Annotated in this window: 45 protein-coding genes and 1 pseudogene (1 of these 46 running past the window's edge); 20 read left to right on the top strand and 26 right to left on the bottom strand. The window is 71.3% G+C overall.

Going from position 1 to position 57671, the window contains the following annotated elements; genetic code table 11:
* Positions 1-271, bottom strand: partial view of a histidinol dehydrogenase gene (gene hisD, locus H295_RS0134115; protein WP_020139845.1) — the start only. Its footprint begins 1055 nt before the window's first position; 271 of the gene's 1326 nt are visible here — the first part of the coding sequence; it begins with the start codon at positions 269-271; the stop codon falls past the left edge of the window.
* Between the two features lie 126 nt (positions 272-397).
* Between hisD and H295_RS0134110 the strand changes: the two genes are divergently transcribed.
* Positions 398-2005 carry a PucR family transcriptional regulator gene (locus H295_RS0134110; protein WP_020139844.1) on the top strand — a complete coding sequence of 536 codons (1608 nt, stop codon included), beginning with the start codon at positions 398-400 and terminating at the stop codon, positions 2003-2005.
* Between the two features lie 3 nt (positions 2006-2008).
* Here H295_RS0134110 and H295_RS0134105 read toward each other — a convergent pair whose 3' ends face one another.
* The gene (locus H295_RS0134105) at positions 2009-3595 is read right to left on the bottom strand and encodes a GMC oxidoreductase (RefSeq protein WP_020139843.1); all 1587 of its coding nucleotides are present in this window, start codon (positions 3593-3595) and stop codon (positions 2009-2011) included.
* Between the two features lie 172 nt (positions 3596-3767).
* Between H295_RS0134105 and H295_RS0134100 the strand changes: the two genes are divergently transcribed.
* Positions 3768-5348: a GMC family oxidoreductase gene (locus H295_RS0134100; RefSeq protein WP_020139842.1), complete on the top strand. Its 1581-nt coding sequence runs from the start codon at positions 3768-3770 to the stop codon at positions 5346-5348.
* Positions 5349-5388: 40 nt separating this feature from the next.
* Here the strand turns inward: H295_RS0134100 and H295_RS0134095 are convergent, their stop codons facing one another.
* A complete protein-coding gene (locus H295_RS0134095) occupies positions 5389-6150 on the bottom strand; it encodes a DeoR/GlpR family DNA-binding transcription regulator (RefSeq protein ID WP_020139841.1) in 762 nt (253 codons plus the stop codon).
* A gap of 90 nt (positions 6151-6240) precedes the next feature.
* Between H295_RS0134095 and H295_RS0134090 the strand changes: the two genes are divergently transcribed.
* From H295_RS0134090 to H295_RS0134080, 3 genes are all read left to right on the top strand, one after another.
* Positions 6241-7458 carry an MFS transporter gene (locus tag H295_RS0134090; protein ID WP_043218448.1) on the top strand — a complete coding sequence of 406 codons (1218 nt, stop codon included), beginning with the start codon at positions 6241-6243 and terminating at the stop codon, positions 7456-7458.
* 105 nt (positions 7459-7563) lie between these two features.
* Positions 7564-8553 carry an LLM class flavin-dependent oxidoreductase gene (locus tag H295_RS0134085; RefSeq protein WP_020139839.1) on the top strand — a complete coding sequence of 330 codons (990 nt, stop codon included), beginning with the start codon at positions 7564-7566 and terminating at the stop codon, positions 8551-8553.
* Positions 8554-8583: 30 nt separating this feature from the next.
* Positions 8584-9204, top strand: a complete 621-nt coding sequence (locus H295_RS0134080) for an HAD family hydrolase (protein ID WP_020139838.1) — start codon at positions 8584-8586, stop codon at positions 9202-9204.
* A gap of 64 nt (positions 9205-9268) precedes the next feature.
* On the opposite strand, the gene araD is transcribed toward H295_RS0134080, so the two are convergent.
* The 9 genes from araD to H295_RS44005 all read right to left on the bottom strand — a co-directional run bounded on the left by araD (position 9269) and on the right by H295_RS44005 (position 22226).
* Positions 9269-9976: an L-ribulose-5-phosphate 4-epimerase AraD gene (araD, locus tag H295_RS0134075; RefSeq protein ID WP_020139837.1), complete on the bottom strand. Its 708-nt coding sequence runs from the start codon at positions 9974-9976 to the stop codon at positions 9269-9271.
* 31 nt (positions 9977-10007) lie between these two features.
* The gene (gene araA / locus H295_RS0134070; protein ID WP_020139836.1) at positions 10008-11525 is read right to left on the bottom strand and encodes an L-arabinose isomerase; all 1518 of its coding nucleotides are present in this window, start codon (positions 11523-11525) and stop codon (positions 10008-10010) included.
* A gap of 28 nt (positions 11526-11553) precedes the next feature.
* Positions 11554-13242 (bottom strand): ribulokinase, encoded by a 1689-nt coding sequence (gene araB, locus H295_RS0134065; protein ID WP_030316117.1) that lies wholly within the window; start codon positions 13240-13242, stop codon positions 11554-11556.
* A 127-nt stretch (positions 13243-13369) separates the two neighbouring features.
* A complete protein-coding gene (locus H295_RS0134060) occupies positions 13370-15106 on the bottom strand; it encodes an RICIN domain-containing protein (protein WP_020139834.1) in 1737 nt (578 codons plus the stop codon).
* An 88-nt stretch (positions 15107-15194) separates the two neighbouring features.
* Positions 15195-17321: a beta-galactosidase gene (locus tag H295_RS0134055; protein WP_020139833.1), complete on the bottom strand. Its 2127-nt coding sequence runs from the start codon at positions 17319-17321 to the stop codon at positions 15195-15197.
* Positions 17322-17364: 43 nt separating this feature from the next.
* Entirely contained in the window at positions 17365-18294 is a 930-nt protein-coding gene (locus H295_RS0134050; RefSeq protein ID WP_020139832.1) for a carbohydrate ABC transporter permease, read from the bottom strand.
* A complete protein-coding gene (locus tag H295_RS0134045) occupies positions 18291-19232 on the bottom strand; it encodes a carbohydrate ABC transporter permease (RefSeq protein ID WP_028810002.1) in 942 nt (313 codons plus the stop codon). Before H295_RS0134045 ends, H295_RS0134050 begins: the two co-directional genes overlap by 4 nt.
* Positions 19233-19308: 76 nt before the next feature.
* A complete protein-coding gene (locus H295_RS0134040) occupies positions 19309-20703 on the bottom strand; it encodes an ABC transporter substrate-binding protein (RefSeq protein WP_020139830.1) in 1395 nt (464 codons plus the stop codon).
* Positions 20704-21119: 416 nt separating this feature from the next.
* Positions 21120-22226: a LacI family DNA-binding transcriptional regulator gene (locus H295_RS44005; RefSeq protein WP_020139829.1), complete on the bottom strand. Its 1107-nt coding sequence runs from the start codon at positions 22224-22226 to the stop codon at positions 21120-21122.
* A 265-nt stretch (positions 22227-22491) separates the two neighbouring features.
* Between H295_RS44005 and H295_RS0134030 the strand changes: the two genes are divergently transcribed.
* From H295_RS0134030 to H295_RS0134020, 3 genes are all read left to right on the top strand, one after another.
* Positions 22492-22866: a hypothetical protein gene (locus H295_RS0134030; protein WP_020139828.1), complete on the top strand. Its 375-nt coding sequence runs from the start codon at positions 22492-22494 to the stop codon at positions 22864-22866.
* A 91-nt stretch (positions 22867-22957) separates the two neighbouring features.
* Positions 22958-23515, top strand: a complete 558-nt coding sequence (locus H295_RS0134025) for a glycoside hydrolase family 25 protein (RefSeq protein ID WP_020139827.1) — start codon at positions 22958-22960, stop codon at positions 23513-23515.
* A 37-nt stretch (positions 23516-23552) separates the two neighbouring features.
* Positions 23553-24095 (top strand): MOSC domain-containing protein, encoded by a 543-nt coding sequence (locus H295_RS0134020; RefSeq protein WP_020139826.1) that lies wholly within the window; start codon positions 23553-23555, stop codon positions 24093-24095.
* Between the two features lie 16 nt (positions 24096-24111).
* On the opposite strand, the gene H295_RS44000 is transcribed toward H295_RS0134020, so the two are convergent.
* Positions 24112-24699, bottom strand: a complete 588-nt coding sequence (locus H295_RS44000) for a FadR/GntR family transcriptional regulator (RefSeq protein WP_078616830.1) — start codon at positions 24697-24699, stop codon at positions 24112-24114.
* On the opposite strand from H295_RS44000, the pseudogene H295_RS0134010 reads away from it, so the two are divergent.
* Positions 24678-24935 (top strand): annotated as a pseudogene (locus H295_RS0134010) (ABC transporter ATP-binding protein); the annotation flags it as partial. The gene H295_RS44000 and the pseudogene H295_RS0134010 overlap by 22 nt on opposite strands.
* A gap of 53 nt (positions 24936-24988) precedes the next feature.
* Here H295_RS0134010 and H295_RS0134005 read toward each other — a convergent pair.
* Both H295_RS0134005 and H295_RS0134000 read right to left on the bottom strand, forming a co-directional pair.
* Positions 24989-25222, bottom strand: coding sequence for an EF-hand domain-containing protein (locus H295_RS0134005; RefSeq protein ID WP_043218433.1), 234 nt, complete (start codon positions 25220-25222; stop codon positions 24989-24991).
* Between the two features lie 41 nt (positions 25223-25263).
* On the bottom strand, positions 25264-26175 hold the full coding sequence (locus tag H295_RS0134000) for a MerR family transcriptional regulator (RefSeq protein WP_020139822.1): 912 nt from the start codon (positions 26173-26175) through the stop codon (positions 25264-25266).
* A gap of 48 nt (positions 26176-26223) precedes the next feature.
* Between H295_RS0134000 and H295_RS0133995 the strand changes: the two genes are divergently transcribed.
* Positions 26224-26859, top strand: a complete 636-nt coding sequence (locus tag H295_RS0133995; RefSeq protein WP_020139821.1) for a GNAT family N-acetyltransferase — start codon at positions 26224-26226, stop codon at positions 26857-26859.
* Between the two features lie 673 nt (positions 26860-27532).
* On the opposite strand, the gene H295_RS0133990 is transcribed toward H295_RS0133995, so the two are convergent.
* From H295_RS0133990 to H295_RS0133965, 6 genes are all read right to left on the bottom strand, one after another.
* On the bottom strand, positions 27533-28720 hold the full coding sequence (locus H295_RS0133990; RefSeq protein WP_020139820.1) for a YncE family protein: 1188 nt from the start codon (positions 28718-28720) through the stop codon (positions 27533-27535).
* Positions 28720-29451: a polysaccharide deacetylase family protein gene (locus H295_RS0133985; RefSeq protein ID WP_020139819.1), complete on the bottom strand. Its 732-nt coding sequence runs from the start codon at positions 29449-29451 to the stop codon at positions 28720-28722. The genes H295_RS0133990 and H295_RS0133985 overlap by 1 nt, the downstream gene beginning before the upstream one ends.
* 42 nt (positions 29452-29493) lie before the next feature.
* Entirely contained in the window at positions 29494-29997 is a 504-nt protein-coding gene (locus H295_RS0133980) for an ATP-binding protein (RefSeq protein ID WP_020139818.1), read from the bottom strand.
* A 262-nt stretch (positions 29998-30259) separates the two neighbouring features.
* Complete coding sequence (locus tag H295_RS0133975; RefSeq protein WP_020139817.1) at positions 30260-31027, bottom strand: enoyl-CoA hydratase/isomerase family protein; 768 nt, start codon at positions 31025-31027, stop codon at positions 30260-30262.
* Between the two features lie 101 nt (positions 31028-31128).
* The gene (locus tag H295_RS0133970; RefSeq protein ID WP_020139816.1) at positions 31129-32379 is read right to left on the bottom strand and encodes a L,D-transpeptidase; all 1251 of its coding nucleotides are present in this window, start codon (positions 32377-32379) and stop codon (positions 31129-31131) included.
* A gap of 112 nt (positions 32380-32491) precedes the next feature.
* Positions 32492-33718, bottom strand: coding sequence for a L,D-transpeptidase (locus tag H295_RS0133965; RefSeq protein WP_028810000.1), 1227 nt, complete (start codon positions 33716-33718; stop codon positions 32492-32494).
* A 294-nt stretch (positions 33719-34012) separates the two neighbouring features.
* Between H295_RS0133965 and glgX the strand changes: the two genes are divergently transcribed.
* Positions 34013-36259 carry a glycogen debranching protein GlgX gene (gene glgX / locus H295_RS0133960; RefSeq protein WP_020139814.1) on the top strand — a complete coding sequence of 749 codons (2247 nt, stop codon included), beginning with the start codon at positions 34013-34015 and terminating at the stop codon, positions 36257-36259.
* Between the two features lie 20 nt (positions 36260-36279).
* Here the strand turns inward: glgX and H295_RS0133955 are convergent, their stop codons facing one another.
* The 4 genes from H295_RS0133955 to H295_RS0133940 are packed head-to-tail and all read right to left on the bottom strand — an operon-like array spanning position 36280 to position 39844.
* Positions 36280-36918, bottom strand: coding sequence for a response regulator (locus H295_RS0133955; RefSeq protein ID WP_020139813.1), 639 nt, complete (start codon positions 36916-36918; stop codon positions 36280-36282).
* The gene (locus tag H295_RS0133950) at positions 36908-38158 is read right to left on the bottom strand and encodes a sensor histidine kinase (RefSeq protein ID WP_020139812.1); all 1251 of its coding nucleotides are present in this window, start codon (positions 38156-38158) and stop codon (positions 36908-36910) included. The genes H295_RS0133955 and H295_RS0133950 overlap by 11 nt, the downstream gene beginning before the upstream one ends.
* A 25-nt stretch (positions 38159-38183) precedes the next feature.
* A complete protein-coding gene (locus tag H295_RS0133945; RefSeq protein ID WP_020139811.1) occupies positions 38184-38918 on the bottom strand; it encodes an ABC transporter permease in 735 nt (244 codons plus the stop codon).
* Positions 38915-39844 (bottom strand): ABC transporter ATP-binding protein, encoded by a 930-nt coding sequence (locus tag H295_RS0133940; RefSeq protein ID WP_020139810.1) that lies wholly within the window; start codon positions 39842-39844, stop codon positions 38915-38917. Before H295_RS0133940 ends, H295_RS0133945 begins: the two co-directional genes overlap by 4 nt.
* A gap of 206 nt (positions 39845-40050) precedes the next feature.
* On the opposite strand from H295_RS0133940, the gene H295_RS0133935 reads away from it, so the two are divergent.
* The 7 genes from H295_RS0133935 to H295_RS0133905 all read left to right on the top strand — a co-directional run bounded on the left by H295_RS0133935 (position 40051) and on the right by H295_RS0133905 (position 52121).
* Entirely contained in the window at positions 40051-41859 is a 1809-nt protein-coding gene (locus tag H295_RS0133935) for an ABC transporter ATP-binding protein (RefSeq protein WP_020139809.1), read from the top strand.
* Positions 41856-43721 carry an ABC transporter ATP-binding protein gene (locus H295_RS0133930; protein ID WP_020139808.1) on the top strand — a complete coding sequence of 622 codons (1866 nt, stop codon included), beginning with the start codon at positions 41856-41858 and terminating at the stop codon, positions 43719-43721. The genes H295_RS0133935 and H295_RS0133930 overlap by 4 nt, the downstream gene beginning before the upstream one ends.
* Before the next feature lie 28 nt (positions 43722-43749).
* Entirely contained in the window at positions 43750-45492 is a 1743-nt protein-coding gene (locus H295_RS0133925) for an ABC transporter transmembrane domain-containing protein (RefSeq protein WP_020139807.1), read from the top strand.
* Complete coding sequence (locus H295_RS0133920) at positions 45489-47258, top strand: ABC transporter ATP-binding protein (RefSeq protein WP_020139806.1); 1770 nt, start codon at positions 45489-45491, stop codon at positions 47256-47258. The genes H295_RS0133925 and H295_RS0133920 overlap by 4 nt, the downstream gene beginning before the upstream one ends.
* Before the next feature lie 271 nt (positions 47259-47529).
* On the top strand, positions 47530-49584 hold the full coding sequence (locus tag H295_RS0133915; protein ID WP_020139805.1) for a M4 family metallopeptidase: 2055 nt from the start codon (positions 47530-47532) through the stop codon (positions 49582-49584).
* Positions 49585-49869: 285 nt separating this feature from the next.
* On the top strand, positions 49870-51534 hold the full coding sequence (locus tag H295_RS0133910) for a M4 family metallopeptidase (protein ID WP_020139804.1): 1665 nt from the start codon (positions 49870-49872) through the stop codon (positions 51532-51534).
* A gap of 77 nt (positions 51535-51611) precedes the next feature.
* Positions 51612-52121 (top strand): DUF1990 domain-containing protein, encoded by a 510-nt coding sequence (locus tag H295_RS0133905; protein WP_020139803.1) that lies wholly within the window; start codon positions 51612-51614, stop codon positions 52119-52121.
* A gap of 24 nt (positions 52122-52145) precedes the next feature.
* Here the strand turns inward: H295_RS0133905 and H295_RS0133900 are convergent, their stop codons facing one another.
* Positions 52146-54764: a glycosyltransferase family 1 protein gene (locus H295_RS0133900; protein WP_020139802.1), complete on the bottom strand. Its 2619-nt coding sequence runs from the start codon at positions 54762-54764 to the stop codon at positions 52146-52148.
* Positions 54765-55061: 297 nt separating this feature from the next.
* On the opposite strand from H295_RS0133900, the gene H295_RS0133895 reads away from it, so the two are divergent.
* Together H295_RS0133895 and H295_RS0133890 are read left to right on the top strand one after the other, a co-directional pair.
* The gene (locus H295_RS0133895) at positions 55062-56264 is read left to right on the top strand and encodes a S8 family peptidase (RefSeq protein WP_028809999.1); all 1203 of its coding nucleotides are present in this window, start codon (positions 55062-55064) and stop codon (positions 56262-56264) included.
* A 216-nt stretch (positions 56265-56480) separates the two neighbouring features.
* The coding region (locus H295_RS0133890; protein ID WP_020139800.1) for a maltotransferase domain-containing protein at positions 56481-57671 on the top strand (1191 nt) is incomplete at its 3' end.

The raw sequence follows: 57671 nt of genomic DNA, 5'->3' as shown, positions 1-57671 counted from the left end.
CGAAGCCGCGGACCTGCGTCTGCACGAACCGGAGGTCGTCGAGGACGGTCTCGGGGACCGAGGAGACGACGGAGGCGATCCGGTCGGGGCCGAGCCGGTAGGACTCCGGGCTCCAGTTGTCGAACTTCTGCGACCAGCGGCGCACGGCGGCGTCGCCGTTGGCCCGGATGTCGGCGATCACGTCCGCGACGGTCTCGACGATTTCCGGACGGCTGGTCCGCGACGTCTTCTCGGCGACAGGAGCCTTGATGGTCTGGTGTTGGGCTGACACTCTGCACTCCTTGCACGGGTCGGGCCTGCGGGCTTGCCCTGAAGTCTGGGGAAACGGGGGGTGCGAGGACAGGCACAGTGTGTGCAATATTGAGCGCGCGCCCTGCACACACCGAGGTATTGGCTCATGGCTGAAGTTCTGACTGTCCGTGCCGCACTGGAGCTCGAGGTGTTCTCGCGCACGACCGTGCGGGTGTACGCCGGGGAGCGGAATCTCGACCGCCCGGTGCGCTGGGTGCACACCGGTGAGATCCCGGACATCCACCGCTTTCTGACGGGTCAGGAGATGCTGCTGACGGCGGGCCTCGGCATGGGGACGACCTCGCTGGAGCAGCGGGGCTTCATCCGGCGGCTCGCCGACGCCCGCGCGGCCGTGCTCGTCGTGGAGCTGGCCGGGCGCATGTTCGACGCGATGCCGGAGGCGGTGATCGAGGAGGCGGAGGCGGCCGGACTGCCCCTGGTGGGACTCGCCGACGAGATCCCCTTCGTCGAGACCTCGGCCCAGGTCCACGAGGTGCTGGTCGGCATGCGGGTCAAGCAGATGATCGCCGAGGAGGCCACCAGCCAGGCCTTCATGGACCTCCTCCTCGCGGACGAGGACTACGTCGGCGTGGTCAGGGAGCTGGCCCGGCGCTCCGGGCACCCCGTGGTGCTGGAGGACGTCGCCCACCAGATGCTGGCGTACGGCGGCGCGACGCCGGAGGCCGACCAGATCGTGGACGAGTGGAGCGCGCACTCCCGGGCGATCCACGAACGCCACACCTCGCTCGCGACACAGGACGCCGGGGTCCCCACCGCCCCGGCGGCCTCGTTCCGCGAGGTCGCGCCCTGCGCCCGGCAGCCCGTGGTGCTCCGGGGCGAGTCATGGGGCTGGCTGCACCTGCTGCACGGCGGCCGGCGGCCGAGCCCGCCCGAACTGCGCACGCTGGAGCGGGCCGCCGCGGCCATCGCGATCTCGCTGCTGAGCGAGCGGGAGAGCGGCGCCCGCGCCTCCCAGCGCCAGACGGCCCTGCTCAACCGGCTGCTGCTCGGCGACATCACCGGAGAGCGGTTCGTGATCCTCGCCCTGGCGCTCGGCCAGGACCTGCGGGGCCGGCAACTGATCGTCGTCACGGCGTGGGCGGGCGACGAGGAGCCCACCAAGGACCACCTCCTCGCCCGCCTCATGGAGGACGCCGGCTGGCCCGCGGTCGTGGGCGACACCGGGGACTTCGACGTGGCGGTCGTGGGTCTGCCCACCGGCACGGACGCAGGCCGGGTGCAGACACTGCTGACCGAGCACGGGGCCCGGGCCGGCGTCAGCCGGATCGTGGAGCCGACGGCCCTTCCGCTCGCCCTGCGCCAGAGCCGCAGCGCGGCCTCCGTCGCCGCGGCGGCCTCGGCCGCGGAGGTACGGCACTTCGACGACCTGGGCGCACTGCGCCTCCTCGTCGCCCTCTCGGAAGGGCCCGAGCTCCGGCGGTACGTCGAGGACGAACTCGGTCCGCTCCTCGAACACGACGCGCTGGCGAAGAACCCCCTGCTGCCGACGTTGCGCACGTTCCTGGACTGCGGCGGCAACAAGGCGCGGGCGGCGGAGGAGCTCTTCATCCAGCGGCGCACCCTCTACCACCGCCTCGACAAGCTCTCCGAGATCCTGGGCCTCGACCTCACCCAGGTCAACAACCAGCAACGACTGCAACTGGCCGTCCGCGGCCACGACCTGCTGCGCAAGCCGACGCTGCGAAGGACGTGAGCGCTACGGCGTCTTCGTCGCCCTCGCCAGGGCCGGGGCGATCCGCAGGGCGTTCGCTCCGATCGTCAGGGCCGGGTTGAGGGCCGCGGAGGACGGGAAGAACGACGCGTCGGTCACCCAGAGGTTCTCGACGTCATGGCTGCGGCACAGGGGGTCGAGCACGCTGCGCGCCGGGTCGTGGCCGGAGACGGCCGTTCCGCACATGTGGGAGTTGGTCTCGATGCCCATGCGCTGGGTGAAGATCAGCGGGTAGCCGGCCTTGCGGACCGCACGGGTCACCCGGCGCACGAGTTCGTGGTGGGGCGCGAGGTTGGTCGGCGTCCAGTCGATGAGGATGCGGTCGCCGTCCACCCGGACCCGGTTGTCCCGGGACGGGAGGTCCTCCGTCGTCAGGTAGATGTCGAGGCTCCGGGCCGCCATGAGCTTCAGGGCCCAGGTCGGCGCCCAGGGACGCGCGGGCTTCAGCATGGGCGCCTGGAGCTTGCCCAGCATCTGGAGGTTCCCGAGCGGGAAGCTCGTGCCCGGTCCGGCCTCGTAGAAGTCGTTCAGGCCGAGCGTCTTCTGCCACTTGGTGGGGTTGGTCCGCAGCGGGTTCACCCCGACGAAGAACGTGCTGTTGTGGACCATGTAGTTGCGGCCCAGCAGCCCCGACGAGTTGCCGAGCCCCTGGGGGTGCGCGTCACCGCCCGAACGCAGCAGCAGGGCGGCCGAGTTGACGGCACCTCCGGCGAGGGCGAACGACTTGGCGTTGATCCGGATGATCCGGCCCTCGTGCCGTGCCTCGGCGGCGACGACCTTCCGGCCGTCGGGCGAGGTGATCAGCCGGGTGATCTCCGCACCCGTGAGGATCCGCACGCCGTCGCTCAGCGCGGGCAGCAGGAGCCGGTTCTCGGCGTCGGACTTCATGCCGGTCTCGTCCGGACAGCCGTCGGCGGTCGTGACGGCGGCGCGGTCGGCCTGGGTGCTGATGTTCAGGGCGTTCGGGGTGTGGAACGGGTGCAGGCCCTGCCGGCGCAGCGACCGGGAGAACCGCTCGATCTCCGGTTCGTGCTGGAGCGCCGGATACGGGTAGGGCTTGGAGCGGGGCGGCTCGGTCGGGTCCTCGCCGGTCTGCCCGTGCACCTGGAGCAGCTCCTCCATGGCGGTGTAGAAGGGCTCCAGGTCGTCGTAGGAGAAAGGCCAGGCCTGCGAGACACCCTCGTGGTGTTCCACCTCGGTGAAGTCGCTGCGCCGGAATCGGGGCAGCATCGCGCCGTAGAAACGGGTGTTGCCGCCCACCCAGTAATACACGCCCGGTGCGAACGGCTTGCCGTTGCTGCCGTCGTACCAATAACCGGCGTTCTTGTACCGGCCCTTGATGTACATCTCGGCCGGCTGCGAGTTCTCGGGTTCACGGGGAAGGAAATGGCCCCGTTCGGCCACGAGCACGTCGAGACCGGAGTCCTTCAGCGCCCAGGCCAGCGCGGAACCGCCCATGCCGGAGCCGATGACCAGGACATCGGTGCTGATCTCCTCGGCCGTGCCGACGGAGACGAGGGCCTCGGGCCGAAGCTCCGGGGGCGTGTAATCCTTGCGGACCGGGTCGGACATGAGTCGGGGTCCCCTCTTTGCCACGGTATTTCGAAGAGAGCCTAAGCAGCGGCACGGATGCAGCACATGCACGGAACGGGTAACGACTGCCGTTGGAATTGCTCACTTCGTGCATGGGCCGAGGAAGCCCCGCCTCCCTAGCCTCTCCGGAAACCAGCTTTGTGGAGGCGAAATGGCCAGGGAATCGTACGACTACATCGTGGTCGGGGCCGGATCGGCAGGCTGTGCGGTGGCGGCCCGGCTGTCCGAGGATCCGCAGGTCACGGTCGCGCTGATCGAGGCGGGGCCGCCGGCCAAGGGCCGCCTGTTCGAGATCCCCGCGCTGTTCTCGCAGCAGCTCAAGACCGCGTTCGACTGGGACTTCGAGACGGAACCCGAACCGCGGCTCGGCGGGCGCCGCGCCTATCTGCCCCGGGGCCGGGCGATCGGCGGCACCAGCTCGATGAACACGATGCTGTACGTCCGCGGCCACCGCTACGACTACGACACCTGGGAGCGGCTCGGCAACCCGGGGTGGGGGTACGACGACGTCCTGCCGTTCTTCAAGAAGTCCGAGGACAACGAGCGCGGGGCGGACGACTTCCACGGCGTCGGCGGCCCCCTCACCGTCAGCAATCCGAACTCGGTGCACCCGCTGCTGACGGCATGGGTGGAGGCGGCCCAGGACGCGGGCCACAAGTACAACGCGGACTTCAACGGGGCCGAGCAGGAGGGCGTCGGCTACCACCAGGTCACGCAGCGGAACGGACTGCGGTGCAGCAGTGCGATCGCGTTCCTGGAGCCGGCCGCGGGCCGTCCCAACCTCACCGTGCTTCCCTCGACGACCGCGCTGCGGCTGAGCTTCGAGGGCTCACGGGCCACCGGCCTGGAGGTCGACCACCTCGGCACCGTCCGGACGATCCACGCCGACCGGGAGATCATGCTGTCCCTCGGGGCGTACAACTCGCCCCACCTGCTCCTCCAGTCCGGTGTCGGTCCGGCCGACGAACTGGCCGCGGGCGGGATCACCCCGCTGCACGACCTGCCGGACGTGGGCCGGAACATGCAGGACCACACCGGGTGCTTCATCAGCTTCTTCAGCGACACCGAGCCGCTCCTCGGCGCGGACACCTCCGCGGAGGAGCGCCTGCTGCGGGAACGGGGCACCGGCCCGATGGCGTGGAACGAGACCGGCGGCTTCTTCAGCTCGGGGGACGACGTGCCCGCCCCGGACATCCAGGTGCACGCGGCGCTGGGCATCGTCCGCGACGAGGGCCTGGCCGCGCCGCTGGAGCCGGGCATGTCGTTCGGGCCGTACGTGGCGCGGCCCGCGAGTCGCGGCTCGGTGCGGCTGCGGCACTCCCACCCCTATGCCAAGCCGCGCATCTTCCACAACTACCTGGACGACCCCGACGACCGCCGGAGGCTGCGCGAGGGTGTCCGGCTGTGCATGCGCATCGCCCGTGAGCAGCGGCTGACGTCCTTGCTGGAGTCGGATCTGCGCGGGGCCGCCGACGCCGGGCTCGCCCCCGTGTCGGACCGCGACCAGGACATCGACGAGTTCATCCGCACGCAGTCGTTCTCGTTCTACCACCCGTCGGGCACCTGCATGATGGGCAAGGTCGTGGACCACGAACTGCGGGTGCTCGGGCTGGAGAACGTCCGGGTGGCGGACACGTCGGTCATGCCGACCCTGGTCACCGGGAACACCAACGCCCCCGCCATCATGATCGGCGAGCGGGCCGCCGCGTTCGTCCGGGCGTCCGCGGGCTGAGGCCGGGCACGGGCGGGCCGAGGCTGCCGGGCGCGTGCCGTCACACGGTCCGGACGACGGTTCCGGCGGCTTCGAGCGCGGTGACCTCGTCGGCGGGCGCGGTGGTGTCCGTGACGAGGGTCTGCACGAGGGCGGCGGGGCCGACCCAGGCGTAGGCGGTGTGGCCGAGCTTGCTGCCGTCGGCGGCGGCGACGACGCGGCGGGCGGAGGCCATGCCCGCCTTCTTCACCGCGGCGTCGTCGAGGTCGTAGGCGGTCAGCCCGTCGGCCGCGGTCAGCCCGCAGCAGCCGATGACCGCGGTGTCGAAGCGCAGGGCAGCCAGGGAGGCGAGGGTGAGGGGGCCGGTGAGGGCTCCTTCGGAGGCGCGTGGCTGTCCGCCGGGCACGACCAGGGTGGCCGGGCCGGGTGCCTCGGCGAACAGGTGGACGGCCTGGAGGGACAGGGGCATCACGGTGACCGGCCGCTCGCGCAGGAGACGGGCGACCTCCAGGCAGGTGGTGCCGCTGTCCAGCAGGACACTCTCGCCGTCGGCGACCAGCGCGGAGATCTCGGCGGCGATCCGGCGTTTGGCGTCGACCGCCTCATGGGCGCGCAGCGCGAAGGGCGGCTCCTCGCCCCGCAGCAGCAGGGTGCGGGCCCCGCCGCGAACGCGCTCCAGGACTCCCTGGGCGGCGAGGGTGTCGAGGTCCCGCCGGATGGTCATCTCCGAGGCGCCGGTCAGTTCCGCCAGCTCCTGGACGGTGGCGCCCCCGGAGTCCCGGACGACCTTCGCGATCAGCCCGTGCCGGTCTGCGTAGCTCATACGGCGATTGAACACCACGAAGAAACGAACAAGCAACGCGTTCATTTACTCGACTTTCAAACACAAACAATGTTCGTTACGGTGGACGGCATGGAACGCCCCCTGCGAGCCGCCCGTGCGGCGACCTACGTCTACTTCGTCCTGTGCGGCACCCTGACCGGCACCTGGGTGGTGCACATCCCCGCGATCGAGGAGCGCGTGGGCATCAGCCACGCCGCGCTCGGCGGCCTGCTGGTGGTGCTCGGGGTCGGGGCCTTCGCGGGTATGCAGGTGGCCGGTCCCCTGACCGACCGCCTCGGCACCCGCACCGTGGTCCCGGCCGGGGGCGTGCTGTGCGGAGTGACCCTGTTCCTGCCCGGTCTGGCCCGGGACCCGTGGACCCTCGCCGCCGCGCTGCTGGTCTTCGGGTTCTGCAACGGCTGCCTGGACGTGAGCATGAACGCCCACGCCGTGCACGTGGAGAAGGCGTACGGCCGCCCCGTGATGTCCGCCTTCCACGCCACGTTCTCCGTCGGCGGAGTCCTCGCCGCGCTGGCCGGAGCGGGCGCGGCGGGCCTCGGTCTGAACCCGGCGACGAGCATGGCCGCCGTGGGAGCCACGGGCGTCCTCGTGGCCGTCGCGTCGGCGCGCGCCCTGCTGCCCGCCGCCCGGAAGCCCGGCCGCAGGGCGGCGACCGACGGGCGCCGCAGCACCCCCCGCCGGGTCTGGCTGCTGGCCGGGCTGGCGCTGATGGTCATGCTGTGCGAGGGCGCCGCCAACGACTGGAGCGCCCTGCACCTGAAGGACGTCATGGGCGCGCCCGCCACCACCGCGGCCTTCGCGTACGGCACCTTCGCCGCCGCCATGACCCTGGGCCGGCTCCTCGCCGACCGTCTCGTCCTGCGCTTCGGCGCGGTGGCGATCCTGCGGTACGGCGCGAGCGCGGCCGCCGTCGGCATCACCCTGGTGATCGTCGGCCCGTGGACGTGGGTGGTGTTCACCGGCTGGGCGCTGTTCGGCCTGGGCCTGTCCGGCTGCATCCCGCAGCTGTTCAGCGCGGCCGGGCACACCGACCCCTCCGCCGCCGGGGCCAACGTCTCCCGTGTCGCCGGGCTCGGCTACGTCGGCATGCTCGCCGGCCCCGCCGTCATCGGCTGGCTGACCCACCTCGTCTCCCTCAGCCACGCCTTCGTCCTGCTGGCGCTGCTGTGCGTGACCACCGCCGCCGGTGCCCGGGTCCTGCGCACCGGCCCGGTCGTCGTGCGCCGGGGCGAGCAGGCGGCGGCCGACGGGCCCCGCGCGCACGAGACGGCGGGCACCCCCCACTGACCGCTTGTGCGGCACGGTCCCTGACAACCGTGCCGCACAAGCTCTCCCCCACCCGGCCGCCCAGGCCCGGGAGTTACGCCACCGGCCGACCGAAGGAGCCCCCGAATGCCCGCGTCCCCCGCCCACCCCGCCCACCGCAGCGTCGGTGTCATGCTTCCGCTCGATCTCCCCGTGGCCGAGGTGCTGCCCTACGTCCGGCGTGCCGAGGAACTGGGCTTCGACCAGGTCTGGGTGGTGGAGGACCTCGGCTGGCGCGGCGGTGTCGCGCAGGCCGCCACGGTCCTCGCGTCCACCACGAACCTCACCGTCGGGATCGGCATCCTGCCCGCGGGCGCCCGCAACGTGGCGTTCGCCGCGATGGAGTTGGCCACCCTCGCCCAGCTCCACCCCGGCCGGGTCATCGCCGGGATCGGCCACGGCATGCCCGCCTGGATGCGCCAGGTCGGCTCCTGGCCCGCCAGCCCCCTGACCCTGATCAAGGAGTACACGCGGGCGCTGCGCCTGCTTGTCGCCGGTGAGCCCGGCCCGGCCAACGGCCGGTACGTCCGCTGCGAGGGCGTCGTCCTCACCGAGATCCCCGACATCGTCCCGCCGGTGATCCTGGGGGTCCGCGGCCCCAAGTCGCAGGCGGTCGCGGGCGAGGTCGCCGACGGGCTCCTGCTGGCCGAGCCGGCCGCACCCGCGTACATCACCGCTTCCCTCGGCAACATGGGCCCCGCCGCCGCGAACGCCCCGGAGATCGTCGTCTACGACGCCGCGGCCGTGGACGACGACGAGGAGGCTGCCCTGACCCTGGTCCGCGCAGCACTGGAAACGGTGGGCGAGCCGGACTGGGCCGCGCACATCGCCCCGCTGCCGTTCGCCGAGGAGCTGCGCGCCCACCGTGCCGCCTGTCCCGACGCCCGGCACTTCGCCCGGACGATGCCCGGCGAGTGGGTGCGGGCGCTGAGCATCTCCGGCACCCCGGACCAGGCCCGTGCGGCGATCGAGGCCCGGCACGCGGCCGGCGCGACCAGCGTCGTCCTCGCCCCCGCGGGCCCAGACCGGCTTGCCGCCCTGGACTCGCTCGCCCGTGCCCTGCCCCACCGGCACTGAACCGAACGCCCCGAGCCCCGAGGAAACCGCATGTCCACCGACCGCCGCAGCATCGTGCTCTTCGACCTCTTCGGGGTCATAGCCCGCCATCAGCGCCCGGGCGCCCTGGAGAAGATGGCCGCCCGCGCCCGCGTCTCCGCCGACGACTTCACCACGGCCTACTGGGCCCATCGCCCGCCCTACGACGCCGGCCGGCACACCGCGTCCGCGTACTGGACCGACGTGCTGCACGCGCTGTCCCGCCCCGCCGACGCGGCCACGATCGAGGAGCTGCGGCTCACCGACATCGACAGCTGGTCCCGCGTCGACGAGAGCATGGTCAGCTACGTGCTCGGTCTGCGGGAGCGGGCCCGGGTCGCCCTGCTGTCCAACATCCCCGCGGACCACGCGGACGCCTTCCTCGCCGCCCAGCCCTGGCTGAACGACCTCGACCACGTGGCCTTCTCCGGCCGGATCGGCGCGGCCAAGCCGGACCCGGCCGCCTTCCAGCACTGCGTCGTCGCGATGCGGTCCGCTCCCGCCGACTTCCTCTTCGTCGACGACCGCGAGGAGAACGTCCGCGCCGCGCAGGCGGTCGGTCTGCGGGGGCATGTCTTCCGCGGCCAGGGCGAACTCGCGGAGGTCGTCGACACCTGGCTGCCGACCCGCTGAGAGCGGGTACCGCGGGGCCGCCGGGTGCGTGACGAGCCGTCACGCACCCGGCGGCCCGTCCGGCTCACGGGTTGCCGTAGTAGGCGTCCGGGCCGTGCTTGCGGGTGTAGTGGCGGGCGAGGAGGTGCGGGGGCGGGGGTGTGGTCACGCCCAGGCTCAGGGTGTGCAGGGCGATGTCGGCCACGGCCTCGCAGATGATCGCGTGCTCCAGGGACTTGCGGGCGGTGGCCCCCCAGGTGAACGGGCCGTGGTTCGCGACCAGCGCGGCCGGGACCTCGACCGCCCGCTGGTCGTCCTCCTCCAGGAGGTCCACGATGACGCGCCCGGTGTTGTACTCGTAGTCCTTCGCGCACTGCTCCGCGGTCAGGTCCGGGGTGACGGGGACCGGCCCGTTGAAGGTGTCGGCGTGGGTGGTGCCGAGCACCGGTATGTCCCGGCGGGCCTGGGCGAAGGCGACCGCGTGGGTGGAGTGGGTGTGGGTCACCCCGCCCACCGACGGGAACGCCAGGTACAGGCAGCGGTGGGTCTCGGTGTCCGTGGAGGGACGCCGGTCGCCGTCGACGACCTCGCCGTCGGACAGCCGTACCGTCACGAGGTGGTCGATGGTCAGGTCCTCGTACGGCACTCCCGAGGGCTTGATGACGAACACCCCCGCCTCACGGTCGACTCCGCTCACGTTGCCCCACGTCAGGGTCGCGAGGCCGACCTGGGGGATCGTCAGGTTGGCGTCCAGGACCTCCTGCCGGAGGCCGGGGCGGACTTCTACGGTCATCGGGTCTCTCCTGGAGTCCGGTGCGCGGCCGTCACAGGGCCTGGGCCAGGCGGTGGTAGGCGGCGTTCCACCGGATCTCCTTGGCGAACTGGTCGGTGGTGGTGTTCTTGTCGATGGTGAGCAGTTCGACGCCGGTCATGGACGCGTAGTCGGTGAGCGTCTCCAGGTCGACGGCGGAACTCAGCACCGTGTGGTGCGGGGCGCCGGCCAGCAGCCAGCTCTCGGCGGACTCGGCGAGCGAGGGCTGCGGCTTCCACACCGCCCGGGCGACGGGGAGCTGGGGAAGCGGCTCGTTGGGGGAGATGACGTCGACGGCGTTGGCGGTGAGCCGGAAGCGGTCCCCGAGGTCGGAGAGGCCGACGACCACGGCGGGGCCCTCGGCCGCGTTGAAGACCAGACGGACCGGGTCCTCGCGGCCGCCGATGGACAGCGGGTGGATCTCGCAGCTGGGGCGGTCGGCCGCGATGGAGGGGCAGACCTCCAGCATGTGCGCGCCGAGGATGCGGGGCTCGCCGGGACCGAGGTGGTAGGTGTAGTCCTCCATGAAGGAGGTGCCGCCGGGCAGCCCCTGGCCCATGACCTTCAGCGTGCGCAGCAGCGCGGAGGTCTTCCAGTCGCCCTCGCCTCCGAAGCCGAAGCCGTCCGCCATCAGCCGCTGCACGGCGAGACCGGGCAGCTGGCGCAGACCGCCCAGGTCCTCGAAGTTGGTGGTGAACGCGGTGAAGCCGCCCTCGGTGAGGAAGGTGCGCAGGCCGATCTCCTGGCGGGCCGCGTACAGCAGGGAGTCGTGACGGATGCCGCCGGGGCGCAGGGACGGGACGACGTCGTACAACTCCACGTATTCGGCGGCGAGTTCGGCCGCCGCCTTGTCCTCGACCTCGTCGACGACGGCGACCAGGTCGTTGACGCCGTAGGTGTTGACGGAGAAGCCGAAGCGGATCTGGGCCTCGACCTTGTCGCCCTCGGTGACGGCGACGTCCCGCATGTTGTCGCCGAAGCGCGCGAGACGCAGGCCGCGCGAGGCCTGGCGGGCGACGGCGGCCCGGGCCCAGGCTGCGATCCGCCGGATCACCCGCGGGTCGGTGGCGTGACCGGCGACGATCTTGCGGTCGACGCCGACCCGGGACTCGATGTGCCCGAACTCGCGGTCGCCGTGGGCGGCCTGGTTGAGGTTCATGAAGTCCATGTCGATGCTCGGCCAGGGCAGCGACAGGTTGTACTGGGTGTGCAGGTGCAGCAGCGGCACGTCGAGGGCGCTCAGGCCGGCGATCCACATCTTCGCCGGGGAGAAGGTGTGCATCCACGCGATCACCCCGACGCAGGTGTCGGAGGCGGAGGCCTCCTGGCACATGCGGCGGATCGCCTCGGCGTCGGTCAGGACCGGCTTCCACACGATCCTGACCGGCACCTTGCCGGGGCGGCCGAGGGTCTCGGAGATGCTCCGGGACTGGTCGGCGACCTGGCGCAGGACGTCGTCGCCGTACAGGCCCTGACTGCCGGTGAGGAACCAGATCTCGTGATCGGGGTAGGCGGGGGCGTTGCTGTCCATGGGGGTCTGTCCCTTTCAGGCGTTCAGGTCAGGAGGAGGCGGAGACTTCGGCGCGGATCCGGCGCAGGCGGTGCATGACCTCGTTGGTGCCGCGGCCGAAGTAGTCGTGCAGGAGCCGGTACTCGGCGAAGAGGCGGTCGTAGGCCGCCGCCCGCTCGGGGTCCGGGAGGTAGACGGCGGGGCGGGCCTTGCCCATGGCCCGGGCCGCGGCCCTGATGTCCGGGTAGGCGCCCGCGGCGACCGCGGCGTGCATCGCCGAACCCAGCGCGGGGCCCTGCGCGGAGTCGATGACGCCGAGGGGCAGGCGGGTGACGTCGGCGTAGATCTGCATCAGCAGCGCGTTCTTCGTCAGACCGCCCGCGATGATCAGCTCCTCGACGGGCACCCCGGAGGCGGTGAACGTCTCGATGATGGTGCGGGTGCCGAAGGCGGTGGCCTCCAGCAGCGCGCGGTAGACGTCCTCGGGGCGGGTGGACAGCGTCAGGCCCACGACGACGCCGCTGAGGTCGTGGTCGACCAGGACGCTGCGGTTGCCGCTCTGCCAGTCCAGCGCGATCAACCCGTGCTCCCCCACGGCCTGTTCGGCCGCCAGCGCGGTGAGGTGCTCGTGCGGGTCGCGGCCGAGGGCTGCGGCCTCCTCGGCGTACCCGGCGGGGAAGCCGGTGCGCACGAACCAGCCGAAGATGTCGCCGACGCCGCTCTGGCCCGCCTCGTAGCCCCACAGGCCGGGCAGGATGCCGCCGTCGACGACGCCGCACATGCCGGGCACCTCGGCCCACTGGTCGGAGCTCATCACATGGCAGGTCGAGGTGCCCATGATGGCGACCATCCGGCCCGGTTCGACCGCGGTCGCCGCGGGCGCGGTGACATGGGCGTCGACGTTGCCGACACAGACGGCGATGCCCTCCGGCAGTCCGGTCCAGGCCGCCGCCTCGGCCGTCAACCCGCCGGCGCGGTCGCCGAGTTGTCCGATCGGGTGCTCCAGCTTGTCGGCGACGAAGTCGGCGAAGCCGGGGTTGAGTGCGGCGAGGTATTCGGGTGAGGGGTAGACGCCGTCCTGGAACTGGCCCTTGTAGCCGGCGGTGCAGGCGTTGCGGAGGTAGGTGCCGGACAGGCGCCACACGATCCAGTCGGCCGCCTCGATCCACCGCTCGGTGCGGCCGTAGATCTCGGGGTCCTCCTCCAGGAGTTGGAGCGCCTTGGCGAACTCCCACTCGGAGGAGATCTTCCCGCCGTAGCGCTTGATCCAGGGTTCCTTGCGCTCCACGGCGAGGTCCGTGATGCGGTCGGCCTGGGCCTGGGCGGCGTGGTGGCGCCACAGCTTGACGTAGGCGTGCGGGCGGGAGGTGTACTCGGGCAGCTCGCACAGGGGGGTGCCGTCGGCCAGCACGGGCAGCACCGTGCAGGCGGTGAAGTCGGTGCCGATGCCGATGACCTGCTCCGGTCGCACACCGGCGCGGGCCACCGCCTCGGGGACGGCGATCCGCAGGACGTCGATGTAGTCGGAGGGGACCTGGAGCGCCCAGTCGGGCGGCAGTACAGTACCGTCGGGCAGCTGCCGGTCGAGGACGGCGTGGGTGTACGGGTGCTCGGCGGCGGCCAGTTCGGCGCCGTCGGAGACGCGTACCACAACGGCCCGCCCCGACAGTGTTCCGTAGTCGATCCCCACGACGTAGGTTTCGGGTTGAGGCTGCTGTCCCCTGTTGTCGGCGTTCACCCTCACATCACCCTTCTGTTCGATATTTCGAATGATGTTCGATATTCTGCATGGGAGTATGACACGTACCACCGGACGGCAGATAGATGCTGGTGGTCCGACCTCACCGCCGGACCACCACCACCGTCTAGCGGACGAGCTTCCAGTCCTGCGAACCGTCACCGGTCGCGTTCTGGAGGGTCAGCGGCGCTCCCGCGGAGGCGCCGGTCAGGTAGAGCGCGGTGTTCTTGACGGCCTGGAACCTGTAGTAGCCGTCGGAGGTCTTGACGAGGTTCCAGCTGCCCGTCGAGCTGTTGTCGACCCACTGGCCGACGCGCTGTCCGACGGTGGCACTGCCGGTCCAGATCGCGGCGGCACGGCCGCCCGACCTGTTCAGCAGGCTGGTCCCGCCGTTCTGCTCGTCGACCACGTGCCACTGCTGGGTGTCCGGATTCGCCGCCGCCCCGGAGTCCTCCAGCACTACGTCCGGCGTGTCCCCGTTGCCGAGGTTGGCGTCGTTGGTCCTGTTGCCGGTGCCGATCACCTGGCCGGTCCTGCGGTTGACCAGCCGATAATAGGTGCCGGCCGAGTCACCGAGGTCGACCTCCGCGAAGGCGATCGTGGACGTGCCCTGGTTGTTGAGGATCGCGACCCGGCCGGTGCCGTCGACGTACTGGAGGTTCCGGCTGTAGCCCGCCGGGGAAGTGGTCTGGTACTCCGTCCAGACGCCGTCGCTGCGGCCGCTGTCGTTGACCCACACGTCACCGCTGTTCGCCGCGTTGTAGACGAGACGCCCGTCGGGCAGCCGGATCAGCACCGGGCTGCCGCCGCCGGTCAGCGGACGGGAACCGGAGACGACCGGCAGAGAGCCGACCGACATGCCCGTCTGACTGCCCTTGAAGAACGTCAGCGGGTCGTCGGCGATGACATAGCGGGTGTTGGCCCCGCCGCCCCAGTACTCGAAGGTGAGCATCCAGCGGCCGTCCGACGTGGGGACCACGTTGGTCATGCCCGGCCGGCCGCCGCCGATCTCGGTCTTGCCGCCGCCCATGTCCTGCACCGACCCCGAGATGTCGACGACGGGGTCGCTCCACTTGGCGCTTTGCCCGTCCCAGGTCCTGTGCACCAGGATCTGCCCGTGCGAGTCGGTGGCCGTGTCGTTGGCGGGGTCCTTCCTGGGCACGCCGGTGACGGGGTCGAAGCCGACGTAGTCGTTCTCGTCGGAGTAGTAGCAGACCAGCTTGCCCTTGTAGACCATCAGGTACGGCTCCCACAGCGGGTCCACCTGCTGGTACTTGTTCGCCGCGGCGACGTTCCTCCCGACCGCACCCGCACTGCCGCCCTGCCAGCCGGCGGTCGCCACGATGTTCTGGATCTTCCAGCTCTTGCCGTCATCCGTACTGGAGTACAGGGCGATGGCCAGGTCACTGCGGTCGCCGTCGTTGGACGGGGTCCAGTTCGGGTCGGCCGCCTTGCGCTCCTTGTAGTAGTAGTCGTCACCGGAGACGACACTCGCCAGGAGCAGGGTGCCGGCCTTCATCCCGCTGACGCTCCTCGGCAGGACGTACAGGTACGGGTTGGTCCAGTTGCTCGTGTACTTGGCGTACTTGGGGTCCTTGGAGGCGTACGCGGGTGCCTTCACCTCCGACAGCGGCTGCCAGCTCGTGCCGTCGTCGTCGCTCTTGTAGACCGGGAGGGTCTGCCCGGCCGCGCTGCCGGAGGACGCCACGACCGTTGACTTCTCGAACGAGGCGACCAGCCGCCCGCCGGGCAGCTGGGCCGACTTCGGGTAGACCGCGCAGTTGCCGCGCCCCTTCAGGCACGGCTCGCTGCCCAGTTGGTACATGGTCCCACCGGTCGGGTTGTACGCCTGTGCACCGGCCATGGAGCCGGTCAGCAGTGCCGCCGCCGCAAGAGAACTGCCCAGCGCCTTTGCTGTGGTTCTTTTCTTCACTGCCCCTCCTCGGGGGATGTCACGGTGTTGCGGTGATGAGCACGCGGACGTCCCAGGGACCGAGAGCCAGCTCCGTGCCGGCGGGAACGGACGTGCCGTCCAGAACGTCGGAGAGGTCGACCGGGACGCTCGCGCGTGCGGACTCCCAGCTCCAGTTGTGAACGATGTGGACCCGACGGCCGTCGGGAGAGGTGCCGGTCGTCGCCGTGACCGACTCGGGGAGGTCCTGCCAGGCGTGGCTCGCGGTGGGCGCCAGCCATTCGGCGAGCGCACGGGCGAGTTCGCGGCCCGGTGCCGTGCCGACGGTGGTGACCCGGCCCGCGCCGTGCACCCGGGTGGTGATCGCCGGCCACCGGCCGAAGTGCGGGTGGTCGTAGCCGGCGAGCACCTCGGCGCCGGTGGGGTTCAGGCACTCGATCCAGTGGGTCGCGGCAGCCGACTCCGACAGCCGCAGCGGGCTGTCCGGCGCCGGGCGCACGGGCACGTCCTGGTGCAGATTGCTGAACTCGTCGTACGTCACCCCCGCGGCGTCGGCGAGACGGCCGGGGGCCGGGGTGAGCCGGGCCCTCGCCTCGTGGTCGGCGTAGCCGGTACGGGGACCGAGGACCAGGTGGCCGCCCGCCTCGGCGTAGGCCGCCAGCCGGTCGAGGGTCGCGTCGTCGACGACGTAGAGGGCCGGGACCACGAGGACCGGGTGGCGTCGTACGGCCTCCTCCGGGGCGAGGTCCCCCAGCTGCCGGGCGTGCACGATCCGCACCTGGCGGCGGGCGTCGAAGGCGCCGCGGTAGAAGGGGTCGAAGAGACGGTGGTAGGCGGCGGCGTCCGGACGGCCGTCGGGGGTGGCGAGCGGCGGGTACTTCTCCATGAGCCACTTGCTCGGCGTCGAGTAGACCAGCGTGAGGTCGGCGTCGGGTTCGAGACCGGCGACCAGCGGGCCCGCCTTCTCGAACTCCGCGCCCAGCCGGGCCAGTTCGGCGTAGGTGCGGCCGGGCTTTCCGGTGTGCGGGAGGACCCCGCCCCAGTAGGTCTCCGCGCCGAAGCGCAGGGTCTGCCACTGCCAGTACTCGATCATCCGGGCACCGCGCGCCACGTGCGCCCAGGCGGCCTGGCGCCACTGGCCGTCGTAGCCGGGCCGGTTGTCCCAGGCGTAGCCGATGCTCTGGGCGTTGGTCTCGGTGACCAGGAAGGGCTCCTGGCGGGAGGAGAACATCCAGTCGGCGGTCCGGTACATCGACCAGACGCCGCTGGTCTTCCAGATCTGCTCGTGGGTGTCGGGGGTGGGGTCGGGCAGCAGCAGGCCGTCCTGCATGTCGTAGTACGGGTTGCCGGAGGCGATGTCGAGACGGGCGGCTAGCTCGTCGTCGGAGACCCCCTGGCGGGTGTACGAGATGCAGGTGGTGACGAACTGCCCCTCGCGCGCGTACTCGCGGACGATGTCGGCCTGCCAGCCGATGAACTCGGTGACCTGGCGGGCCTGGAACTCCCGCCAGGCGACGTCGTACTGGGGCTGCTCGTTGCCGTCGGGGGTCCACAGGTCGGACCAGTCGGACAACCGGTGCGACCAGTAGACCAGGCCCCACTCGCGGTTCAGGGTCTCGACGTCGCCGTACCTCTCCCGCAGGTGGTCCACGAAGCGCTGGAAGACCCCGCGGTTGTGGAAGAGGTGCAGACCTGGTTCGTTGTCGACCTGCCAGCCGATGACCGCCGGGTGGTCCGCGTAGCGTGCGGCGATCTTCCGGATCACCCGCTCGGCGTGGAAGCGGAACGCGGGGTGGGTGAAGTCGATCTCCTGCCGGGTGCCCCAGTCCATCCGCTGACCGGTGGCGCGCTCGGCGGTGATCTCCGGGTACTGGCGGGCCAGCCACGGCGGTGCCGCGTACGTCGGGGTACCGAGGATGACGGAGATGCCGCGCTCGTGGGCGCCGTCGAGGACGGGCTGGAGCCAGTCCAGGTCGAAGCGGCCGTTGCGGGGCTCCCAGGTCGACCAGACCGACTCGCCGACCCGGATGACGGTGAAGTTCGCCTCGGCCATCAGGTCCAGGTCGGTCTCCAGCCGTTCGTGCGGCTGGAGTTGGGGGTCGTAGGCGGGGGTGTACTCGTGGTAGTACGCGGCGCCGAACAGGACACGGGCAGGCAGAGCCGCCATGGGGGGAACCTCCGGGGTACGGGAGCGAGGGGAGAAGTGTGCGCTACTGCTTGACGCCGCCGGAGGCGAGGCCGCTCTGCCAGTACCGCTGGAGCATCAGGAAGGCCACGACCAGCGGGACGATCGAGATCAGCGAGCCGGTCACCACGAGCGCGAGCATGTCGCTGCTGGCGCCGGAGCCGCCGTTCTGGGCCTGCGCCGCCCAGGAGGACAGCCCCACCGTGATCGGGTACAGGTCCGGGTCGTTGAGCATGATCAGCGGCAGGAAGTAGTTGTTCCAGGTCGCCACCAGCGTGAACAGCAGGACGGTGACCAGGCCGGGACCGAGCAGCCGGAGCACGATCCGGAAGAAGATCCGCAGCTCGCCGGCCCCGTCGATGCGGGCGGCCTCCAGGAGGCTCTCCGGTACGGCGTCCTCGGCGTAGACCCGCATCAGATAGAGGCCGAAGGGGTTGACCAGGGAGGGCAGGATGACCGCCCACGGGGTGTTGACCAGGCCGGCCTTGGCGAACAGCAGGTAGGTCGGGATCGCCAGCGCGGTGGCCGGGACCATGACCGCACCGACGACGAGGTTGAACGCGAACCGGTCGCCGCGGAAGCGGAACTTGGAGAACCCGTACCCGCCGGCCGCCGCCAGCAGTGAGGCGCCGACGGCGCTGACGCCCGCGTACACGGCCGTGTTGATCAGCCAGCGCACGAAGACGCCGCCGTCCTGGGTGAAGGTGTCCTTGACGTTGGTCAGCAGCTGCGGGGCGTGCGAGAACCACAGGCCGAAGGTGTTGAACAGGTCCTGGGTGCTCTTGGTGGAGGCGATGACCAGCCAGCACAGCGGCAGCAGGAAGTACGCGAGGGCGGCCAGCATGGCGATGGTCAGCGGGGTGCTGCGGCGGGATCGGCGCGGCCTGGTACGGGTGGCGCGAGTCGTGGCCGTGCCCTTCGGCGCGGTCGTCGGCCGGGAAGTGGTGGTCGTCATGACGTCCTCCTGCGGTTCGCGGTGAGCAGGACGCCGTAGGAGACGATCACGATGACGAGGCCGAGGAGGAAGGACACCGTGGCCGCGTAGTTGACCTGCTGGCCGGTGAAGGCGAGGGAGTAGGCGTAGAGGTTGGCGGTGTAGGAGCTGCTGATCACGTCGGGGGCGACCTTCATCAGCAGGCTCGGCTCGTTGAAGAGCTGGAAGCTGCCGATCACGGAGAACAGCAGGGTGAGCAGCAGCGCGGGCCGCAGCGCGGGCAGCTTGATCGACCAGGCGATCCGCCAGGCACCGGCCCCGTCCATCGCGGCGGCCTCGTACAGCTCGGTCGGGATCGTGCGCAGGGCGGCGTACAGGATGATCATGTTGTAGCCGACGAACTCCCAGGTCACGATGTTCGCGAGGCTCCCGAGCATCCAGCTGTCGCTGAGGAACTGCGGCACCGGCAGGCTGAGGTCGCGGCTGAGCTGGGCGAACGGGCCGAAGTCCGGGCCGTACAGGTAGCCCCACATGAGGGCGGCGACCACGCTCGGCACCGCGTACGGGACGAAGATGCCGAGGCGGATCACCTTGGCCAGCCGTAGCAGGCCGCTGTCCAGCGCGAGGGCGAACACCAGCGCCAGCAGCAGCATCAGCGGGACCTGGATCAGGAAGAACAGCGCGACGCGGATCACGCCGTGGATGAGCAGCGGGTCGGTCAGGGCCTGGATGTAGTTGTCGAGGCCGACGAAGGCCGTCCCGCCGATCAGCCGCTCCTGGTAGAGGCTGAGGTAGGCGGCATAGCCGAGGGGGGCGAGGAAGAGCAGCAGGAACAGCACCATGAAGGGGGCGACGAACAGTGGCCCTGCCGACCGGCGGTGGCGTCTGCCGCCGCGCGCGGGACCGGCCGGCCCGTCTCGGCGCCGGCCTTTGGGGGCGGCCGCGGTGGTGGCAGTCATGGTCGGGCCTTTCTGGAAGCGGGTGCGAGGTGGGGCGGGCGGGTCCCGCGCCGGTCGGCGCGGGATCCGGCGAACGTCAGGACGTGACCGTGAAGCCCTGGTTCCTGGCGTATGTGGTGAGCCGCGTCTGCCAGGCGCCCAGCGCGCGGGCGGTGTCGGTCCTGTCGGCGAGGGACTTGCCCACGGTCTCGGTCCAGTCCGTGGCCGCCTGGTCGAGGAACGGCGGCCACTGGAAGGAGGGCGAGACCGTGGAGCTGATGTCGGCGAAAACCTGGTTGACCTTCTGGCCGCCGTAGAAGGAGGGCGCGTCGCCGGTGAAGCTCGCGTCCCCGAGCAGGGCCTTGGTGGCCGGGAAGAAGAACTGCTCGGTGGCGAACAGCTTCGCACTGGCCGGGTCGCTGTTGAGGAACTGGGCGAACACCGCGGCGGCGATCGCGTTCTTGGTGCCCTTGACGACCGCGGTGGTCGAACCGCCCCAGTTGCCCGCGCTCGGCTTGGCCGCGTCCCACTGCGGCAGCGGGGCCGCGCGCCACTTGCCGGCGGTGGACTTGGCCGAGCCGGAGAGGAACGACGGGCCCCACGCCGCGGTGATCCAGGTGGCGTACTTGCCCTTGTTCAGGGCCGCGTACCAGGAGTCGGCGAAGTCGGGCTCGGTGCCGATGACGCCTTCCTCGGCGAGGCCGCCCCAGTAGTCGCCGAGCTTGCGGGAGACGGCGTCGTTCACGCTGATGGTGATGTCGCTCTTGCCCGACAGGGCGTAGGGCTTGGCCCCCGCCTGCCAGAGCAGACCGTGCCAGGCGGCCGCCTCGTTCGCGGCGAGGTTGGTGAGGTAGACGTCCGGGTCGGCCTTGTGCAGCTTGCGGGCCGCGGCCGCGAACTCGTCCCAGGTGGTGGGCACATCGATCCTGTGCTGGTCGAAGATGTCCTTGCGGTACAGCATGCCCATCGGGCCGGTGTCCTGCGGGATCGCGAAGACCTCGCCGCCGGCCCCGCTGACCTGGCCCCACGTCCAGTCCACGAAGGTGTCCTTGAGCTTGGCGGCGCCGTACGGGCGCAGGTCCAGCAGGCTGTCGGTGATGGTGAACGTCGGGATCGCCTGGTACTCGATCTGCACGGCGTCGGGAGCACCGCTGCCCGCCTTGATCGCGGTGCGCAGCTTCGTGTAGTGGGTGACGCCCTGACCGGCGTTGACGACCTTGACCTTGACGGCCGGGTACTTCGCCTGGAAGAGCGCGACCTCCTTGTCGATGTTCGGGACCCAGGTCCAGAACACCAGCTCGGTGGGCGTCTTCATCGCCTTGTCGATGTCGGCCTGGCTGACCGCCTTGGCGGAGGAGCCACCGCCGGAGCCGCCGCTGCCGCTGCCGCCGCAGGCGGAGAGAGTGCTCGCGAGCGTGAGGGCTCCGGTCGCGGCGAGGAAGCCGCGGCGGTTCAGGGAAGCCGAGGAGGCGGCTGAGAGGAATTTCGACATGGTGGACTCCGCAGAGGGCGTAGGGAATCGGCGCACCGGCGACGGCGAGCGGTTCGGGAGGTCGGAGGCGGGGTGCGGCGAGGGAAGCGGTCGGGGCCGAGGCGGACCGCGGGGGTGTTCCTCGCGGGACCGGGGCCGGACGCGTCACGCTCGTCGGCTCACAGGGGGGCTCACGCCTGGTGGGACGGGAGGGGCGGAGACTCCGGGCGGCGATCGGCTCGTGGGGAGACGCCGGGGCCTCCGCGCAGGAGAGTGGGCGGTACGGCGACCAGGTACGGCGGGTCGGCTCGCGCACTCGGGTGCGGGGGTGGGAGGCGGTGCGGGTGTGCGCTGTGGGTGGGCGGGTTTCCCATGGGGATCAGGGATCAGGGATCAGAGAACGGGGCAGCGAGGCGGGGCTGCGGGCGACCGGCTGGTCAGGCGGTGGCCCGCCGGTCGCCCAAGGGCATTCGCTCGGGCGGGACCCACCGCCCCGGCGTGGTCGTATGGGGCGGAGGCCCCGTCGAGGCCCGTACGACGAGGTTGACCGGCGGGTCCTCGGCCGGGACGGGGTCCGCGTCCGGGTTCTCGATGGCGTGGACGAGCCGTCTGAGGCCGTCCTCCGCCGTCGCGTCGAACGGCTGCCGGACCGTCGTCAGCGGCGGGGACACGTAGGCCGCCACCGGGATGTCGTCCAGACCGACCACACTGACGTCCTCCGGCACCCGTCGGCCGGTCTCCACCAGTGCGCGGATCAGCCCGATGGCCATGTCGTCGTTGGCGGCGAACACCGCCGTGACGTCACCCTCCCCGGCCAGTTCGAGCCCGGCGCGGTGGCCCGAGGCGGCCGACCAGTCGCCCACGAGCACCGGCGGTTCGCGCCTGCCGTGCGCGGCCAGCGTCGCCCGCCAGCCCTCCATCCGGTCCCTGGCCGCGTACCAGCGCTGCGGACCGGCGAGGTGGTGGACGGTCGGGTGCCCGAGGTCCAGCAGGTGCTCGGTGACGGCCCGGGCCAGCTGGTGGGCGACGAGCCCCGCGGTCACCACCCGGTGCGCGGTGAACGGCGGCGGCGCCCCGAGGATCAGGAACGGCACGTCGACGCGGATCGCGAGGTCGGCGTCCCCCTCCTCGTCGATCGGCTCGGAGATCACGATGCCGTCCACACCCTGGTCGAGGAGCGAGTCGACGGCACCGGCGATCCCCAGCGCGTCGCCTTCCACGGTGTTGACCACCCGGAGCGTGTAGCCGGTGTCCCGGACAGCCCGCTCCAGGCCCGTCAGCAGCGAGGCGGGGCCGTACAGCGCCGTACCGAGCGTCACCACACCGATGGACCGGGTCCGGCCCGAGGCCAGGGCACGGGCGGCGTGGTTGAGCCGGTAGCCGAGGGTCTCGGCGGCTTCCAGGACCCGTCGGCGCAGATCTCCGGAGACGTACTGCTCGCCGTTCATGACCCTGGACACCGTCTTCTGCGAGACGCCCGCCAGCCGCGCCACGTCGATGCTCCGTGGTGCGGCGCCGGTGCCGGTGCCTGCCAGTCGTGCCATGGGTCTCTCCTGATCTCCGGCAGCCGTCAGCAGGTCCCGATTCAATATGACTGCGCTGACATGACTGCGCAGACATATCTATGTGGCCGGAGAGGTCGAGTCAAGGGTTTTCGCACCATCTTCGTCGCCGGAAGGCAACGCGACCCGCCGCCGCGACACCCGGGACCGGCCGCCGACAGGGCCGTGAGCTGCGGGGATACCGCTCAGCGCCGGTGCGCCGGTGCGGCGCTTCCGCGCGGAAGGGAAGTTGCTAGCATCCCCCGCCATGAACGACAGCGTGTACGTGGGCAACGCCGGCAAGGACGCCCCGCTGGACCGGGGCTGGCTCCTCGGCCACTTCAAGGAGGCCGGCGATCCGCGGCACAGCGAGGCCGTGGAGATCAAGTGGGGCATCCACCCCCGCGGTGACCGCCGCGAGGAGTGGGTGCGGGGCGAGGCGCGTACCGCTCTGCTGATCCTGATCAGCGGCCGCTTCCGGGTGGAGCTGCCGGGGCGGGACGTGGTGCTGGCGGAACAGGGCGACTACGTCGTGTGGGGGCACGGGGTCGACCACTCCTGGTACGCGGAGGAGGAGTCGGTGCTCATCACCGTGCGGTGGCCGTCCGTACCCGGATACGCCGTGGCGCAGAAGCAGGGCTGAGGCCGGTCGCGGCGGCCCCAGGTGTCGTTCGGCCCATCGGGGGCATCATGACAACTCCCCTTCCCCCGACGACACTTCAAGGAGCCCCCACATGCTCCGCGGTATCGATGTCAGCGCCTACCAGTCCTCGTCCTACGCCACGGACGGTCTCTCCTTCGCCTTCATCAAGGCGACCGAGGGCCGCTCCTACGTCAACCCCAAGCTCGCGGCCCAGGCCAAGCACGCGCGCGACGCCGGGCTGGTCGTCGGCTTCTACCACTTCCTGTGGCCCGGCAACCTCACCGCCCAGGCCGAGTACTTCGTCCAGCACGCCCCCGAGAGGGCGGGCGACCTCCTCGCCGTGGACTGGGAGACGACCGGCGAGGGCACCCACGCCACCAACGCGGAGAAGGACGCCTTCATCCGCAAGGTGCGCCAACTCCGGCCGGACAACCGGGTCCTGCTCTACTGCAACCGGCACTACTGGCTGAACGTGGACACCACGTCGTACGCCGGCGACGGTCTCTGGATCGCCGACTACGTCACCGCGGGCAAGCCCCGCATCAAGGCGAAGTGGCGCTTCCACCAGTACACCGACGACCCGGTGGACAAGAACGTCGCCGACTTCGCGAGCAAGGCCGCACTGCGCGAGTGGGCCGCGGACGCCTGAGCGGTGCTCCGCGGTGGCCGTCTCCTAGGCTGGTGCCATGGGTGGGACGATCAGCGCGGTCAGCAGCAACGGAACGTACTCCTTCAGCAAGCCGAACCGGGAGAGCATCACCTTGCTCGCGGGGTTCGGGGTGGAGGGGGACGTGCACGGCGGAGCGACGGTGAAGCACCGGTTCCGGATGCGGAAGGACCCCTCGCAGCCGAACCTCCGGCAGGTGCACCTGATCCACGAGGAGCTGTTCGAGGACGTACGGCGGGCCGGGTTCGAGGTGGCCGCCGGGGAGCTCGGCGAGAACGTCACCACCCGGGGGGTCGACCTGCTGGCACTGCCCCGGGGCACGCGCCTGCGGCTCGGGGGGACGGCCGTCGTCGAGGTGACCGGGCTGCGGAATCCGTGCGCGCAGATCGACGGCTTCCGTAAGGGGCTGATGAAGGAGGTCGTGAGCCGGGACGAGAACGGCCGGCCGCGCTTCCTTTCCGGGATCATGGGCGTCGTCGTGACGGGTGGCGTGGTGCGCCCCGGCGACACCGTCGGAATCGGCCTCCCGTCCGGTCCGCACGAGCCCCTGGACATCGTCTAGCCGGGACGGGGCCCGTTCACGGGAGCGGGCACTGGCCCGGGAACGGATCCTCCAGCTCCGCCCGCAGGATCTCCGCCGCCGCCTCCGCGTCCCCGTCCGCCACCGCGCGGACCAGGGCCGCGTGGGCCTCGTCCGCGGTGTTGGGGTCGGTGGCGCGCAGGTCCGTCAGGGCCAGCAGTTCGACCAGGCCCTCGCGCAGCACCGGGGTGAACTCCCCGAAGAGGTCCGCGAGTACGGGGTTGTGGGCGGCCGCGACCACCGCCGCGTGGAAGGCGATGTCGGCGTCGACGAAGTCGGCGTCGGAGGAGGCCGAGGCGGCCCGGCGGCCCTCCAGCGCGCGTTCCATCGCCACCACGTCCTCGACGGTACGGCGGCGCGCGGCGAGGCGGGCCGCGTGGACCTCCACTGCCATGCGGACCTCGTAGACGTCGGTGACCGCGGCCCGGCGCAGCCGGGTCGGCCAGTCCCGCACCTCCTCCGCGGCCGTGACGAACACCCCCGCGCCCTGCCTCGGCCGCACCAGCCCGGCCCCGGCCAGCGCCCGCAGCGCCTCACGGACCGTGGAGCGGCCGACGCCGAGTCCGCGAGCAGTTGATCGACGCACTGGACGTACTGCGCCGGGAGCATCCGGCGCCGGCGACGGTCTTGGTCACACATCACCTGGAGGAGCTGCCGCCCGGCACCACCCATGCGTTGCTGCTGCGGGAGGGCCGGGTCCTCGCCCAGGGCCCGGCGGCGCACGTCCTCACCAGCGACCGGGTCGGCAGGTGCTTCGACCTGCCGCTGGTGCTGGAGCGGCACGAGGGCCGCTGGACGGTACGGCTCCGGGGCTGGGCATGACGAAGGGGGCGCCCGCCGAAAGCCCGGTGCGGCGCCCCCCCTCTCCGTTCGCCCTACTTGTTCAGGAAGGCCCAGAACTCGTCGAACGACAGGAGCTTGTCGCCGTTCAGGTCACGGGTCTTGATGATCGCCTCGGCGACCGACTCGGTCACGTTCCAGTCGCCCCCCTGGGCCAGGGCGGACTTGAACTCGGCGGCGGTGATGGAGCCGTCACCGTCCGCATCGATGCGCTCGAACTGCTTGCGTGCTTCCTCGATGTCGATGTGCGCCACCGGTCCGCCCCTCATCTCGTGCTTCGTGTCTCACTGGCTTGCTGCCGCAGGTCAGATTAGCCGCCGGTCCTGGACCGCAGCGCGGCGACCACCCAGGAGAACTCCGCCCGGTACCTCGGCGGCTCGGACGCGCCGGAGATGACGGCGGCCAACTCCCGGTAGCGGTCGACCTCCTGGCCCAGGTCGATGCGCTCCAGCACGGCCGCCCGGTCCGTGCCCTCCCCGAGCAGTTCGTCGAGTACGGCGTCCGCCTCCGGGTCCTCGGGGGCCGTGCCGCGCGCGAGGGCGTCCCCGACCAGCTCGACCAGCCGCCGGATGAACCACATCGAGGTGCCGGCCGGGGTGTCCGGGCCCCGGCCGGCCGCGTTGAACTCGATCATCCTGCGCATCGCGGCCCGGAAGTCCTCCTTCTGCACCAGTTCGGCCAGCTCCACCCACGCGTCGACCTGCTCGGGGCTGGGATCCTCGGGCAGATCGGCACCGATCCGCCGCAGCCGGTCCCGGATCACCGGGTCGGCCGTGTCCAGGCCGCGGAAGGTCTCCTCCACGAAGTCGTCCACGATCCGCTGCCGTTCGGCCGCCGACAGCCGCGCAAGTCTGTGCATCAACGTCATCTCCTCCGCGCTCGAACCCCGTCGCGCCACGGTCGACAGCACCGCCCGGGTCACCTTCAGTGACCTGATCTGCGCGTCCAGCGCGGCCACATGCGCGGCCGCCACGGAGGACAGGTCCTTCTCGCCCCCGACGACCTCGCGTACGGCGTCCAGGCCGAGACCCAGTTCCCGCAGCGTGCGGATCAGCTCCAGGCGGGCGACGGACTCGGTGTCGTAGAGCCGGTAGCCGCCGGCGGAGCGGGTCACCGGGGTGAGGACACCCTCGTCGGACCAGTAGCGGATGGTCCGCACGGTCAGTCCGGTGGTCCGGGCCAGCTCGCCGATGGTGAAAAGGCCGGTGCCGTCGTCGATCATGTCTGCGAGTGTGGGCCTTCCAGTGGCGGGAGACTCAAGGAGCCGGTGATGGAGACTTTGCGGGACATTCTCGACGCGGCGGCCCGCGGTGTCTTCCCGCCGGCGGACGGCGGCACCACGATCGTGCCGCAGGCCTGTCACCGGGACGCGGGCGTGCTCTCCTTCACGGCCCACTCCGTGGTCTTCACGGACGAGGACCCCGAGTGGGTCCGGGCCACCCTGCGCGGCCTGGACTGCGATCCGCTGGCCGCGACCATGAACCCGCGTTTCCTGACGGCCCTGCTGGAGCGGACCGGGCGCAGGTCGGAGACGATCGACGCGATGCTGGTCGCCGACCCGCTGCCGGGCGAACCGCCCCTGGCGCTCGAGGAGATCGAGGACGCGAACCATCCCCGGATCGCCTACGCCCGCGGGCGCCGCGACGACATCCGGGCCTGGACGGCGGACGGCGGGGTGCTGGTGACGGGACGCGGCGTCGGCGGCCGTCTGGAGGTCTCGGTCGAGGTCGACGAGGCGGTACGGCAGCGGGGCCTGGGCCGCGTCCTGGTGACCGCGGCCCGCCACCTGGTCGCGGAGCCCCTGTGGGCCCAGGTCTCCCCGGGCAACGCCCGCAGCCTGCGCGCCTTCCAGGCGGCGGGCTACCGCCCGGTGGGCGCGGAGGCGGTACTGCTCGCCCGCCGCTGACGCGCGGGGGGTGTTCCTCGCACCCCGAGGACGTGCGAGTGTTGCTCACCCCCCGCTGACGTGCGGCGGCGTTGCCCACTCCCCCAGCGGCGTTGCGACGGACCGCTCGCACCCCCAGCAACGTACGGCGGACCGCTCGCGCCCCAGCCACGCGCGGGGGTTCCTCGCACCCTGGCGACGCACGGCGGCGTTGCTCACTCCCCCAGTGCCGTGCGGCGGACCGCTCGCACCCCCAGCGGCGTTGCGGCGGACCGCTCGCACCCCCAGCAACGTACGGCGGACTCCTCGCGCCCACAGCCACGCGCGGGGGTTGCTCACTTCCCAGCCACGCGCCGGTGCTGCTCACACCCCGGCGGCGCGCGGCGGCATTGGTCACTCCCCCAGTGCCGTGCGGCGGACCGCTCGCACCCCCAGCAACGTACGGCGGACTCCTCGCGCCCCAGCCACGCGCCGGTGCTGCTCACACCCCGGCGGCGCGCGGCGGCATTGGTCACTCCCTCAGTGCCGTGCGGCGGACCGCTCGCACCCCCAGCAACGTACGGCGGACTCCTCGCGCCCACAGCCACGCGCCGGGGTTGCTCACTTCCCGGCCACGCGCCGGTGCTGCTCGCACCCCGGCGGCGCGCGGCGGCGTTGCTCACTCCCCCGGTGACGTGCGGTGACGCGGGAGTCGTCAGCGGAAGATGCCGGTGTGGCCGAGTGAGTAGCGGCCCGGTTGCGGGTACACCGCGAGGCCGTGGGGGCCGCTGCCGACCTTGATGCGGGCGAGCTCGGCGCCGGTGCGGGTGTCGATGGCGTAGACCTCGGAGTTGTAGCGGCCGGACAGCCACAGGACCTTGCCGTCGGCGGAGACGCCCCCCATGTCGGGGCTGCCACCACCGGGCAGGTGCCACTTCTTCGTGACCCGGTTCTCGGCGAAGTCGAAGACGGACACGGTCCCTTCGCCCCGGTTGGAGACGTACATTTCACGGGAGTCACGGCTGACGTACAGGCCGTGGGTGCCCTTGCCGGTGGGCAGCAGGGTCGGCTTGCCGAAGGTGTCCCCGTCCAGGACCCACATCCCGTCGGCCATCATGTCGGCGACGTAGAACCGCTTCCCGTCGGGCGAGACCTTGACGTCCTGCGGCATGGCCCCGCCGAAGGGCAGCTTCTGCTGGCCGATCACCTCCATCTTCTCGGTGTCGACCTTCAGCAGCTCCCCGCTGAACTCGCAGGACACGATGAAGTACCGGCCGTCCAGGGAGAAGTCGGCGTGGTTGACGCCGTAGCAGCTGACCGGGACCGTCTTCCTCCGCTCCATGGTGTACGCGTCGCGGAAGACCAGCTCCCGGTCGAGGGAGGCCATCACGATGGCGTACTTGCCGTTCGGCGTGAAGTACAGGTTGTAGGGGTCGTGCACATCGACCGGCTTGCCCGCCTTCCCGGTGCTCGGGTCGATCGGGGTGAGGGTGTTGCCGCGGTCGTTGTTGACCCAGAGCGTCTTCATGTCCCAGGAGGGCACGACGTGCTGGGGCTGCCGTCCGACATGGATCGTGTCGATGACCTCGTACGTCTTCGGGTCGATGACGGAGACCGTGTCGGACTCGGTGTTGGGCACGTAGACCCGCGAGGGGAAGTCCTTCACCACGGGGGAGAGCCGGTTCGGGCGGTCGGCGGCGTAGACGTCCTTCGGGTCGAGGACGGGCGGCATCCCGGGGAGCCCCTGGACCGCCTTCCGCACGGGTTTCACCGGGTGCACCGGGGCGGCAGCCTTGGTGCCGAGGGCCTCCTTCACGCCGTCCTCGGTCCCGGTGCCGCAGGCGGCGAGGACGACGAGGGCGGCACAGGCGATCAGAGCGCGCTGGGCGAGGGTACGGGTCATCAGCTGAACAACTCCGTGGTGGTCACCGCGGCCAGGCCGCGCCGGTCGAGTTCTTCCAGTACGACGGGGAGGGCGGCGACCGTGTCGGCGTACCCGAAGTGCAGGCTCACCACGGACCCTTCGCGGATCTCGGCGAGTACCTTGCGGGCGACGGCGGCGGCGCCGGGCGAGGTGTAGTCGAGGGAGTCGACGTCGTAGGACAGGACGTGGGGGTAGCCGGCCTCCTGGGCCAGCCGGGTGACGAGGGGTGAGGCGGTGGGAGTGCGGGAGGGCCGGAACCAGGTCCCCACCGTCCCGGTGAGCCGCCGGATCTGCTCGGCGCAGCCGGTGATCTCCTGACGCGCCTCGGCCTCGGACATCGCGTTGATGTCGAGGTGGCTCAGGGTGTGGTTGCCGAGGTCGTGGCCGCCGTCCAGGATCCGGCGGGCAAGGTCGGGGTGGGCGTCGAGCCAGGTGCCCACGGCGAGCACGGTGAGCCGGGCTCCGCGCTGCTCGGCCTCGGTGAGCAGCGCACGTGCGGTGGCGGGATCACCGGCGCCGTGGAAGGTGAGGGCGACCCGGGGGCGGTCGCGGGGGCCGTGGGTGAGCTGGGCGGGGAGGGGTGGGGCGCTGCCGGCGGAGGAGGGGGCGGGATGAGCGACGGCACTCCTGGTCGCACATCCCGCGGCCAATGTCAGCCCGGCGGTGGCGAGCAGCACGGTCCGGCGGTCGGTAGCGGTCACCCGCCCCATTTAAGGGGTTCTGTGGCGGATTGCCGCTGATCGACCCACCGGCTACCTGTCGGCCACCCGCATCTCGAACCAGGTGGTCTTGCCGCGGGGCAGCAGATCGACCCCCCACCGGTCGGACAGCTTGTCGACGAGGAACAGTCCCCGTCCGCTGACGTCCATCTCCTGGACCGGCATCAGACAGGGCAGTCCGCGCGAGGGGTCCCGCACCTCTATCCGGATCCACCCCCGCCGGCGCCGCATGCGCAGGCCGAACACCCTTGCCCCGGTGTGCCGTACGGCGTTGCCGACGAGCTCGGACACGAGTAACACCGCGTCCTCCGCCATCTTGGGGGTCAGCCCCCAGTCGCGCAGCACGATCACCTGGGTCAGGCGCCGGGCGGCCGCCGCGGACTCCGGGCGGGACGGCAGGGGGACCTCGGCCTCGGTGGGGTTTCCGAACAGTTCGAGCACCTTCAGTGCGTGCTCGTCCTCGACCGCCGGAGACCAGCGCGCCGCCGTCGCACGGCCGTCTCCCCGCGGCTGTTCGAAACCCTCCAGCCCCGCCATGACCCCATCATGGCCGCCCAAAGCGCCCTCCGGGGCCGTTCCTGACGAATACGCCCCCCTGAACGCGCTGTTCCGAGAAGGGTGATCGGCATATGCCAACGGCACATCGGCGCCGTCAACAGCCCTGGTGACCTGTGGCGGAGGCTCATGAGGAGGCAATCGACGGACTCCCTCGACAAGGCAGACTTAAGGTTGCCTTAAGGCTCCCATAAACCGCCCCATCGAGGGACCCGGATCAGACATCGCGTCAATTGCAAGGGATTCAGAGGAATTTCGCCTTGCCGGGTCCTTCCTCGACGAAGCTCTTCATGCCCCGTGCGCGGTCCTCGGTGGCGAACAGGCCTGCGAACCAGTTGCGTTCCACCGCGAGCCCGGTCTCGATGTCCGTCTCCAGACCCGTGTCGATCGACTCCTTCGCCGCGCGCAGCGCGATCGCCGGTCCCTGCGCGAGCTTCGCCGCCCAGGCGTGGGCCTCGGCGTACACCTCGTCGGCGGGGACGACCCGGTCCACGAGGCCGAGCGCCAGTGCCTCGTCGGCCTTGACCATACGGCCGGTGAAGATCAGGTCCTTCGCCTTGGACGGTCCGACCAGCCGGGCCAGGCGCTGGGTGCCGCCCGCGCCGGGGATCAGGCCGAGCAGGATCTCCGGCTGGCCCAGCTTGGCGTTCTCCGCGGCGATCCGGAAGTCCGCGCACAGGGCGAGTTCGCAGCCGCCGCCCAGCGCGTAGCCGGTGATCGCGGCGACGACCGGCTTGGGGATGCGGGCCACGGCCGTGAAGGAGTCCTGGAGGGCGCGGGCGCGCAGGACCATCGCGGTGTGGTCCATGTCCTGCATCTCCTTGATGTCCGCGCCCGCCGCGAACACCTTCTCCCCGCCGTACACGACCACCGCGCGCACGTCCTCACGCCGGGTCGCCTCCTCGGCGAGCTCCTTCAGCCGGTCCTGGGTGGCCACGTCCAGCGCGTTCATGGGCGGCCGGTCGAGACGGATGACGCCGACACCTTCGGCGACTTCGAGATTCACGGTCATGCCAGCAGGTTAACGGGGACTAACGGCAACGGCCCCGGTGCCGTAGCTCACACCGGGGCCGTACGTCAGTCGTCACGCATCGGCCGTCGGCCGTCGGAGCGTCACGCCGTCCACTTGTCCCAGGACATGTTCCAGCCGTTGAGGCCGTTGTCCGGGGCGACGGTCGCGTCGTGGGAGTTCTTCACGATCACCACGTCGCCGATCAGGGAGTGGTTGAAGAACCAGGCCGCCGGGACCCCGCTGTCGTAGCCGCCCTTGACGTCGCGCAGGCCCACGCAGCCATGGCTGGCGTTGTAGTTGCCGAAGGCGTCGCCGCCCCAGTAGTTGCCGTGCAGGAAGGTGCCGGAGTCGGTGAGGCGGGAGGCGTGCGGGACGTCCTTGATGTCGTACTCGCCGCCGTACCCGACCGTCTCGCCGTTCATCCGGGTCACCGCGAGCTTCTCGCTGATGACCATCTGGCCGTTCCAGGTGTCGTAGCCGGGCTTGCCGGTGGTGACCGGGATGGTCCTGACGGTCTTGCCGTCCTGCGTGACCTTCATCGTGTGCTTCTTGGCGTCCACGACGGAGACCTGGTTGCGGCCGATGGTGAAGGAGACGGTCTTGTTCTGCTTGCCGTAGACGCCCTTGCGGCCCTCGACGCCGTCGAGACGGAGCTGGACGGTGACCTTGGTGCCTTCCTTCCAGTAGTGCTCGGGACGGAAGTCCAGACGGTCGTTGCCGAACCAGTGGCCCTGGACGTCGACGGCCGGCGAGGTCTTGACGGTGATGGCCTTCTCGACGTCGTCGGGACTCGTGATGCCCCGGGTGAAGCGGAGCGAGAACGGCATTCCGACGCCGACCGTCGAGCCGTCCTCGGGCGTGAATGTGCCGATGAAGGTGTTCTTCGGGGTCAGGGTGGTGAAGCCGGAGTCCTCGGCCGCCGTACGGCCCTTGGAGTCCTTCGCGATCGCGTGCACCGTGTAGGCGGTGCCGGAGGCGAGATGCGTGGACGGCGTCCAGGAGGCGCCGTCGGCGGCTATCTTCCCCTCCACCGCGGTGCCCTTGGCGTCCTTGACCTGCACCTCGGTCAACTTGCCCTTCGTGGCGGCGACCTTGAGGGCGCCGCTGGTGTCGACGGACTTCGCGCCGTCCTTCGGGGTGATGGAGACGATCGCCTCGGACTGCTTGGTCTCGGCGGCTGCCGAGTCACCCTTCCCGCTCTTGGCGTCCCCGGAGCCCGAACCGGATCCGGCTCCCCCGCCACCGCACGCGGTCACGGCCAGCAGCAGGACGCCGAGTATCAGCGCCAGCAGCCCCTTGGCCCCACGCCCCCGCGCGTCAACCGACGCCCCCGATATCGGTCGCACGTTCAAGTCGATCTCCCCTCGCCGGGCCTGGTCAGGCCCGCATCACCCCCGCGATCACCGCGTGTCGGCGCATATTAACCGCATAAATTTCAGAATCTTGTGAGTAGAAGGTCACCATTCAGTCACTGCCCGCATTCCACTGCTTCCACGTCATATTCCATCCCCCGAGGCCATTGTCGGGAGCGACCTTTTTGTCATCGCTGTGGACGACCTCGACCACGTCACCGACGAGACTGCGGTCGAAGAACCAGCCCGCGGGCGTCTCCGAGCTGCCGCCCTTCACATCCCTGAGGCCCACACAGCCGTGGCTGACATTGACCCTGCCGGGGGCGTCCGGCGCCCAGTAGTTGCCGTGCAGGAAGGTGCCGGAGTCGGTCAGCCGCAGGGCGTGCGGCACGTCCGGGATGTCGTACTCGCCGCCGAAGCCGACCGTACGGCTGTTCATGCGGGTCACTTCCAGCATCTCGGTGACGACCATCTTGCCGTTGTACGTGGTGGTCTTGGGGGCGCCCGCGGTGATCGGCACGGTGGCGAGGAGTTCGCCGTCCCGCCTGACCTGCATGGTGTGTGCGGCCGCGTCCACGAGGGAGACCTGGCTGCGGCCGACGGTGAAGGAGACGGTCTTGTACTGGAGGCCGTAGACGCCGGGCGCGCCCTCCACGTCCCGGAGCCGCAGCGCGACCGTCACCCGGGTCCCGGGCTGCCAGTAGTGCTCGGGCCGGAAATCGAGGCGGCCCCGGCCGAACCAGTGGGGGCGGATCTCGACGGGCGGCTGCGCGGTGACGCGGACGGCGCGTTCGACGGCCGCGCGGTCCTGGATCTCCCGGTTGAACGCCAGCGAGACGATCATCCCGGTGCCGACGGTGGAGCGGTTCTCGGGGGTCACGTACCCGACGAAGCGCTTCCCGGGGACGTACGTGGTGAAGGTCGCGTGCCGGGCCGAGCGGCGGCCGTGCGCGTCGAGGGCGACCGCGTCGACGGTGTACTTCGCGGCGAGCGCGAGCCGCGCCTCGTCGGGTTCCCAGCGCAGCCCGTCGTCGGAGATGCGCCCGGGGACCGGAGTGTCCTGCGCGTCCTGGGACTTCACGACGGTGACCGACTCCAGGCGGCCGCCGGCCACCCGGACCCGCAGCCTCTCCTCGGGCGGCACGCCCCTGGTGCCGTCGTCGGGGGCGACCCTGATCACGTCCTCGGGCGCCGGGGGCTTGCCGAACCCTCCGACCCCGCTGATCCCGCCACCCCCGCCCGCGGTGCAGCCGGCGGCCCCGGCCAGCAGTCCTGCCCATGTCACCACGGCGACCATCACGGTCCCGGCACGCCGAGCGCGCCCCTGTCCATGTCTCACACCCGGCTCAACGACGGCGCCTACCGGGGGGAAACGTGACCTTCGGATCTCCGGCGACGGTGGCCTACGCTTCTTGGGGGCGCGAGGAACTGCGCGACCAGCCCCCACGGACCCGCAGTCGCCGGACAACCTGACCCGGCACGTCCGAAGGCGCCCCGCCCAACCCAGCGGAGCGAACCCGTGAGTGCGAGCCGACCCGTGGGCAGAACAGTGGGGAGGACGACGTGAGGGGGTGCCGCGGATGGGATGCCGTGCGCCCTTTTCCATCTCGTTCCACGAGCCGTGGGAGGACCGGTGTCCAGCGCAGCCGAGCAGGAGGCGGTGACCGAAGCCGCCGAGGAGCGCCCCGCCGCGCTGGTGAACGGCACGCGGCGGGGAGCACCACCCGTACCGGTGTGGCCCGGTGCGCCGACCCCGCTGGGGGCCAGGTTCCGGGTCGGTCCGGACGGAGTCGCGGGGACCAACTTCGCGCTGTGGGCGGGCGGTGCCGAGGCCGTCGAGCTGTGCCTGTTCGACGCGGACGGCAGGGAGACCCGGGCCCGGCTCGGCGAGCTCACCCACGAGATCTGGCACGGCTTCGTCCCCGGTGTCATGCCCGGCCAGCGCTACGGCTTCCGGGTGCACGGCCGCTGGGACCCGTGGACCGGCGGCCGCTGGAACCCGGCGAAGCTGCTCCTGGACCCGTACGCCCGCGCGGTGGACGGTGACTTCAGCCTGCCGCCCGAGGTGTACGGCCATGTCCGTGACTGGCCCCAGCAGCAGGTCGCGGACACCGTCCGGGACGACCGTGACTCGGCGCCGTACGTCCCGAAGGGGGTGGTCGTCCACGACGACGCCACCGACGACGAATGGATGGAGGACCGGAGGCCGAAGACCCCGTGGGCGGACTCGGTCATCTACGAGGTGCATGTGCGGGGCTTCACGGCCCGGCACCCCGGCATCCCCGAGGAACTGCGGGGCACGTACGCCGGGCTGGCGCATCCGGCCGCGATCGAGCACCTGGTGAGACTGGGCGTGACGGCCGTCGAGCTGCTCCCCGTCCACCAGTTCGCGCACGAGGACCACCTGCTGCGGCGCGGCCTGAAGAACTACTGGGGCTACAACTCCATCGGCTACTTCGCGCCGCACGCGTCCTACGCCGCCTCCGGTACGACGGGCCAGCAGGTCGGCGAGTTCAAGCGCATGGTCCGCGCGCTGCACGCCGCCGGGATCGAGGTCATCCTCGACGTGGTCTACAACCACACGGCGGAGGCGGGCGAGCTGGGCCCCACGCTGTCCCTGAAGGGCATCGACAACCGGGGCTACTACCGCCTCCAGTCGGACGCCCGGCGCTACGCGGACTACACGGGCTGCGGCAACACCCTGCACGTCGTCCAGCCGCACGTCCTGCGGCTGATCACCGACTCCCTGCGCTACTGGGTGACGGAGATGGGCGTGGACGGCTTCCGCTTCGACCTGGCGGCCGCGCTGGCCCGCTCGATGCACGACGTCGACATGCTGTCCCCGTTCCTCGCGGTGATCGCCCAGGACCCGGTGCTGCGCCGGGTGAAGCTGATCGCCGAGCCGTGGGACGTGGGCTCCGGGGGCTACCAGGTGGGCGCCTTCCCGCCCCTGTGGACGGAGTGGAACGACCGCTACCGCAACGCCGTACGGGACTTCTGGCGAGGCGCTCTGCCGGACGTACGGGACCTCGGCTACCGCCTGTCGGGCTCCAGCGACCTGTACGCGTGGGGCGGGCGGCGGCCGTACGCCTCGGTCAACTTCATCACCGCGCACGACGGTTTCACCCTGCGCGACCTGGTGTCGTACGAGAGGAAGCACAACGAGGCGAACGGCGAGGGCAACCGGGACGGCACCGACGACAACCGGGCGTGGAACTGCGGGGCCGAGGGCGAGACGGACGACGAGCGCGTACGGGCGCTCAGGCGACGGCAGTTGAGGAACCTGCTCACCACACTGCTGCTGTCGACGGGGGTGCCGATGCTGGTCGCGGGCGACGAGATGGGCCGCACGCAGCGCGGCAACAACAACGCCTACTGCCAGGACAACGAGATCAGCTGGGTGGACTGGGAGCTGCTGGAGGATCCCGGCTGGAAGGCCCTGTTCGACCTCACCGCCCGGCTGATCGATCTCAGACACCGGCATCCGGTGCTCAGGCGCCGGGCGTTCTTCTCGGGGCGGGCGCACTCGGCGGACGGGTTGCGGGACCTGGCCTGGTTCACCGCGCGCGGCACCGAGATGACGGAACACGACTGGTACGCGCCCGCCGCCACGCTCGGCATGTATCTGTCGGGGCGGGACATCCCCGGCCGTGACGACCGCGGGGCGCCGATCGTCGACGACAGCTTCCTGGCCGTCCTGCACGCGGGTGACCGCCCGACGGCCTTCCAGCTGCCGGGACCGCCGTGGGCGGAGCGGTACGAGGTGGTCGTCGACACGTCGAGGGAGGAACAGGGGGAGGCACCGGCGGTGGTGCACCGGGCGGGGTCGTCGGTCACGGTCCCGGCACGGGCGGTGCTGCTGCTCAGGGTGGCCGACTGAGGCGGTGTCGGGGCGGGGGGCTAGCCGAGGATCCCCCGCTGGTACGCCGTCGCTACCGCCGCCGCGCGGTCGTTGACGCCCAACTTGGCGTACAGGTGGGTGAGATGGGTCTTCACGGTCGCCTCGCTGATGAACAGCTCGCGGGCGATCTCCCGGTTGGAGGTGCCCCGGGCGACCAGGGTGAGGACCTCGCGCTCACGGGCGGACAGGGGCTCGTTCGCGGGTGCCCTGGGTGAGCGGACGGCGGAGACCAGCCGGGACGCCACCGCCGGGGAGAGGACCGTACGGCCCTCCGCGGCCGCCCGTACCGCGGTGAACAGTTCGTCGCGCGGGGCGTCCTTGAGGAGGTAGCCGGTCGCGCCCGCCTCGATCGCGGGCAGGGTGTCGGAGTCGGTGTCGTACGTCGTCAGCACGAGGATCTTCGCGCGGGCGGCCCTGCGGGTCAGCTCCCGGATGGCGTCGACGCCTCCCCCGCCCGGCATCCGCAGGTCCATCAGGATCACGTCGGGGTCGAGGGCCGCGGCCCGCTCTACGGCCTCGACGCCGTCGGAGGCCTCGCCGAGCACGGTGAAGCCGGGCGCGGAGGCGAACATGCCGCGCAGACCGTCCCGTACCACGGGATGGTCGTCGACGATCAGCAGCGAGATGTCAGCGGTCATGGCGGACCAACGGTACGCGAGCCGACAGCGCGGTGCCGTTGCCCGGTTCGGACTCGACGGCGAGCGAACCGGCGATGCGTTCGGCCCGGGCCCGCATGCCGTCGAGGCCGAAGCCGCCGGCGTGGGTGCGGGCGGGCAGGGCGAGCGGGTCGAAGCCGCGTCCGTCGTCGCGGATGTCGAGGATGACCTCGTCGGTCAGGAAGCTCAGGGTGACGCCGACGCGGCCGGCGTGCGCGTGCCGGGCCGCGTTGGACAGGGCCTCCTGGGCGATCCTGAGCAGGGTCGCGGAGACCTCGTCGTGCAGCTGCTCGGCGGTGCCGGTGACGGTGAACTCGGCGCGCACACCGGTGCGTTCGCCCCATTCGGTGACCGTCTGCTTGAGCGCCTCGGGCAGTCCCGCGTCGGCCAGCGCGACCGGGGCGAGGTTGTGGACCGACCGGCGGGCCTCGCCGAGGCTGTGCCGGGCGAGGTCGATCGCCCGGTGCACATGCTCGCGGGCCTGCCCCTCGTCGGAGGTGTTCGCGACGACCTGGAGCTGGGCGATGATCCCGGTGAGGCCCTGGGCGAGGGTGTCGTGGATCTCGGCGGCCAGCCGGCGGCGCTCGTCGGCGACCCCGGCCTCCCTTGCCTGGACGAGGAGTTGGGCGTGCAGGGCGGCGTTCTCGTCGAGCGCCTGCTGGAGCGCGGTGTTGGTGCGCTCCAGTTCGGCGATGGTCTCGGCCTGGAACCGGGCGCGATCCTGCTCCTGCAACGCGAACCGGGTGAACACGCTGACCAGGCCCATGTTGAGGCCCAGGACGAGGAAGAACCCGACCCACAGGAGCGTTCCGCGGGGCGGCATGCCGCCGACCTCGCTGCCGGCCATGGTGATCGCGGTCAGGAACAGACCGGGCATCACCAGCCGGCGGGGCAGCTCCCGGCCTGCGGTGTAGTAGCCGGTCACCGCGTAGAAGGCGAAGAACGGGTTGAGCCAGGTCAGCACGAACCCGAGGGCCCAGCGCAGGAAGTAGAGGCACACCCCGGTCCGGCTCGGGCCGGGCTCGCTCCGCCGCACCCTCCCCCACCACACCTGGACGAGCACGCCCGCGACGACCAGGACCGCGGAGACGGCCATCGCGGACGGGCCCATGCCGACCGGGCGGGCGGAGACGGCCGCCGCCACGACACCGGCGGCCAGCAACGCGTAGGGCCCCCAGGTGTCGAAGGAGGCCCGGGGCTCGAAGGGCCCTGTGGTGGTCATGGCCCCAGTGTCCGGCACGGCCGCCTCACTCCCAGCGGAACCAGCGTGACGCGGCGGCCGTCAGCAGCAGCGTCCAGATCGCGAGCACGCCCAGGTGGGTCCAGCCCGGCCAGTGTCCTGCCGCGGCCCGGTTCAGCGCCTCGGCGGCCGCTCCGAAGGGCGTCCAGCCGACGATCCGGGCCAGCAGGTGCGGCATGGTCTGCACCGGCGCCCACACACCCGCGCAGAACATCGCCGGGAAGAACACGGCCGAGCCGATCGCGCCGGCCATCTTCGTGGTCCGGGACAGCGCCGAGACCACCGCGCCGAGCGCGAGGGCGGCGAGCACGGCGAGGACCAGGGCCAGCAGGTATCCCGCGGGCTGCTCGGGCAGTCGTACGGCGAAGCCGACCCGCCCGACCGCGAGGGCCAGCAGTCCCGACGCCAGGGCGGCACCGCCGTAGACCGTCATCTGCGCGACGAGCAGGGCGGCCGGGCGGACCGGGGTGGTGGACATGCGGCGCAGGATGCCCCGCTCGCGGTAGCCGGTGAGGGTCTGGGGCATCGACTGGAGGCCGCCGACGATCATGCCGAGGAGCACGGCCACCGGGACGTACACGTCGATGGTGCGGAGGCCGCCGAGGTCGGGGTCGTGGTGCCGGAAGGACGGGACCGAGCCGAGGATCACCAGGAGCAGGGTGGGGAACAGCAGGATCCAGAAGAGGGCGCCGGGTTCGCGGCGGAAGAGTCGGACCTCGGTCCGCAGTACGGCGGTGTTCATGCCGTGGCCTCCTGGGTGTCGGTCGTCGTGTCGGTCTTCGTGAGGTCGAGGAACGCGTCGTCGAGGGTGGCGTCGAGGACCCGCAGCTGGTGGGCGGTGACGTGCCGGCGGGCGAGCAGGGTGATGACGGCGTTCACCGTCTCGTCGGTGCCGGACAGGGTGAGCCGGCCGTCCCGGTCCTCGACCGAGGCGAGCGCGGGCAGGGTGTTCAGTTCGTGCGCGTCGAGCGGCGCGGAGGGGGTGAAGCTGATGACCGTGCCGCCCGCCGACCGCCGGATGAGCCCGGCCGGGGTGTCCAGCGCGGCGACCCGCCCCTTGTCGATCACGGCGATCCGGTCGCAGAGGCGCTGTGCCTCCTCCATGAAGTGGGTGACGAGCAGCACGGTCACACCGTTCGCGCGGACGTCCTCGATCAGCTCCCAGGTGTCACGGCGGGCCCGCGGGTCGAGACCCGTGGTCAGCTCGTCCAGGACGACGATCCGCGGGTTGCCGACCAGGGCGAGCGCGATGAACAGGCGCTGCTTCTGACCGCCGGAGAGCTTCCCGAACCGGGTGGTGAGCTTCTCGGTCAGCCCCAGGCGTTCGGCCAGCGGACGCCAGTCGAGGGGACGGTCGTAGAAGGTGCTGTAGAGCTCCAGGGCCTCGCGGACGGTGAGCTTGGCCTGGAGTTCGCTCTCCTGGAGCTGGGCGCCGAGGACGCGGGCCACGCGCGCGTGGTCGGCGACGGGGTCGAGCCCGGTGACCCGGACCCGGCCCCCGTCGGGGATCCGCAGCCCCTCGACGCACTCGACGGTGGTGGTCTTGCCGGCGCCGTTCGGGCCGAGAATGCCGAAGATCTCGCCCTCCTCGACGGCGAACGAGACACCGTCGACGACGGGCCGGCCCCCGTAGGACTTGCGCAGTTCACTGACTTCGATGACGGACATGGCATCAGCGTCCCGGGCGGGGGCCTTGTGCCACATCGCCCGTCGCGCTCGAAGCGGCATCAACCGATCGGTGGATGCGGGGCTACGACCCTCCCGGCGCCTCCTGTACGACCCCTCGAACACGCAGGTCGTAGGTCCATCGGCGGATTCCGGTCCGGCCAAAACTCGGTGGGCGTTGTCAGTGCCGGTCCGTAGGCTCGCAGCTGATGTCCACGACACATGCACCCACCAAGGACCGATCGGCCGCGCGGACCCTGCTGCGCCTGTGGCCCTATGTCCGGCCGGTTCGCGCGCGGCTGTTCACCGCCGCGTTCGTCGCGATACTCGCCTCGTGTACCGGGTTGGTGATCCCGCTCGTCCTGAAGTGGCTGGTGGACGGTCCGGTCGCCGACGGGGACACGGCGGGTGTGTGGCTGGGTGCGCTGTACCTGCTGCTGCTCGGGCTCGCGGAGGCGCTGCTCTTCGGTCTGCGGCGGTGGCTGGTCGCGAGACCCCTCTCGCACGTCGAGGCGGAGATGCGGGCGGGCCTGTACCGCCGCCTCCAGCGCCTCCCGGTGGCCTTCCACGACCGCTGGGCCTCCGGCCAGTTGCTGTCCCGGGCCACCACCGACCTCATGCTCCTGCGCATGTTCCTGGCCTTCCCGCTGACCTTCCTGCTGGTCAACGGCGTGACGATCCTCGTCGGCGTGATCATCATGCTGCTCCAGGACTGGACCCTCGGACTGGTGATCCTGGGGCCCGCGATCCCCGTGGTGGTCACCTGCGTGATCTTCGAGAAGCGGTACCACCATGTGGCACGGCTCGCGCAGGACCAGGTCGGCGATCTCACCACGGTCGTCGAGGAGAGCGTGCTCGGCATCCGCATCATCAAGGGCTTCGGACGGCACCGGTCGCAGGCGCGGGCCTTTCGCGACCTGACGGGGAAGCTCCGGGGAACCGAACTGCGCAAGGCGCGGCTGCTGGCCACGATCTGGGGTGTCATCACCACGCTCCCGGAGGTGGCCATCGGGGCGGCGCTGGTCCTGGGCTGCGTGCAGGTGGCGGACGGGGAGTTGTCGGCGGGCACGCTGGTGGCGTTCCTGTCGACGGCCCTCGCACTCAGGTGGCCCGTCGAGTCGATCGGCTTCCTGCTGGCGATGAGCCAGGAGGCGGCGACGGCGACAGAGCGCTATTTCGAGGCCATGGACGAAACACCGGAGCAGGAAGACGCGCCCTATAGGGGCGCGGGGAACGGCGCGACAAGCCCCCACGCACCCGCAGCCGACAACGATGGCATCCGGTTCCACAACGTCCGTTTCCGCTACCCCGACGCCCCCGGGGACTCCGCGCCCATCCTCGACCTGATCGACCTCCACATCCGCCCCGGCGAATCGATGGCCCTCGTAGGGGCAACGGGCAGCGGCAAGACGACCCTCACCGCCCTCGTCCCCCGCCTCCACGAACTCACCTCGGGCCGCATCACCCTGGACGGCGAGGACATCACCGCCATGCCGAGAGAATCGCTGCGCGCGCTCGTGGCCGTGGCCTTCGAGGACCCCACCCTCTTCTCCACCAGCGTCGCCGACAACGTCCTCATGGGCCAGGACGCACAGGAACTGGACCGAGCCCTCTCCGTGGCCCAGGCCGACTTCGTGCACGCCCTCCCGCAGGGCGCCGACACCCAGGTCGGCGAGCAGGGCCTGAGCCTCTCCGGCGGCCAGCGCCAGCGCATCGCCCTCGCCCGGGCGGTCGTGGGCAGGCCGAGGTTCCTCGTCCTGGACGACCCGCTGTCCGCCCTGGACGTGCACACCGAGGCCGCCGTGGAGGCCGCCCTGCGGGACGTCCTGGCCGACACCACCGCGCTGATCGTCGCCCACCGCCCCTCCACCGTGCAGCTCGCCGACCGGGTCGCACTGCTGTCGGAGGGCCGCATCACGGCCGTCGGCAGCCACCACGAACTCCTGCGCAGCAACGCCGAGTACGCCCATCTGATGTCCGGGTCCGGGGACTCCGGGGAAGGGGAGGACGCCCGATGACGGCCCCCACCACGTCCGCGCCCACCACCGCGGACGAAGAGCCGCGACCGCCCGGTCAGGAGCGCGCCGACGCGGCGTTCGACGAGGACCGGCTGCCCGCTCCCCCGCGCGCGACCGCCCTCCTGCTGCGCTCGCTGCTCGCCCCGATGAAGTCCCGGGTCACCGTCACGACCCTCCTGCTGCTGCTCCAGCAGGCGGCCGTGCAGGCGGGCCCGCTGATCGTGGCGTACGCCATCGACCGGGCCGTGCCCGCGTTCCGGGACCACGACCACGGCCCGCTGATCGCGGTGGGCGTCGGCTATCTGCTGTGCGCGCTGGCCTCCGGCGCCCTCCAGTACGCGTTCATCCTGGCCTCCGCCCGCGTCAACCAGGACGTCCTGCTCGACCTTCGCGGCCGGATCTTCCGGCACGCGCAGGCGCTGAGCATCGACTTCCACGAGCGCTACACCTCGGGGCGGCTCATCTCCCGCTCGACGACGGACGTCGAGTCGCTGCGCGAACTCCTGAACGAGGGCCTCCAGGAGCTCGTCACCGTCGTGCTGTCCTTCCTGTACATCTCCGCGCTGCTGCTCTGGCTGGACCTCGGGCTCGGCGCGGTCGCGGTGGCCTCCTTCGTGCCGCTGTACGGGCTGGTGCGGGTCTACCAGCGCCGCGCGGGCCGGGTGTACGGGAAGCGGTCGACCGCGATCGCCGCCGTGATCGTGAAGTTCGTGGAGACCATGAACGGCATCCGCCCGGTGCGCGCGTTCCGCCGCGAGGCCGCCAACGACGCCGACTTCGCCGTGCTGAACAAGCGGCACGAGCGGGTCAACGGCGACGCGCTGCTGGAGATGGCCCGCTATGTCGTCGGGTCCCGGGTGGTCGCCAACGCGGCCGTCGCGGGGATCGTGCTGTGGGGCGCCTACCGGGTGGCGCAGGGCTCGCTGGAACTGGGGGTGCTGGCGGCCGCGGTGCTGTACCTGCGGCGGCTGTACGACCCGATCGACCGGCTCGGGATGTTCCTGAACTCCTACCAGTCGGCGGCGGCCTCGCTGGAGAAGATCGCGGGCCTGCTCGCCCAGACCCCGACCGTGCCGGAGCCGGCGGCCCCCCGGCCGCTCCCCGCGCTGGAGTCCGCGGACCGTCCCGGCCGCGAGGTCGTCTTCGAGGGGGTCTCCTTCGCGTACCGCACCGGCGGCGAGGTGCTGCCCCGCTTCGACCTCACGCTCCCCGCGGGACAGACCGTCGCGGTGGTCGGCTCGACCGGCGCCGGGAAGTCGACGCTCGCCAAGCTCCTCGCCCGTTTCTACGACCCCTCCGAGGGCCGCGTCCTGCTGGACGGGGTGGACCTGCGCGAGCTGGCCGTGCCCGAACTGCGGCGCGGGGTGGTCATGGTGACCCAGGAGGCGTTCCTGTTCTCCGGCACGGTCGCCGAGAACATCGCGATCGGCCGGCCCGACGCGAACCGCGAGGAGATCGAGCGGGCCGCGAAGGCGATCGGCGCCCATGACTTCATCAGCGCCCTGCCCGACGGCTACGACACGGACGTCCGCAAGCGCGGTGGCCGTATCTCGGCCGGGCAGCGCCAACTCGTGGCGTTCGCGCGGGCGTTGCTGGCCGACCCGGCGGTGCTGATCCTGGACGAGGCGACCAGTTCGCTGGACATCCCCGGCGAGCGGGCGGTGCAGCGGGCCATGGCGACGGTCCTGAAGGGCCGTACGGCGGTGGTGATCGCGCACCGGCTGTCGACCGTGGAGATCGCCGACCGGGTCCTGGTGATGGAGCACGGCCGGATCGTCGAGGACGGCACACCGGCCGAACTCGTCGCCGGCACCGGCCGGTTCGCTGATCTGCACCGGGCCTGGCGGGACAGTCTGGCGTGAGCCACCACATGCGGGAGCGGGGGGACCAGTGATCGACGCGTACGAGGACCCGGGCACGGCGGACGTCCGGGGCGGCTGGCGGTATCTGTGGTGGCTGGTGCGCTGCCAGCCGGGGCGGTCGGTGGCCGGGGCGCTGCTGGGCAGCACATGGATGGTGCTGCTGGCGGCGACGCCGTACCTGATGGCGAAGGCGATCGACGAGGGCCTGGAGCCGGGCGACTGGCCGGCGCTGTCGGGCTGGTGCTTCGCGCTGTTCGCGGTCGGTTCCTTCAACGCGTGGCTCAGCATCATGCGGCACCGCACGATGACCCGGGTGCGGATGGACGCCAACTTCCGCACGGTCAAGGTGGTGGTCGGGCAGGCGGTCCGTCTCGGGGCCGCGCTCTCGCGCCGGACCGGGGCCGGGGAGGTCGTCACGATCGGTGTGGGCGACGTGCAGACGATCGCCCAGGCCCTGACCGTCGTCGGCCCGGGCGTCGGAGCGTGCGTCGCCTACCTCACGGTCGCCGCGCTGCTGGTCGCGGTCTCCCCGGTCCTCGCGGCCGTGGTCCTCCTCGGCATCCCGGCGATCGTCGTCCTCGTGGGCCCGTTCCTGTCGCGCCTCCAGGGCGCCGAGACGGAGTACCGCAACCGCCAGGGCGTCCTCACGGCCCGTATCGCCGACCTCGCGGGCGGCCTGCGCGTGCTCAACGGCCTCGGCGGCAAGTCCCTGGTCGCCGACGCCTTCCACCGCGACTCCCAGCACCTGCGCGCCCAGGGCTACCGGGTCGGCGCGGTCACCAGCTGGGTCCAGGCCCTCGGCGTGGGCCTGCCCACCCTGTTCCTGGCCGTCGTCACCTGGCTCGCGGCCCGCCTGGCCGCCCAGGGGGACATCACCGTGGGCGAGTTGGTGGCGGTGTACGGCTATGTCGCGGTGCTGGTCGGCCCGGTGGCGTTCTGGGTGGAGTGCGGGTACCAGCTGAGCCGGGGGGTGGTGGCGGCGCGCCGGGTCGTCGACTTCCTGCGTCTGGAGCCACTGGAGGACAAGGGCACGAGGGACGCCCCGGCGGAGCCGTCGGCCCTGCACGACCCGGAGTCGGGCGTGACCGTCCTCCCGGGCCGCCTGACGGCCCTGGCCTCGGCACACCCGGCGGATTCGGCGAGGGTCCTGGACCGCCTGGCCCGCTACACGCCGTCGAGGGCGACCTGGGCCGGAGTCCCGCTGGACGAGATCCGACTCCCGCAGATCAGGGAGCAGATCCTGCTGGCGGACCATGAGGCGGACTTGTTCGCTGGAACTCTGGGCGAGATGATCGCGCCCCACAGGGGCGCGGGGCTGCATCGATCTGCGGCTCCGCCGCGGGGCGCGACAAGCCCCCACTCGGCCGCAGCCGCCCTACACGCAGCCGTGGCAGACGACATCGCGCAAAGCCTCCCCGACGGCCTCGACTCACAGATGGACGCCCAGGCCCGCAACCTCTCCGGCGGCCAACGCCAACGCATCCGACTCACCAGAGCCCTCCTCGCGAACCCGGAGATCCTCCTTGCCGTAGAACCCACTTCCGCCCTGGACGCCCACACGGAGGCTCTGGTCGCCGAACGTCTCAAGGGCGCCCGGGAAGGCCGTACGACAGCCGTCACCACCACCTCCCCCCTCGTCCTGGACCACGCCGACACCGTTCTGTACCTCGTCGACGGCAAGCTCGCGGCGTCCGGCACCCACCAGCAACTCCTCACACAGGAACCGGGATACCGCGCCCTGGTCGCACGAGACGTGGAGGTCATGAAGTGAGCAGGGCCCACCTCCCGGTCGCCGACCGGGCCGCCGTCCGGGGCGCCTCCGTACGCCTGGTCCGCAAGGACACCCGCGCCTTCACCGCCGTCCTCGCCCTGAACGCGGCCGCCGCCCTCACCGGCCTCGCGGGCCCCTGGCTGCTGGGCCGGATCATCGACGAGGTGCGGGCCGGGAGCGGAGTGGCCGCGGTGGACCGGCTCGCGGCCGTCCTCGTGGTGTGCGCGAGCGTCCAGCTGCTCATCGCCCGCTGGGCCCGCTATGTCGGCCACCGCTTCGGCGAGCGCACCCTCGCCCGGGTCCGCGAGGAGTTCGTCGACCGCACCCTCGCCCTGCCGGCCAACGTCGTGGAGCGCGCGGGCACGGGCGACCTGACCGCCCGCGGCACCGCGGACGTGGCGACCGTGGGAACGACTCTCCGCGACGCGGGCCCCGAACTGCTCATCAACGCCGTGCAGTTCCTCTTCCTGCTCGGCGCGGTGTTCTTCCTGAACCCGCTGCTGGGCGCGGTCGGCGTGTTCGGTCTGCTGCCCATCTGGTTCGTGCTGCGCTGGTATCTGCGGCGGGCGAGGGACGGCTATCTGGCCGAGGGCGAAGCCACCTCGGAGGTCGCCGAGATCCTCGCGGCCACCGCGTCCGGGGCCCGCACGGTCGAGGCCCTCCGGCTGGAGGAGCGGCGGGTCAGGGCGAGCCGGGAGGCCCTCGACACGGCCCGCCGCACCCGTCTGTACACCCTCTACCTGCGCAGTGTGTTCTTCCCGGTGGTCGAGGTGGCGTACATCCTGCCCGTGGCCGGCGTGCTCCTGGTCGGCGGCATGCTGCACGCACAGGGCGTGATGAGCCTGGGGTCGGTCGTCGCCGCCGCCCTGTATCTCCAGCAACTGGTCGGTCCCCTCGACCAGATCCTGGTGAGGGTCGAGCAACTACAGTCCAGCGGCGCCTCCTTCGCCCGAGTGGAGGGCCTCGCCGGAGCACCGCGGACCTCCGCCCAGGACTCCCCCACCCCCACCGACGACCGCATCGACGTCACCGGCGTGCGCTACTCCTACGGCCGCGGCGGCGAGGTCCTGCACGGCGTCGACCTGACCGTGCGCCCCGGTGAGCGGCTCGCGGTGGTCGGTCCTTCCGGTGCCGGGAAGACCACGCTGAGCAGGCTGCTCGCGGGCGTCGACGCGCCCACGTCCGGCTCGGTGACCGTCGGTGGCGTGCCCGTCGTCGGTCTCGGGCCGGAGCAGCTGCGCCGCCAGGTCGTCCTGGTCACCCAGGAGCACCACGTCTTCCTGGGCACGGTCCGCGACAACCTTCTCATCGCCGAACCCGGCGCGGGGGACGAGGAGTTGTGGGACGCGCTGGCCGCCGTGGGAGCGGACGGGTGGGTGCGGGAGCTGCCCGACGGGCTCGACACCGGGCTCGGTGCGGACGGTCGCGTCACGGACGGTCATGCCACGGACGGCTCGCAGGCGCAGCAACTGGCCCTGGCCCGGGTGGTGCTGGCCGACCCGCACACGCTGATCCTGGACGAGGCGACCGCGTTGCTCGACCCCACCACCGCGCGGCACACCGAGCGGGCGCTGGCCGCCGTGCTCGAAGGGCGGACGGTCATCGCGATCGCGCACCGGCTGCACACCGCGCACGACGCGGACCGGGTGGCGGTGATGGAGGACGGCCTGCTGACCGAACTGGGCACGCACGAGGAGCTGGTGGCGGCGGGCGGGGCGTACGCGGCGCTGTGGGGGTCCTGGCACGGAGGGCCGGGCGGCAGCTGACCTCAGCCGCGACACCCTGGCCCTCAGCCGCTACACCCTGCCCATGTGACCGCATATCGAACATGAACAACCGGACAACGAACTGTTTCCGGCCAACTTTCTGACGCGCCCCTGACAGACAGCGCAATCCACTGCCACTCTTCCCACGGCAACTTCACAGCAACCCCACAGCATCACTGTTCTGCGTACCTCCATGTTGTGCCCGGACGGTCGACCCACCGTCCGGTCTCCCCTGGCCGCGTGACCCGCGGCCGCGCAGAAGGAGTCAGTGTTGAGAGACAGTTCCTCCCACAGACGCGCCCCCCACGCCCCCCGCACCCTGCACCGCAAGGCCGCCGCCGTGGCCCTCGTCGGTGTCTCGGCCCTGATCGCCGCCGCCGTCCAGTCGGGCGCCGCCACCGCGGCCCCGGAGAAGGCCCCGTCGGCCGCGAGCAAGGCGATCCCGGGTTCCGAGTCCCTCAAGCTCACCCCCGCCCAGCGCGCCGAGCTGATACGCCAGGCGAACGCGACCAGGGCGGACACCGCCAAGGACCTCGGCCTGGGGGCCAAGGAGAAGCTGGTCGTCCGTGACGTCGTCAAGGACGGCAACGGCACCCTGCACACCCGCTACGAGCGCACCTACGACGGCCTGCCCGTCCTCGGCGGCGATCTCGTCGTGGAGACCGCGAAGTCCGGCGCGACCGAGGGTGTCGTCAAGGCGACCGCCAAGGCCATCAGGCCGGCCACCACGACCGCCGCCCTGCCCGCCGCCAAGGCCGAGAAGCAGGCGCTCACCCTCGCGAAGGCCGCCGGCGCCGACAAGGCGGACACCGACCGCGCCCCGCGCAAGGTGATCTGGGCCGGCAACGGCACCCCGACCCTGGCGTACGAGACGGTCGTGGGCGGTCTCCAGGAGGACGGCACGCCGAACGAGCTGCACGTCATCACGGACGCGGCGACCGGCGCCAAGCTCTACGAGTACCAGGGCATCGAGACCGGCACCGGCAACACCATGTACAGCGGCACGGTCACCCTCGGCACCGCGCAGTCCGGGTCGAACTACACCCTGACGGACACAGCGCGCGGCAACCACAAGACGTACAACCTCAACCGCGGCACCTCCGGCACCGGCACCCTCTTCTCGGGCCCCGACGACATCTGGGGCAACGGAGCCGCGTCCAACACGGAGACCGCGGGCGCCGACGCGCACTATGGTGCCGCGCTCACCTGGGACTACTACAAGAACGTGCAGGGGCGTTCGGGCATCCGCGGTGACGGGGTCGGGGCGTACTCCCGGGTGCACTACGGCAACGCGTACGTCAACGCGTTCTGGGACGACAGCTGCTTCTGCATGACGTACGGCGACGGGTCGGGCAACACCCACCCGCTGACGTCGATCGACGTGGCCGGTCACGAGATGACCCACGGCGTCACGTCCAACACCGCCGGGCTCAACTACTCGGGCGAGTCCGGCGGTCTGAACGAGGCGACCTCCGACATCTTCGGCACGGCGGTCGAGTTCTACGCCAACAACTCCTCCGACGTCGGTGACTACCTCATCGGCGAGAAGATCAACATCAACGGCGACGGCACGCCGCTGCGGTACATGGACAAGCCGAGCAAGGACGGGGCGTCCAAGGACAGTTGGTACTCCGGGATCGGGTCGGTGGACGTCCACTACTCGTCCGGCCCGGCGAACCACTTCTTCTACCTCCTGTCGGAGGGCAGTGGCACCAAGACCATCAACGGTGTCACCTACAACTCCTCGACGTCGGACGGCCTTCCGGTCACCGGCATCGGCCGGGACAAGGCGGAGAAGATCTGGTTCCGCGCGCTGACCACGAAGTTCACCTCGACGACGAACTACGCGGCGGCCCGCACCGGCACCCTCGCGGCGGCCGGTGAGCTGTACGGCACCACCAGCGCCGAGTACACGGCGGTCGCGAACGCATGGGCGGGCGTGGCGGTCGGCTCGCGTCCCGGCGGTGGCGGTGGCGGCACCTCGTTCGAGTCCACCACCGACGTATCGATTCCGGACAACGGGGCGGCGGTCAACTCGCCGATCACCGTGACGGGGCGTACCGGCAACGCGCCCTCGAACCTCGCGGTCTCGGTCGACATCGTGCACACCTACATCGGTGACCTCCGGGTGCAGCTGATCGCCCCCGACGGCACGGCGTACACGCTGAAGGCGTACGGCACCGGCGGCAGCACCGACAACCTCAACACCACGTACACGGTGAACGCGTCCTCCGAGGTCGCCAACGGGACGTGGCAGTTGCGGGTCCAGGACAACGCGGCCCAGGACACCGGTTACATCAACGGTTGGAAGCTGACCTTCCCGTAAGCCCAGCGACCCCGAAGTCAGGGCGCCGTCCCGGTGGTTCGAATCCCCGGGGCGGCGCCCTCTTTTTGCCATCCCATGACTGACGGTCTGTTGGCGCTTTGCCGAGGTCAACTCGCTTTACATGCCTGCAATATTCATCCAGCCGTCGATTTTCGGCCAACATCACTTGAGGGTCCTGACATGTACGCGCCTTGATGCCACGCTTCCTCACAACCGCCGCACAACTTCACAACCACCCCGGTGGGCAACCCCACGCCCCCCGGGCTCCCCCACGAAGGAGCTTGTGTGTCTCCCTTCTACGCGCGTCACAAGCGCACCACCCTTGCCATCGCCACCGCTGTCGCCGCCGGAGCCCTGCTCAGCACCGGCCTGACCACCGGCAGTGCCGCCGCCGCGACCCCGGCGGAGAGCACCGGCAAGGTTCTCGCGGGCGCCCCGGTCCAGCTGTCCGCGGCCGCGCGCACCTCCCTCATCAAGGAGCAGCAGGCCGACGCCACCACCACGGCCCGGAAGATAGGTCTCGGCGCCAAGGAGAAGCTGGTCGTCAAGGACGTCGTCAGAGACGCCGACGGCACGGTGCACACCCGCTACGAGCGCACCTACGACGGCCTGCCCGTCCTCGGCGGCGACCTCGTCGTCCACGAGTCGAAGTCCGGCGCCACCGAGGGTGTCTCCAAGGCGACGAAGGCCACCATCAAGGTCGCCTCCCTGACCCCGAAGGTCACCGTCGCCAAGGCCGAGACCCAGGCCCTGAGCGCCGCCAAGGCCGCGGGCTCGGACAAGACCGCCGCCGACGGCGCGCGCAAGGTGATCTGGGCCGGCAACGGCACCCCCGTCCTCGCCTACGAGACGATCGTCGGCGGCTTCCAGGACGACGGCACCCCGAACCAGCTGCACGTCATCACCGACGCTGCCACCGGCAAGAAGCTCTACGAGTACCAGGGCATCGAGAACGCCACCGGCACCGGCAAGAGCCTGTACTCGGGCACGGTCAGCCTGGAGACCACGCTGTCCGGCTCGACGTACAACCTGACCGACGCCACGCGCGGCAGCCACAAGACGTACAACAAGGCGCACGCCACCAGCTCCTCCGCGGGCACCCTGTTCACGGACGCCGACAATGTCTGGGGCACCGGCGCGGCCTCCAGCTCCACCACCGACCAGACCGCCGCCGTGGACGCCACCTACGGCGCGCAGGAGACCTGGGACTTCTACAAGGCGACCTTCGGCCGCAGCGGCATCAAGAACAACGGCGTCGGCGCCTACAGCCGCGTCCACTACGGCAACGCGTACGTCAACGCGTTCTGGGACGACAGCTGCTTCTGCATGACGTACGGCGACGGCGAGGGCAACGTCAACCCGCTGACCTCGCTGGACGTGGCCGGCCACGAGATGAGCCACGGCGTCACCTCGAACACGGCGGGCCTGAACTACTCGGGCGAGTCCGGCGGCCTCAACGAGGCGACCTCGGACATCTTCGGCACGGGTGTCGAGTTCTACGCCAACAACGCCAGCGACCCCGGTGACTACCTCATCGGCGAAGAGATCGACATCAACGGCGACGGCACCCCGCTGCGCTACATGGACAAGCCCAGCAAGGACGGCGGCTCGGCGGACTCCTGGTCCTCCTCCGTCGGCAGCAAGGACGTGCACTACTCGTCCGGTGTCGCGAACCACTTCTTCTACCTGCTGTCCGAGGGCAGCGGCGCGAAGACGATCAACGGCGTGTCCTACAACTCGCCCACGTCCAACGGCTCCACGGTCACCGGCATCGGCCGGGCCAAGGCGCTGCAGATCTGGTACAAGGCGCTGACCACGTACTTCACGTCGACGACCAACTACAAGGCGGCCCGCACGGGCACGCTCTCGGCGGCGTCGGCCCTGTACGGCTCCGGCAGCGCCGAGTACAACGCGGTGGCCGCGGCCTGGTCGGCGGTCAACGTCAGCTAGTCCCGGTGATCACAGGGCAATGACGGGCGGTACCCGGAACGAAGGCATTTCCGGGTACCGCCCTACTCTTGGGTCCCATGTCCTTCACGTACGACGACGTCGGCGCGACCCGGCGGAGCGGTTTCTGCCCGCCCGGCTTCCACCCCCTGCACGTCCGCACGCGCATAGGCGAGGGCCACGATGTCTTCCGGAAGGCCTCCGAGGCGGTCCTGACCTGGGAGATGCACCGCGCGCTGGGCGTCGGCATAGACGCCACGGCCGACCGGGCGGCCCCCGACGTGGACGTGACGGTCACCCTGGCGGGCGTCATCAAGGCCCCCTGCCGGGTGGTCTGGACGGTCGAGGAACACCGCCGCGCGGGCTGGGCCTACGGCACCCTCGCCGGCCATCCCGAATGCGGCGAGGAGTCCTTCGTCGTCGACCGCACGGGCGACGGCACGGTCTGGCTGACGGTGTCCGCGTTCAGCAGGGCCGCCAAGTGGTACTCCCGGGCGGCCGGCCCGGCGACCCGCGGCCTCCAGCACGCCTACGCCCGCAAGTGCGGGGCGGTCCTGCGCAAGCTGTGCGGCGGGGAGGACGCGGGCTGAACAGCCGGCCCGCGCCCCCGCCACTCACCGCATGAGCAACCCGGCCCCCTCCACCCCGTCCTCCGACGGCACCGCCACCACCCCCAGCTCCGCGCCCGACGCGAGCAGTCGGTGCGAGGGCAGGATGCGGATCGTGTAGCCGAAGGGGCCCGTGCGGTCGAGGGACAGCGGGCCCTCGTAGACCCAGCGGCCCTCCGGGTCCGGGCCGCCCACCGGCTTCAGGGGGACCGTCGTGGCGTCCGCGATGCGGTCCTCCTCGTCCACGCGGCCGGAGAGCGCCTGGACCTCCACGTCGTCCGGACCGAGGGCGCCGAGGCCCACGTGGACCCGCAGGCCGAGCGTGGTGCCGAGTTCGGCGGTGGTCGTCGCCGTCGTGGTCTCCACGTGGTCGACCGTCACCCCGTGCCACTGGGCCCGCACCCTGGCCTTCCACTCCGCCAGCTCCCGTGCCCGGTCGGGGTTCATCGTGCGGTGGGCGTGGGCGGCGGGGGCGTAGAGCCGCTCCACGTACTCGCGGACCATGCGGCCGGCCAGGACCTTCGGCCCCAGGAGGGTCAGGGTCTGGCGGACCATCTCGATCCAGCGGTCGGGCAGACCCCCTTGGCCGCGCTCGTAGAAGCGGGGCGTCACCCGCCGTTCGAGGAGGTCGTAGAGGGCTTCGGCCTCTATGTCGTCACGGCGGTCGGGGTCGGTGCCGGCGCCGTCGGCCGTGGGGATCGCCCAGCCGAAGTCGGGCTGGAACCACTCGTCCCACCACCCGTCCAGGACGGACAGGTTCAGACAGCCGTTCAGGGCCGCCTTCATCCCGCTCGTCCCGCACGCCTCCAGCGGCCGCAGCGGGTTGTTCAGCCAGATGTCGCAGCCGGGGTAGAGCTTCTGCGCCATCGCCATGCCGTAGTCGGGCAGGAAGACGATCCGGTGTCGCACCCGCGGGTCGTCGGCGAACCGCACCAGCTCCTGGACCAGCCGCTTCCCGCCGTCGTCCGCCGGGTGCGCCTTGCCGGCCACCACGATCTGGATCGGGCGTTCGGGGTGCAGCAGCAGCTCCATCAGCCGGTCGCGGTCCCGCAGCATCAGCGTCAGCCGTTTGTACGACGGGACGCGGCGCGCGAATCCGATGGTGAGGACGTCGGGGTCCAGCACCCCGTCGATCCAGCCCAGCTCGGCGGTACCGGCGCCGCGCTGCCGCCAGGACGCCCGCAGCCGCTCCCGGACCTCGGTGACCAGCTGCTCGCGCAGGGTCCGGCGCAGCTCCCAGACGTCCTGGTCGGGAATGTCCCCGACGGCGTCCCAGCGTTCCGAGCCGCCGACGGTCAGGGCGTCCTCGGTGCGCTGGGCGCCGATCTGCCGGGCGCCGAGCCGGAACACCTCGGGGGCGACCCAGGTCGGGGCGTGCACCCCGTTGGTCACGGAGGTGATCGGCACCTCCTCGGGGTCGAATCCCGGCCAGAGTCCGGAGAACATCTCCCGGCTGACCTGGCCGTGCAGCAGCGAGACGCCGTTGGCGCGCTGGGCGAGCCTGAGGCCCATCACGGCCATGTTGAAGAGGTTGGGTTCCCCGCCCGGGTAGGTCTCCATGCCCAGCGCCAGGATGCGGCCCACGTCCAGGCGGGGCAGCTCGGCGTCGGGCCCGAAGTGCCGGGCGACCAGCTCACGGTCGAAGCGGTCGATGCCGGCCGGGACGGGGGTGTGCGTGGTGAACACGGTCCCGGCGCGGACGGCCTCCAGACCCGCGTCGAAGTCCAGCCCCTGGTCGCAGAGTTCGGCGATCCGCTCCAGACCGAGGAAGCCGGCGTGGCCCTCGTTGGTGTGGAAGACCTCGGGGTCGGCGTGGCCGGTCAGCCGGCAGTACGTCCGTACGGCCCGCACTCCCCCTATGCCGAGGAGCATCTCCTGGAGCAGGCGGTGCTCGCTGCCGCCGCCGTACAACCGGTCGGTCACCCCGCGTTCGCCGAGGCCGTTCTCCTCGACGTCGGAGTCCAGCATCAGCAGCGGCACCCTGCCGACCTGGGCGAGCCAGATCCGGGCGTGCAGCTGGGTGCCGCCGGGCAGGGCCAGCGACACCCGGGCCGGGGTGCCGTCGGCCTCCTTCAGGAGCGCCACCGGCAGCTCGTTGGGGTCCAGGACCGGGTAGTGCTCCTGCTGCCAGCCGTCCCGGGACAGGGTCTGGCGGAAGTAGCCGTGGCGGTACAGCAGACCGACACCGATCAGCGGTACGCCGAGGTCGCTGGCGGCCTTGAGATGGTCGCCGGCCAGGATGCCGAGTCCGCCGGAGTACTGCGGCAGCGCGGCCGTGATGCCGAACTCGGGCGAGAAGTAGGCGACGGCGGCCGGTAGTTCACCCGGATGGGCCTGGTACCAGCGCTCGCCGGAGACGTAGTCGTGGAGGTCGTCGGCGACCGCGGTGAGCCGGCGCAGGAACCGGCGGTCCTCGGCGAGCTCGGCGAGCCGGGCGGGGCGCACGCTGCCGAGCAGCCGTACGGGATCACCGCCCGACGCGGCCCAGTGCTCCGGATCGACGGACTGGAAGAGGTCACGGGTCTCCGTGTGCCAGGACCAGCGCAGATTGCGCGCCAGATCGCTGAGCGGCCGGAGGGGTTCGGGCAGGACGGGTCGGACGGTGAAGCGACGGATAGCCTTCATTGCCACCTCGTCAGGCGTGCGGAGGGGGACACACAGCGGTGTGGGTCCCGTCGTCACCCCTGACCGTATCCGTGCGGAGGGTCTCGTCACCACGGCGCCGTTCCGGATCGAACAGTCCGAAAATCGCCGCAACCTCCTCACCTCACCCCATGGCGGATATGGCCGATTCCACCCCCTCAGGCGTTCTTGTGGTACTTCACACCGCACGAGAGGCTTCCCCTGGCGTACCGGCCGGCGCCGGTGCACTCCGCGGACAGCGGGCTTCGGTACGCCGATCCGAGGAGGGGACGTCAGGCCATGGCACGGACGCGACATCGGCGTCTGCGCCGGCTGGGGGGATTGACCGCGGTGGGCTGTGCCGCCGCGCTTTCGGCCATCACCCTGCCCGCGCAGGCCGCACCACAGGGACGGATACTCGGCGCCGGAGAGCCCGGTTCCGTCACCGGGAGTTACCTGGTGACACTCAAGGGAGGTACCGAGGCACCCTCGGCGACCGGAAAGGGCCTCGCCGAGAAGTACGGGGCGAGAATCAGCCATACCTACGGCACGGTCCTGAACGGCTACGCCGTCCGCGCCGACGAGAGACAGGCCCGGGAGCTCGCCGCGGATCCCCGGGTCGCCTCGGTCGTGCAGGACACCCGGGTGACGCTGGAGGGGACCCAGAAGAGGCCGCCGTCCTGGGGGCTGGACCGTGTCGACCAGCCGGCGCTGCCGCTCGACGGGTCCTACGCCTGGCCGGCGTCCGGGGGCGCCGGGACGACGGTGTACGTGATCGACACCGGCATCCGGATCTCCCACCAGGACTTCGGGGGCCGGGCGCACTACGGCTGGGACTTCGTGGGGGACGACCGGTCGGCGGGGGACGGGAACGGGCACGGCACCCATGTGGCGGCCACGGTCGCCGGCGCCCGGTACGGCGTGGCGAAACGGGCCGGGGTGGTCGCCGTCCGCGTCCTCGACGACACCGGTTCGGGTACGACGGCACAGGTCATCGCGGGTATCGACTGGGTGACGCGGAACGCGCGGAAGCCGGCGGTCGCCAACCTCAGCCTCGGCGGCCGCTACAACGCGCAACTGGACGTCGCGGTCCGCAACTCCATCGCCTCCGGGGTGACCTACACGGTCGCGGCGGGCAACGACGGGCTGCCCGCCGGGCTCTACTCACCGGCCGACGTACCGCAGGCGATCACGGTCGGCGCGACCGACAGCAAGGACCGCCGGGCGGCCTTCTCGAACTACGGTTCCGCCGTGGACCTGTTCGCACCCGGCGTGTCGATCACTTCGGCGGGCTTCACGAGCGACACCGCGAGGGCGACGTGGTCGGGGACGTCGATGGCGACCCCGTTCGCGGCCGGCGCCGCCGCGCTGTATCTGGCCGACCACCCGAGGGCCACTCCGGCACAAGTCGGTAAAGCCCTGATGAAGACGGCCGTCACCGGGAAGGTGTCCGGTCGTGGGGCCGGTTCGCCGGACAAGCTTCTCCAGGTTCCGGGTTCTTAGCGGAAGCGTCCACCGACCGGTCCCGTTCGGCCAGAACGGGACCGGTCTTGTCTGGAGAGATACGAGTGAGTAGTTAACAAAGGGCCGGATTGCCCACCCGAATAGGGTGGGAAGGCTCCTCCGGTACACGGCTCAGGTAGGTTCGCTGAGACGCCCCGCAGGACCCCCTCCCCACATCCATCCGCCCACCCGAAGTTGACGCGGACAGGAGCGGTCATGCCCGCCACGCACCACTCGTCGGCACCCCCGACGACCAGCACCGAAGCCCCCACCCCGCGCACCCTCGACACCGGACCACCGCCCCCGGAGCGATCCTCCGCGGCAGCGGACCGGACTCCGGCCGTCGGGCGCATCCCCGTCCTCGACGTCCGGCCGGTCGTCCAGCGCGGCCGCCGGCCCGCCAAGGCGGTCGTCGGAGAGACGTTCGAGATCTCGGCCACCGTGTTCCGCGAAGGTCATGACGCGGTCGCCGCCAATGTCGTACTGAAAGACCCGGAAGGGCGCGTCGGGCCATGGGCCCCGATGCGCGAGCTGGCCCCGGGGACCGACCGCTGGGGCGCCCCCGTCGCCGCCGACGCACCCGGCCTGTGGAGCTTCACCGTCGAGGGCTGGAGCGACCCCGTCAGCACCTGGCGGCACCACGCCCAGATCAAGATCCCGGCCGGCATCGACACCGAGCTGGTCCTGGAGGAGGGCGCCCGGCTCCACGAGCGGGCCGCCGCCGGAGTCCCCGACGACGGGCGGGGCGGTGTGCTCCTCGCGGCCGTCCGGGCCCTGCGGGACGACACCCGGCCGGCCGCCGCCCGCCTCGCCGCCGCCCTGACACCGGAGGTGGACGCGATCCTCGCCCGGTATCCGCTGCGGGAGTTGATCACGGCGTCGGAGTCGTTGCCGCTGCTGGTGGAGCGGGAGCGGGCGTTGTTCGGCTCGTGGTACGAGTTCTTCCCCCGCTCGGAGGGCACTGCGGAGCGGCCGCACGGGAGGTTCCGCAGTGCGGCGCGGCGGTTGCCGGCGATCGCGGCGATGGGCTTCGACGTGGTGTATCTGCCGCCGATCCACCCGATCGGCACGACATTCCGCAAGGGCCGCAACAACACCCTGTCCGCGGGCCCCGAGGATGTGGGGGTGCCGTGGGCGATCGGCTCGCCGGAGGGCGGCCACGACGCCGTGCACCCGGATCTGGGCACGATCGAGGACTTCGACTGGTTCGTGCGGGAAGCCGCCTCGCACGGTCTGGAGATCGCGCTGGACTTCGCTCTCCAGTGCTCCCCCGACCACCCCTGGGTGCAGAAGCACCCGGAGTGGTTCCACCACCGTCCCGACGGCACCATCGCCTATGCGGAGAACCCGCCGAAGAAGTACCAGGACATCTACCCGATCGCCTTCGACGCCGACATGGAGGGTCTG

The organism is Streptomyces sp. 351MFTsu5.1, from assembly GCF_000383655.1.
Classification (GTDB): Bacteria; Actinomycetota; Actinomycetes; order Streptomycetales; family Streptomycetaceae; genus Streptomyces; species Streptomyces griseorubiginosus.
This window is presented reverse-complemented; position numbering and strand designations above follow the sequence as displayed.

What these genes read in the sequence shown, in the direction of transcription:
- H295_RS0134110 (WP_020139844.1), top strand. Translation starts at nt 398, where the DNA reads ATGGCTGAAGTTCTGACTGTCCGTGCCGCACTGGAGCTCGAGGTGTTC.
- H295_RS0134105 (WP_020139843.1), bottom strand. Translation starts at nt 3,595, where the DNA reads ATGTCCGACCCGGTCCGCAAGGATTACACGCCCCCGGAGCTTCGGCCC.
- H295_RS0134100 (WP_020139842.1), top strand. Translation starts at nt 3,768, where the DNA reads ATGGCCAGGGAATCGTACGACTACATCGTGGTCGGGGCCGGATCGGCA.
- H295_RS0134095 (WP_020139841.1), bottom strand. Translation starts at nt 6,150, where the DNA reads ATGAGCTACGCAGACCGGCACGGGCTGATCGCGAAGGTCGTCCGGGAC.
- H295_RS0134090 (WP_043218448.1), top strand. Translation starts at nt 6,241, where the DNA reads ATGGAACGCCCCCTGCGAGCCGCCCGTGCGGCGACCTACGTCTACTTC.
- H295_RS0134085 (WP_020139839.1), top strand. Translation starts at nt 7,564, where the DNA reads ATGCCCGCGTCCCCCGCCCACCCCGCCCACCGCAGCGTCGGTGTCATG.
- H295_RS0134080 (WP_020139838.1), top strand. Translation starts at nt 8,584, where the DNA reads ATGTCCACCGACCGCCGCAGCATCGTGCTCTTCGACCTCTTCGGGGTC.
- araD (WP_020139837.1), bottom strand. Translation starts at nt 9,976, where the DNA reads ATGACCGTAGAAGTCCGCCCCGGCCTCCGGCAGGAGGTCCTGGACGCC.
- araA (WP_020139836.1), bottom strand. Translation starts at nt 11,525, where the DNA reads ATGGACAGCAACGCCCCCGCCTACCCCGATCACGAGATCTGGTTCCTC.
- H295_RS0134060 (WP_020139834.1), bottom strand. Translation starts at nt 15,106, where the DNA reads ATGGCCGGTGCACAGGCGTACAACCCGACCGGTGGGACCATGTACCAA.
- H295_RS0134055 (WP_020139833.1), bottom strand. Translation starts at nt 17,321, where the DNA reads ATGGCGGCTCTGCCTGCCCGTGTCCTGTTCGGCGCCGCGTACTACCAC.
- H295_RS0134050 (WP_020139832.1), bottom strand. Translation starts at nt 18,294, where the DNA reads ATGACGACCACCACTTCCCGGCCGACGACCGCGCCGAAGGGCACGGCC.
- H295_RS0134045 (WP_028810002.1), bottom strand. Translation starts at nt 19,232, where the DNA reads ATGACTGCCACCACCGCGGCCGCCCCCAAAGGCCGGCGCCGAGACGGG.
- H295_RS0134040 (WP_020139830.1), bottom strand. Translation starts at nt 20,703, where the DNA reads ATGTCGAAATTCCTCTCAGCCGCCTCCTCGGCTTCCCTGAACCGCCGC.
- H295_RS44005 (WP_020139829.1), bottom strand. Translation starts at nt 22,226, where the DNA reads ATGGCACGACTGGCAGGCACCGGCACCGGCGCCGCACCACGGAGCATC.
- H295_RS0134030 (WP_020139828.1), top strand. Translation starts at nt 22,492, where the DNA reads ATGAACGACAGCGTGTACGTGGGCAACGCCGGCAAGGACGCCCCGCTG.
- H295_RS0134025 (WP_020139827.1), top strand. Translation starts at nt 22,958, where the DNA reads ATGCTCCGCGGTATCGATGTCAGCGCCTACCAGTCCTCGTCCTACGCC.
- H295_RS0134020 (WP_020139826.1), top strand. Translation starts at nt 23,553, where the DNA reads ATGGGTGGGACGATCAGCGCGGTCAGCAGCAACGGAACGTACTCCTTC.
- H295_RS0134005 (WP_043218433.1), bottom strand. Translation starts at nt 25,222, where the DNA reads ATGAGGGGCGGACCGGTGGCGCACATCGACATCGAGGAAGCACGCAAG.
- H295_RS0134000 (WP_020139822.1), bottom strand. Translation starts at nt 26,175, where the DNA reads ATGATCGACGACGGCACCGGCCTTTTCACCATCGGCGAGCTGGCCCGG.
- H295_RS0133995 (WP_020139821.1), top strand. Translation starts at nt 26,224, where the DNA reads ATGGAGACTTTGCGGGACATTCTCGACGCGGCGGCCCGCGGTGTCTTC.
- H295_RS0133990 (WP_020139820.1), bottom strand. Translation starts at nt 28,720, where the DNA reads ATGACCCGTACCCTCGCCCAGCGCGCTCTGATCGCCTGTGCCGCCCTC.
- H295_RS0133985 (WP_020139819.1), bottom strand. Translation starts at nt 29,451, where the DNA reads ATGGGGCGGGTGACCGCTACCGACCGCCGGACCGTGCTGCTCGCCACC.
- H295_RS0133980 (WP_020139818.1), bottom strand. Translation starts at nt 29,997, where the DNA reads ATGGCGGGGCTGGAGGGTTTCGAACAGCCGCGGGGAGACGGCCGTGCG.
- H295_RS0133975 (WP_020139817.1), bottom strand. Translation starts at nt 31,027, where the DNA reads ATGACCGTGAATCTCGAAGTCGCCGAAGGTGTCGGCGTCATCCGTCTC.
- H295_RS0133955 (WP_020139813.1), bottom strand. Translation starts at nt 36,918, where the DNA reads ATGACCGCTGACATCTCGCTGCTGATCGTCGACGACCATCCCGTGGTA.
- H295_RS0133950 (WP_020139812.1), bottom strand. Translation starts at nt 38,158, where the DNA reads ATGACCACCACAGGGCCCTTCGAGCCCCGGGCCTCCTTCGACACCTGG.
- H295_RS0133945 (WP_020139811.1), bottom strand. Translation starts at nt 38,918, where the DNA reads ATGAACACCGCCGTACTGCGGACCGAGGTCCGACTCTTCCGCCGCGAA.
- H295_RS0133940 (WP_020139810.1), bottom strand. Translation starts at nt 39,844, where the DNA reads ATGTCCGTCATCGAAGTCAGTGAACTGCGCAAGTCCTACGGGGGCCGG.
- H295_RS0133935 (WP_020139809.1), top strand. Translation starts at nt 40,051, where the DNA reads ATGTCCACGACACATGCACCCACCAAGGACCGATCGGCCGCGCGGACC.
- H295_RS0133930 (WP_020139808.1), top strand. Translation starts at nt 41,856, where the DNA reads ATGACGGCCCCCACCACGTCCGCGCCCACCACCGCGGACGAAGAGCCG.
- H295_RS0133905 (WP_020139803.1), top strand. Translation starts at nt 51,612, where the DNA reads ATGTCCTTCACGTACGACGACGTCGGCGCGACCCGGCGGAGCGGTTTC.
- H295_RS0133900 (WP_020139802.1), bottom strand. Translation starts at nt 54,764, where the DNA reads ATGAAGGCTATCCGTCGCTTCACCGTCCGACCCGTCCTGCCCGAACCC.
- H295_RS0133895 (WP_028809999.1), top strand. Translation starts at nt 55,062, where the DNA reads ATGGCACGGACGCGACATCGGCGTCTGCGCCGGCTGGGGGGATTGACC.